General features: G+C 56.3%; 58 protein-coding genes (2 of these 58 only partly in view). 29 read left to right on the top strand and 29 right to left on the bottom strand.

Annotation, left to right across the window (positions count from 1 at the left end):
* A protein-coding gene (locus QLQ17_RS03155; RefSeq protein ID WP_283208082.1) for a LysE family transporter crosses the window boundary here: on the top strand, positions 1–110 show its final stretch. The gene continues 547 nt to the left of window position 1, outside the view; the window shows 110 of its 657 coding nt (coding positions 548–657); the start codon falls outside the window, past its left edge; its stop codon occupies positions 108–110.
* A gap of 1 nt (position 111) precedes the next feature.
* Here QLQ17_RS03155 and QLQ17_RS03150 read toward each other — a convergent pair whose 3' ends face one another.
* Complete coding sequence (locus QLQ17_RS03150) at positions 112–1164, bottom strand: 3-deoxy-7-phosphoheptulonate synthase (protein WP_283208081.1); 1053 nt, start codon at positions 1162–1164, stop codon at positions 112–114.
* 365 nt (positions 1165–1529) lie between these two features.
* On the opposite strand from QLQ17_RS03150, the gene QLQ17_RS03145 reads away from it, so the two are divergent.
* Positions 1530–2306 carry a secretin gene (locus tag QLQ17_RS03145; protein ID WP_283208080.1) on the top strand — a complete coding sequence of 259 codons (777 nt, stop codon included), beginning with the start codon at positions 1530–1532 and terminating at the stop codon, positions 2304–2306.
* A gap of 10 nt (positions 2307–2316) precedes the next feature.
* On the opposite strand, the gene QLQ17_RS03140 is transcribed toward QLQ17_RS03145, so the two are convergent.
* Complete coding sequence (locus QLQ17_RS03140; protein WP_283208079.1) at positions 2317–2823, bottom strand: DnaJ domain-containing protein; 507 nt, start codon at positions 2821–2823, stop codon at positions 2317–2319.
* Positions 2824–2973: 150 nt separating this feature from the next.
* Between QLQ17_RS03140 and QLQ17_RS03135 the strand changes: the two genes are divergently transcribed.
* Complete coding sequence (locus tag QLQ17_RS03135; protein WP_283208078.1) at positions 2974–4092, top strand: efflux RND transporter periplasmic adaptor subunit; 1119 nt, start codon at positions 2974–2976, stop codon at positions 4090–4092.
* A complete protein-coding gene (locus QLQ17_RS03130; RefSeq protein WP_283208077.1) occupies positions 4092–7181 on the top strand; it encodes an efflux RND transporter permease subunit in 3090 nt (1029 codons plus the stop codon). The genes QLQ17_RS03135 and QLQ17_RS03130 overlap by 1 nt, the downstream gene beginning before the upstream one ends.
* A 93-nt stretch (positions 7182–7274) precedes the next feature.
* Here the strand turns inward: QLQ17_RS03130 and QLQ17_RS03125 are convergent, their stop codons facing one another.
* A complete protein-coding gene (locus QLQ17_RS03125) occupies positions 7275–8219 on the bottom strand; it encodes a helix-turn-helix domain-containing protein (RefSeq protein ID WP_283208076.1) in 945 nt (314 codons plus the stop codon).
* Positions 8220–8322: 103 nt separating this feature from the next.
* Entirely contained in the window at positions 8323–9999 is a 1677-nt protein-coding gene (locus tag QLQ17_RS03120) for a putative bifunctional diguanylate cyclase/phosphodiesterase (protein WP_283208075.1), read from the bottom strand.
* 229 nt (positions 10000–10228) lie between these two features.
* On the opposite strand from QLQ17_RS03120, the gene QLQ17_RS03115 reads away from it, so the two are divergent.
* The 6 genes from QLQ17_RS03115 (at position 10229) to QLQ17_RS03090 (ending at position 17082) form a co-directional block, all read left to right on the top strand.
* Entirely contained in the window at positions 10229–11845 is a 1617-nt protein-coding gene (locus tag QLQ17_RS03115) for a methyl-accepting chemotaxis protein (protein ID WP_283208074.1), read from the top strand.
* Positions 11846–11910: 65 nt separating this feature from the next.
* Entirely contained in the window at positions 11911–12234 is a 324-nt protein-coding gene (locus QLQ17_RS03110; protein ID WP_283208073.1) for a DUF3301 domain-containing protein, read from the top strand.
* A gap of 164 nt (positions 12235–12398) precedes the next feature.
* Positions 12399–13325: an esterase/lipase family protein gene (locus QLQ17_RS03105; protein ID WP_283208072.1), complete on the top strand. Its 927-nt coding sequence runs from the start codon at positions 12399–12401 to the stop codon at positions 13323–13325.
* Between the two features lie 110 nt (positions 13326–13435).
* Positions 13436–14560 (top strand): lipase secretion chaperone, encoded by a 1125-nt coding sequence (locus QLQ17_RS03100; RefSeq protein WP_283208071.1) that lies wholly within the window; start codon positions 13436–13438, stop codon positions 14558–14560.
* A gap of 66 nt (positions 14561–14626) precedes the next feature.
* Positions 14627–16363: a hybrid sensor histidine kinase/response regulator gene (locus QLQ17_RS03095; RefSeq protein WP_283208070.1), complete on the top strand. Its 1737-nt coding sequence runs from the start codon at positions 14627–14629 to the stop codon at positions 16361–16363.
* 107 nt (positions 16364–16470) lie between these two features.
* Positions 16471–17082: a hypothetical protein gene (locus tag QLQ17_RS03090; RefSeq protein WP_283208069.1), complete on the top strand. Its 612-nt coding sequence runs from the start codon at positions 16471–16473 to the stop codon at positions 17080–17082.
* A 9-nt stretch (positions 17083–17091) separates the two neighbouring features.
* Here the strand turns inward: QLQ17_RS03090 and QLQ17_RS03085 are convergent, their stop codons facing one another.
* Positions 17092–17769, bottom strand: a complete 678-nt coding sequence (locus tag QLQ17_RS03085) for a response regulator transcription factor (protein WP_283208068.1) — start codon at positions 17767–17769, stop codon at positions 17092–17094.
* Positions 17770–17970: 201 nt separating this feature from the next.
* On the opposite strand from QLQ17_RS03085, the gene QLQ17_RS03080 reads away from it, so the two are divergent.
* From QLQ17_RS03080 to QLQ17_RS03070, 3 genes are read left to right on the top strand one after another with little or no spacing between them, the layout of a single operon-like run.
* Positions 17971–18711, top strand: coding sequence for a substrate-binding periplasmic protein (locus tag QLQ17_RS03080; protein WP_283208067.1), 741 nt, complete (start codon positions 17971–17973; stop codon positions 18709–18711).
* A 20-nt stretch (positions 18712–18731) separates the two neighbouring features.
* Entirely contained in the window at positions 18732–20027 is a 1296-nt protein-coding gene (locus tag QLQ17_RS03075) for a pyridoxal phosphate-dependent aminotransferase (protein WP_283208066.1), read from the top strand.
* On the top strand, positions 20027–20842 hold the full coding sequence (locus QLQ17_RS03070) for an inositol monophosphatase family protein (RefSeq protein WP_283208065.1): 816 nt from the start codon (positions 20027–20029) through the stop codon (positions 20840–20842). Before QLQ17_RS03075 ends, QLQ17_RS03070 begins: the two co-directional genes overlap by 1 nt.
* Here QLQ17_RS03070 and QLQ17_RS03065 read toward each other — a convergent pair.
* From QLQ17_RS03065 to QLQ17_RS02975, 20 genes are all read right to left on the bottom strand, one after another.
* Positions 20835–21515: a glutathione S-transferase family protein gene (locus QLQ17_RS03065; protein WP_283208064.1), complete on the bottom strand. Its 681-nt coding sequence runs from the start codon at positions 21513–21515 to the stop codon at positions 20835–20837. The genes QLQ17_RS03070 and QLQ17_RS03065 overlap by 8 nt on opposite strands.
* 41 nt (positions 21516–21556) lie before the next feature.
* Positions 21557–22516, bottom strand: coding sequence for a transcription termination factor Rho (rho, locus tag QLQ17_RS03060; RefSeq protein WP_283208063.1), 960 nt, complete (start codon positions 22514–22516; stop codon positions 21557–21559).
* Positions 22517–22758: 242 nt separating this feature from the next.
* Positions 22759–23154, bottom strand: a complete 396-nt coding sequence (locus tag QLQ17_RS03055; RefSeq protein WP_283208062.1) for a hypothetical protein — start codon at positions 23152–23154, stop codon at positions 22759–22761.
* 149 nt (positions 23155–23303) lie between these two features.
* Positions 23304–23756, bottom strand: a complete 453-nt coding sequence (locus QLQ17_RS03050; RefSeq protein WP_283208061.1) for a hypothetical protein — start codon at positions 23754–23756, stop codon at positions 23304–23306.
* Positions 23757–23893: 137 nt separating this feature from the next.
* The gene (locus tag QLQ17_RS17150) at positions 23894–24499 is read right to left on the bottom strand and encodes a DUF6151 family protein (protein ID WP_502867348.1); all 606 of its coding nucleotides are present in this window, start codon (positions 24497–24499) and stop codon (positions 23894–23896) included.
* 561 nt (positions 24500–25060) lie between these two features.
* The gene (locus QLQ17_RS03045) at positions 25061–25753 is read right to left on the bottom strand and encodes a hypothetical protein (protein ID WP_283208060.1); all 693 of its coding nucleotides are present in this window, start codon (positions 25751–25753) and stop codon (positions 25061–25063) included.
* 126 nt (positions 25754–25879) lie between these two features.
* A complete protein-coding gene (locus QLQ17_RS03040) occupies positions 25880–26854 on the bottom strand; it encodes an alpha/beta hydrolase (RefSeq protein WP_283208059.1) in 975 nt (324 codons plus the stop codon).
* A gap of 116 nt (positions 26855–26970) precedes the next feature.
* Positions 26971–27555, bottom strand: coding sequence for a class I SAM-dependent DNA methyltransferase (locus QLQ17_RS03035; RefSeq protein WP_283208058.1), 585 nt, complete (start codon positions 27553–27555; stop codon positions 26971–26973).
* A 481-nt stretch (positions 27556–28036) separates the two neighbouring features.
* Complete coding sequence (locus QLQ17_RS03030) at positions 28037–28351, bottom strand: hypothetical protein (protein WP_283208057.1); 315 nt, start codon at positions 28349–28351, stop codon at positions 28037–28039.
* A 123-nt stretch (positions 28352–28474) separates the two neighbouring features.
* Positions 28475–28864, bottom strand: coding sequence for a GNAT family N-acetyltransferase (locus QLQ17_RS03025; protein ID WP_283208056.1), 390 nt, complete (start codon positions 28862–28864; stop codon positions 28475–28477).
* 98 nt (positions 28865–28962) lie between these two features.
* Positions 28963–29286, bottom strand: a complete 324-nt coding sequence (locus QLQ17_RS03020; protein ID WP_283208055.1) for a putative quinol monooxygenase — start codon at positions 29284–29286, stop codon at positions 28963–28965.
* Between the two features lie 181 nt (positions 29287–29467).
* Complete coding sequence (slmA, locus tag QLQ17_RS03015) at positions 29468–30055, bottom strand: nucleoid occlusion factor SlmA (RefSeq protein ID WP_283208054.1); 588 nt, start codon at positions 30053–30055, stop codon at positions 29468–29470.
* Positions 30056–30070: 15 nt separating this feature from the next.
* Entirely contained in the window at positions 30071–30880 is an 810-nt protein-coding gene (locus tag QLQ17_RS03010; protein ID WP_283208053.1) for a thiazole synthase, read from the bottom strand.
* 45 nt (positions 30881–30925) lie between these two features.
* On the bottom strand, positions 30926–31126 hold the full coding sequence (thiS, locus tag QLQ17_RS03005) for a sulfur carrier protein ThiS (protein ID WP_283208052.1): 201 nt from the start codon (positions 31124–31126) through the stop codon (positions 30926–30928).
* A 22-nt stretch (positions 31127–31148) separates the two neighbouring features.
* Complete coding sequence (locus tag QLQ17_RS03000) at positions 31149–31481, bottom strand: DUF423 domain-containing protein (RefSeq protein WP_283209041.1); 333 nt, start codon at positions 31479–31481, stop codon at positions 31149–31151.
* A gap of 76 nt (positions 31482–31557) precedes the next feature.
* The gene (locus tag QLQ17_RS02995) at positions 31558–32361 is read right to left on the bottom strand and encodes a symmetrical bis(5'-nucleosyl)-tetraphosphatase (protein ID WP_283208051.1); all 804 of its coding nucleotides are present in this window, start codon (positions 32359–32361) and stop codon (positions 31558–31560) included.
* The gene (rsmA, locus tag QLQ17_RS02990; RefSeq protein ID WP_283208050.1) at positions 32354–33169 is read right to left on the bottom strand and encodes a 16S rRNA (adenine(1518)-N(6)/adenine(1519)-N(6))-dimethyltransferase RsmA; all 816 of its coding nucleotides are present in this window, start codon (positions 33167–33169) and stop codon (positions 32354–32356) included. Before rsmA ends, QLQ17_RS02995 begins: the two co-directional genes overlap by 8 nt.
* Complete coding sequence (gene pdxA, locus QLQ17_RS02985; protein ID WP_283208049.1) at positions 33162–34166, bottom strand: 4-hydroxythreonine-4-phosphate dehydrogenase PdxA; 1005 nt, start codon at positions 34164–34166, stop codon at positions 33162–33164. The genes rsmA and pdxA overlap by 8 nt, the downstream gene beginning before the upstream one ends.
* Entirely contained in the window at positions 34163–35479 is a 1317-nt protein-coding gene (locus QLQ17_RS02980; RefSeq protein WP_283208048.1) for a peptidylprolyl isomerase, read from the bottom strand. The genes pdxA and QLQ17_RS02980 overlap by 4 nt, the downstream gene beginning before the upstream one ends.
* Positions 35480–35543: 64 nt before the next feature.
* Positions 35544–37874, bottom strand: coding sequence for an LPS-assembly protein LptD (locus tag QLQ17_RS02975; protein ID WP_502867347.1), 2331 nt, complete (start codon positions 37872–37874; stop codon positions 35544–35546).
* 244 nt (positions 37875–38118) lie between these two features.
* On the opposite strand from QLQ17_RS02975, the gene QLQ17_RS02970 reads away from it, so the two are divergent.
* Genes QLQ17_RS02970 through QLQ17_RS02960 form a run of 3 tightly spaced genes read left to right on the top strand, consistent with a single transcriptional unit; the run spans position 38119 to position 40594 of the window.
* Positions 38119–39159, top strand: a complete 1041-nt coding sequence (locus QLQ17_RS02970) for an aminoglycoside phosphotransferase family protein (RefSeq protein WP_283208047.1) — start codon at positions 38119–38121, stop codon at positions 39157–39159.
* Entirely contained in the window at positions 39156–39836 is a 681-nt protein-coding gene (gene murU / locus QLQ17_RS02965) for an N-acetylmuramate alpha-1-phosphate uridylyltransferase MurU (protein WP_283208046.1), read from the top strand. Before QLQ17_RS02970 ends, murU begins: the two co-directional genes overlap by 4 nt.
* A 2-nt stretch (positions 39837–39838) precedes the next feature.
* Positions 39839–40594 (top strand): DnaJ domain-containing protein, encoded by a 756-nt coding sequence (locus QLQ17_RS02960; RefSeq protein ID WP_283208045.1) that lies wholly within the window; start codon positions 39839–39841, stop codon positions 40592–40594.
* On the opposite strand, the gene QLQ17_RS02955 is transcribed toward QLQ17_RS02960, so the two are convergent.
* Positions 40582–41538, bottom strand: a complete 957-nt coding sequence (locus QLQ17_RS02955; protein ID WP_283208044.1) for a DUF3530 family protein — start codon at positions 41536–41538, stop codon at positions 40582–40584. The two genes, QLQ17_RS02960 and QLQ17_RS02955, sit on opposite strands and share 13 nt — an antisense overlap.
* A 107-nt stretch (positions 41539–41645) precedes the next feature.
* Here QLQ17_RS02955 and rpe point away from each other — a divergent pair, with 107 nt between their 5' ends.
* From rpe to trpC, 9 genes are all read left to right on the top strand, one after another.
* Positions 41646–42332 (top strand): ribulose-phosphate 3-epimerase, encoded by a 687-nt coding sequence (gene rpe, locus QLQ17_RS02950; RefSeq protein WP_283208043.1) that lies wholly within the window; start codon positions 41646–41648, stop codon positions 42330–42332.
* The gene (locus QLQ17_RS02945) at positions 42329–43018 is read left to right on the top strand and encodes a phosphoglycolate phosphatase (protein ID WP_283208042.1); all 690 of its coding nucleotides are present in this window, start codon (positions 42329–42331) and stop codon (positions 43016–43018) included. The genes rpe and QLQ17_RS02945 overlap by 4 nt, the downstream gene beginning before the upstream one ends.
* Positions 43019–43236: 218 nt before the next feature.
* Entirely contained in the window at positions 43237–44724 is a 1488-nt protein-coding gene (gene trpE, locus QLQ17_RS02940) for an anthranilate synthase component I (protein ID WP_283208041.1), read from the top strand.
* A gap of 254 nt (positions 44725–44978) precedes the next feature.
* On the top strand, positions 44979–45710 hold the full coding sequence (locus QLQ17_RS02935) for a substrate-binding periplasmic protein (RefSeq protein ID WP_283208040.1): 732 nt from the start codon (positions 44979–44981) through the stop codon (positions 45708–45710).
* 45 nt (positions 45711–45755) lie between these two features.
* Positions 45756–46514: a substrate-binding periplasmic protein gene (locus QLQ17_RS02930; protein ID WP_283208039.1), complete on the top strand. Its 759-nt coding sequence runs from the start codon at positions 45756–45758 to the stop codon at positions 46512–46514.
* A 54-nt stretch (positions 46515–46568) separates the two neighbouring features.
* Positions 46569–48095, top strand: coding sequence for a methyl-accepting chemotaxis protein (locus QLQ17_RS02925; RefSeq protein ID WP_283208038.1), 1527 nt, complete (start codon positions 46569–46571; stop codon positions 48093–48095).
* 184 nt (positions 48096–48279) lie between these two features.
* Entirely contained in the window at positions 48280–48861 is a 582-nt protein-coding gene (locus QLQ17_RS02920; RefSeq protein WP_283208037.1) for an aminodeoxychorismate/anthranilate synthase component II, read from the top strand.
* Between the two features lie 11 nt (positions 48862–48872).
* Positions 48873–49901: an anthranilate phosphoribosyltransferase gene (gene trpD, locus QLQ17_RS02915; protein ID WP_283208036.1), complete on the top strand. Its 1029-nt coding sequence runs from the start codon at positions 48873–48875 to the stop codon at positions 49899–49901.
* A gap of 12 nt (positions 49902–49913) precedes the next feature.
* Positions 49914–50732, top strand: a complete 819-nt coding sequence (gene trpC / locus QLQ17_RS02910) for an indole-3-glycerol phosphate synthase TrpC (protein ID WP_283208035.1) — start codon at positions 49914–49916, stop codon at positions 50730–50732.
* On the opposite strand, the gene QLQ17_RS02905 is transcribed toward trpC, so the two are convergent.
* Together QLQ17_RS02905 and QLQ17_RS02900 are read right to left on the bottom strand one after the other, a co-directional pair.
* Complete coding sequence (locus QLQ17_RS02905; RefSeq protein ID WP_283208034.1) at positions 50729–51343, bottom strand: DUF4202 domain-containing protein; 615 nt, start codon at positions 51341–51343, stop codon at positions 50729–50731. The genes trpC and QLQ17_RS02905 overlap by 4 nt on opposite strands.
* A gap of 2 nt (positions 51344–51345) precedes the next feature.
* Positions 51346–51963 (bottom strand): glutathione S-transferase family protein, encoded by a 618-nt coding sequence (locus QLQ17_RS02900; protein WP_283208033.1) that lies wholly within the window; start codon positions 51961–51963, stop codon positions 51346–51348.
* 297 nt (positions 51964–52260) lie between these two features.
* On the opposite strand from QLQ17_RS02900, the gene QLQ17_RS02895 reads away from it, so the two are divergent.
* The 4 genes from QLQ17_RS02895 (at position 52261) to QLQ17_RS02880 (ending at position 56380) form a co-directional block, all read left to right on the top strand.
* The gene (locus QLQ17_RS02895) at positions 52261–53229 is read left to right on the top strand and encodes an ABC transporter substrate-binding protein (protein ID WP_283208032.1); all 969 of its coding nucleotides are present in this window, start codon (positions 52261–52263) and stop codon (positions 53227–53229) included.
* A 103-nt stretch (positions 53230–53332) separates the two neighbouring features.
* Positions 53333–54367 carry an ABC transporter permease gene (locus QLQ17_RS02890; RefSeq protein WP_283208031.1) on the top strand — a complete coding sequence of 345 codons (1035 nt, stop codon included), beginning with the start codon at positions 53333–53335 and terminating at the stop codon, positions 54365–54367.
* A 15-nt stretch (positions 54368–54382) separates the two neighbouring features.
* Positions 54383–55438 (top strand): quaternary amine ABC transporter ATP-binding protein, encoded by a 1056-nt coding sequence (locus tag QLQ17_RS02885; RefSeq protein WP_283208030.1) that lies wholly within the window; start codon positions 54383–54385, stop codon positions 55436–55438.
* A 168-nt stretch (positions 55439–55606) separates the two neighbouring features.
* Complete coding sequence (locus tag QLQ17_RS02880; protein WP_283208029.1) at positions 55607–56380, top strand: substrate-binding periplasmic protein; 774 nt, start codon at positions 55607–55609, stop codon at positions 56378–56380.
* Here QLQ17_RS02880 and QLQ17_RS02875 read toward each other — a convergent pair.
* Positions 56355–56703, bottom strand: the 3' end of a protein-coding gene (locus tag QLQ17_RS02875; protein ID WP_283208028.1) for an META domain-containing protein. The gene runs 611 nt beyond the window's last position; only the last 349 of its 960 coding nucleotides appear in the window; its start codon lies off the right edge, out of view; its stop codon occupies positions 56355–56357. The two genes, QLQ17_RS02880 and QLQ17_RS02875, sit on opposite strands and share 26 nt — an antisense overlap.

The raw sequence follows: 56703 nt of genomic DNA, 5'->3' as shown, positions 1-56703 counted from the left end.
GCTTTGGCCACTGGCTGGACCGCCTGATGGGCGGCGCGCTGCTGTTACTGGCCGGCCAGCTGCTGCTGTCGACCGCAACCGGGGACGCACCCACCAAAGACGCGCCCTGATTCAAAGGCCGCGGATCAGCGTATCCGTCTGGCTCCAGCTCAGGCAGGGATCGGTGATGGAACAGCCAAATACCAGCTCGCCGTCGTCGCTCTGCCTACCTTCTTGCAGGAAGCTTTCCAGCATCAGGCCCACGATGCTTTGATTGCCCTTCTGCTTTTGCGCCATCACCTCCCTGGCGATGTCGATTTGCCGCAGTGCCTGCTTGCGGGCGTTGTCGTGGCTGCAATCCACCATCACGGATGTGGACACACCGGCAGCCTCCAGGGCTTCCATCGCGGCGCCAATGCTCTGGTCGTCGTAATTGGTCAGGCCACGGCCACCTCGCAACACCAGATGGGTGTCGGGATTGCCGTCGGTGGTAATCATCGACGGCATACCAGCACCACTCACCCCGAAATGCTGATGGGAATGCGCGGCGGATTTCATGGCGTTGACCGCCACCGCCACGCCACCGTCGGTGCCATTCTTGAAACCCACTGGCATGGGCAGGCCGCTGACCATTTCACGATGCACCTGGGATTCGGTGGTGCGGGCGCCAATGGCAGTCCAGCTGATCAGGTCGCCCAGGTAATCCATGGCGAAGGGGCTCAGGGCTTCGGTGGCCAATGGCAGGCCCAGTTCGGCCAGGTTCAGTAACAGGCGGCGGGAACGCATCAGGCCTTCGTTCAAATCACCCTGACCGGTGCGGTCCGGGTCGTAGAGCATGCCTTTCCAACCAACGGTGGTGCGGGGTTTTTCCAGGTAGGCTCGCATCACGATCAGGAAGCGGTCGCTGACATCCTCCGCCAGCTGTTTGAGCTTTACGCCGTATTCCATCGCCGCGGCTTCGTCGTGGATGGAACAGGGGCCTACCACGATCAGGGTGCGGGCATCTTCCTGGTTGAGCACCCGCCGTACGGCCTGGCGGTGCTCCAGAATCTGCGCCTGCACCTGGGCCGGAACCGGAAAATCCGCCCGCAGCTGGTTTGGCGTGGGCAACGCGGTGTGCTGCCGCGCGGGCTGTTCGGTCAGATTATCGGCATTGGCCGTGTCAGCGGTCATTGGCATGTTCATTGTTATGGTTCCTGTTTTCCCTTCGTCAGAATCAAAAAGCCCCGGCTGGGCTACCAGTCGGGGCTTCTTCTGAGTCCGGTGGCAGCCTGGGTTTTGAGCCGGGCTGCCTTCCTCTTTGTTCAGTGGGTTACTTGTTTACTAACCCTGAGGGCGGCCGCGGCTCTGGCTAAAATAGCCATAACCAAACCACCAAAAAAACACAGCAGCGACCGCAGCCATCGGCTTGGCGCCGAAAACTGACTGAACGTTAAATTGACAGATCGCGTGTGTCGTCTTCATGCTTTTCAATATACCCCCCGTATTTCCGGGATTGCAACCCGCGGTGCGGGTTTTTGCGTAACCGATCGTCTGAGCCGGAGCCAGATATGCGTCTGAAACCTGCCCTCTCTTCATTCCTGTTGATAGTGATGCTGATCTCAAACCTGGCCATGGCTGCTCCGGAAGCCCGGCAGTATCAGCTCAGCCAACGCCCCGCCGCCGATGTGGCCCAGCAGATTCGGGACCTGTACCCCAGCGATGAAGTCACTGTGACCAGCCAGGGCCAGCAGGTAATTGTGCGGGCGGAGCCGTCCGTGCTGGACGAGATCGGCCAGCTGGTCACCACCATGGATGTGGCGCCTGTGCAGATGAAAGTCACCGTGCGTTCGTCCAATTCCGGAATGGGCAAGCAAGGCGGTGGCGGCGTGACCATTACCAACAACAATGTGACGGTTCAGGCCGAACGAAAGGTCACCACCACCCAGAGCAGTCGCCAACGATCGCTGATTGTGCAGGAAGGCCAGTCTGCCCAGATTTCCTCAGGCCAGGTGCGAACCCTGCCGATCGCGATTCGCGGCGGCCGCAACCCGGCGGCGTTTCTGGAACAGGTGGAAACCCGCAGCGGCTTTATCGTCAGCCCCCAGGTAATTTCCGATCAGGCCATTGAGTTGAACATTGTGTCTTTCGAGGAGGACCCGGACAGCGGCGTGCCCGGTTATGAAACCGAAGCCCTGATGACCCTTCGCCGGGTAGAGCCGGGCCAGTGGGTGTCGCTGGGCAGCGTTCAGGAAAGCCGGTCCGGCTCCCAGGCAGGCATCGTGTATCAAACCGGCCAGTCCGGTAATCAGTCCACGTCCTGGGAAGTTCGGGTGGATCTGCTTTAAGGAAGGTGGATTACTGATTCGGGTCGCAATGCTTTAGCAGCACGCTTTTGGCCTCGTTGATCTTGGCGGCCAGGTAATCGTTGCCGCCACGGTCCGGATGCAGCTTCTGGATCAACCGCCGGTGGGCGTCGATGATCTCTTCACGGCTGGCGCTGGCCGATACTCCCAGGGTATCGCAGGCTTCGTTCAGGTCCATGCCGCCGCTGCTGGCAGAGCGCCCGGCGGATTCGTTGCCGTTGTTCTGGCCTTGCTGCTGGCCGGACTGGCCCATGCGGCGGATGAATGGCAAAACCTTCAGCAAAGCGGGAAGTTTGCGCAACAGCGGTAACAATGCCGCAATACCCGCCGTAATAACATGTACCCGCCCGGTCAGCACCAAAAACAGCAGCATGGCGGCACCGACGACCAGCGCGATTTTCCAGGCAGCGGCCTTTTTCTTTTCAGGGCTTAATGCGCCCCACTGCTTGAGAATAATAAAGACGGCGGCCGCCAGGGCGATGCCAAGTATCCACTGCATGGGCTGATCCTGTAGTCACTCTGTCGCGTAGTTGAGGTGCTTTCGCCGTAATTGTACGCAATTCCCCTGACAAGTCAGCGACAGCGTTTCCGGACTTTGTATAGGATGCTATCCTTTGCGGCTTAACTGTTTTTTACCAGGATTTCCATTATGCGCACCGCTTCCCGCTTCCTGATCGTCATCATCATTCTGGGTGCTGTCCTAGGCGGCATCTTTGGCTACAAGTTCTACCAGTTTGGCCAGATGCAGGAGCAGTTCTCCCAGCCCCAGCCGCCGGCAAAGATTTCAGCTGTAAAGGCTCAGACGGAAAGCTGGACGCCGCAGATCAAGGCCGTGGGTAGCGTGGAGGCCATCAACGGCATTGCGGTGGCCAACGAAGTACCGGGTGTGGTGGAAACCATTAACTTCGAATCCGGCGACGCGGTCAAGAAAGGCGACGTGCTGATTCGCCTGGACGCAGCAATCGATCAGGCGGCCGTGCGCACTCGCCGGGCCGAAGCGCAACTGGCAAAGCAGGAATTCCAGCGCGTATCGGACCTGTTGCCCAAGCGGGCGGTGTCCCAGTCCCAGTACGACGAAGCGAAGGCCAACTTTGATGCGGCTCAGGCACGGGTGAACGAAGCGGAAGCCCAGCTGAGCAAGAAGGTAATTCGCGCCCCGTTCGACGGCAACCTGGGCCTGCGTTTGGTGGATCAGGGCGAATACATTGCCACCGGCACGCCGATTGTCGAAATCAATATGCTGGACCCCATTTACGTGGACTACACCCTGTCTGAAAAAGACCTGCCGATGGTAGCCAAAGGCCATTCCGTGGTTGCCACGGTGGCCGCGGTTCCGCAGCAAACCTTTGAAGGTGAAGTCAGCGCCATCAACACCTCGGTGAACCCGGAAAGCCGCACGGTGCGCGTTCGCGCCACCCTCGATAACAGCGAGAAACTGCTGCGCCCGGGCATGTTCGCCACCATCAACACCCGCCAGCCGCAGGATCAGACCGTGGTCACCGTTCCACGCACGGCCATTTCCTATAACACCTATGGCGATTTCGTGTTTGTGGTCACGGAAAACGAAGACGGCCAGCTAATCGTCAAGCGCCGCACGGTTCAGACCGGCAATACCCGTGACGGCCGCGTTGCCGTACTGAACGGCCTGGAAACCGGCGAGCAGGTGGTCTCCAAAGGCCTGTTGAGGCTGCGGGCCGGCCAGACAGTAGAGATTCTGGATGAGCAATCATCCGAACAAGCCAGCGAATCAGCGGAGGCGTCTGAATAATGCGGTTCACTGACATATTTGTTCAGCGACCGGTATTAGCGACGGTCGTCAGCCTGCTGATTCTGCTTCTGGGTGCCCGTGCGGCTCTGGAAATGGAAATCCGGCAGTATCCAGAGCTGGAAAGCACCACGGTAACGGTGACCACCGCCTACCCCGGCGCCAGCTCTGACCTGGTCAAAGGCTTTATCACCACGCCGCTGCAACAGGCCATCGCCGAAGCCAGTGGCATCGATTACCTGTCTTCGACCAGTGCCCAGGGTGTCTCCACCATCGAAGCCAAGATGGTGTTGAATTACGACGCCAACGCGGCGCTGGCCGAGATACAGGCCAAGGTCGCCAGTCAGCGCAATGTGCTACCCGAAGCAGCCCAGGACCCGGTGATCACCTCCACCACCGGCGATTCCACGGCACTGATGTACATCGCCTTTTACAGCGAAGAGCTTCAGGTACCGCAGATCACCGACTACCTGAACCGCGTGGTGCAGCCCAAACTGCAGGCGCTGTCAGGCGTAGGTAAAGCGGAACTGCTGGGCCGCCAGTTTGCCCTGCGTGTGTGGCTGGACCCGGAGCGGTTGTCTGCCGTGGATATGACGCCGCAGGAAGTGGTCAACGTGCTGCTGGAAAACAACTATCAGGCGGCCGTTGGTAACACCAAGGGCGAATACACCAAGATCAGCATGACCAGCAACACCGACATCGGCAACCCGGACGATTTCCGGGATCTGGTGGTGAAGGAATCCGACGGCTCGTTGATTCGCCTGCGGGACATCTCACGCGTGGAGCTGGGCTCTGAAACCTACGATCAACTGGCACTGTACAAGGGCCAACCGGCAACCTACGTGGCCATTGAACTGTCACCGGGCGCCAACCCGCTGACCGTGGCCGGCCTGGTCAAAGACGAGCTGCCGGGCATTGAATCCCAGCTGCCGGAAGGCCTGGACGTTCGTCTGGCCTACGACGCCTCCGAGTTCATCGACGACTCCATCGACGAGGTGATCAAGACCCTGCTGGAAGCCCTGGTGATCGTGCTGGTGGTGGTGTTCCTGTGCCTGGGTTCCCTGCGCGCGGCCGTTGTACCGTCGGTGGCGGTGCCGCTGTCACTGGTCGGTGGCGCGTTTGTAATGCTGATGCTCGGGTTCTCGCTGAACCTGCTAACGCTGCTTTCTATGGTTTTAGCCATCGGTCTTGTGGTGGACGACGCTATCATCATGGTGGAGAACGTGCACCGGCACATCGAGGCTGGCGAAGGCCGGTTCGAAGCGGCGCTGAATGGCGCCCGGGAAATGGCAACGCCCATTATCGCCATGACCACCACGCTGGTGGCAGTGTACGCGCCCATCGGGTTTATGGGCGGCCTGGTTGGCTCGTTGTTCACCGAATTCGCCTTCACCCTGGCCGGCACCGTGGTGATTTCCGGCATCGTGGCACTGACCCTTTCGCCCATGCTGTCCGGCAAAATCCTCAAGCCGCACGGCGATTCCGGCCGATTCGAAAAGGGCGTTGAGAAGTTCTTCGATGGCCTGGCCAACGGCTACAAGCGCGCGCTCAGCTCGCTGATGGAAACCAAGTCCGTGGTGATTTTCTTTGCCCTGGTGGTGCTGGGTTCGATTTACTTCATGGTGTCCATGAGCCAGAGCGAGCTGGCCCCCACGGAAGATCAGGGCATTCTGTTTTATCAGGGCCTGGGCCCGCAGACCTCCACCCTGGAGTACCTGCAGCAGCACGGTGACGAAGTTCAGAAGCGGATGGAAACCGTGCCGGGCTACGAAGAAGACTTCATGATCCTGGGCATCACCGGCCCCAATGCGGTGTTTGGCGGCTTCAAGATGGCGCCATGGAGCCAACGGGATATCAGCCAATTTGAGGTGCAGCCACAGCTGGATGCCGAACTGAAAAACGTCACCGGCCTGCAAACCGCCGTGTTCCCGCGGCCATCCCTGCCGGGCTCCGGCGGCGGCCTGCCCTTCCAGTTCGTGATCACCACCGGTGAAGGCTACGATCGTCTGAACGACGTGGCCAATGAACTGCTGGGCAAAGCCATGCAGAGCGGCAACTTCATGTTCCTCAAGAAGTCCATCGAATTCGACCGGCCGGTCATCCGCATCGACGTGGACCGCGACCGCGTCGCCGACCTGGGTCTGTCCATGCAGGACGTGGGTCGGGCCATGTCGAGCATGCTGGGCGGTGGCTACATAAACCGCTTTAACATGCAGGGCCGCTCCTACCAGGTGATTCCGCAGGTGGACCAGGAATTCCGCCTGGACGAGCAGGCGTTGAAGGATTACTACATCCGCGCGGACAACGGCGAACTGGTGCCATTGTCCAGCGTAATCAGCTTCCAGAAGGACGTCGAGCCGTCCCAGCGCACCCAGTTCAACCAGCTGAACTCGCTGACGTTGGAAGGCGTCGTGCAACCGGGCGTGACCGTGGGCGACGCAATGGCGTTTATTGAGCAGGCCGCGGATGAGACCTTCCCGCAAGGCTTCACCTTCGATTACACCGGCGAGACCCGCCAGTTCGCCAACCAGGGCAGCGCGCTGATCGTGACTTTCTTCCTGTCACTGCTGGTGATCTATCTGGTACTGGCGGCCCAGTTCGAAAGCTGGCGCGACCCGTTCATCATCCTGGTGTCGGTGCCCATGTCCGTGGCCGGTGCCATGGCGTTCATCGTGCTTGGTTTTGCGACGATGAACATCTACACCCAGGTGGGCCTGATAACGCTGATTGGTGTGGTCGCCAAGAACGGCATCCTGATCGTGGAGTTCGCGAACCAGCTTCAGACCGAGCGTAACCTGAACAAACGGGACGCGGTGATCGAGGCGGCGGCGATACGTCTGCGGCCGATCATCATGACCTCGGTGGCACTGATCTTTGCAATGGTGCCGCTGTTGATTGCGATCGGCCCTGGTGCCGAGAGCCGCTTTGCCATCGGCCTGACCATCAGTGCCGGGCTCGGCATCGGCACCCTGTTCACGGTGTTCGTACTGCCGGCATTCTATATCCTGCTCGGCCGTGATCATCACGCTGCAGGCGCCGACGATGACTCTGACAAAACGAGGAGTAGCGACGAGCCGCAACCGACTCACTGAGGGCAAGCCCTGGAAGCCCGGCCACACAGAGTGAGCCGGGCTTTTTCATGTCTGTAATTCAGGAAAGGGCCGGAAATTCGTTTAAAGGCTCATCTAAGCTGGAATCTCTTGCAGTCGGCGGCGCCATTGCACCGTCTCACTGGGGAGCTCCCCGAAATGCTCCCGATAGAGCGCCGCAAATCGGCCAAGGTGAGAAAAGCCTTCATCGGATGCATACCGGGAAATATGAGGTATCTCGCACTGGCAATCCACAATACGATGCCGGACCCTTATCAACCGGTCGCGCTGGTAAAACCGATAGGGGGTTATCCCGGTTTCCCGCTCCATCAGGTAGTAAAGGTTTCGCTCACTCACGCCGGAATGGTTGGCCAGCTCCCGCAAATTGAACTCCCAGTCGGGTTCCTGTCGGATCTTTTCGATCACCTTGAACAACCGGCGATCAAGCTCAGGACATTCGCAAGGCGGCGTTTCTTCATTGCTTGCGATCCCCGCCAGCTGAAGAAATAGGTCACCAGTCACCGCCCTGGCATGGGCATCATCCCTGAAAAATGGCGAGTGATGCAGATAGCACTCTATGACCTCCTGGCAGGCAGAAAGCTGCCACTCGCTGCCACCTTCGCTAAAGCCATCTAAAGTCCCGGCTTTCTGCCGGAGAATCATAACCCGACTGTTCTCAGGTAACCTCAAATTAAACCTGTCCTCAGGGCGGGCAATCACCAACCGTTTCAGAGGCTGCCACTTCCCGCTCTGCAGAACGACTTCCGGGTCTCCGGCCAACGGCAGCAAGAAAACCGGGTCCGCCGTGCGACAACCAGTGACATCTACCCCCTGGCTGACATGGATACAGACCACCCGACCATAATCGGTCTCAAGAGACGACAAATTACCGACCGGGCCACCACCGCGATGCAGTCGACACTCTATGTCATCACAACCAGAGATCTCACGGATGGCGGCAAGCCATTCACTCAGGGAGGCCCGATTGACCCGCAGATAATCGGCAAGCTCCAGGTTCAAATGTGTTGCTGTGTTTGTCATAAATTCCAGGTAAACGGATTCGGGGGGCCAGTTTGAGTGCAGTCGCGGCGCTTAACCTAGCCAGATGTTGCACAATTACTCACAGCCCACCGTTTTTAGATAATCATTGATATCGACATGCAAGATCAGCGTGTAACGTGTGCCAGGGCACGGGCTTTGACATCAGATAGCCCTGACCCCGGTGGCAGTTCAACTCACACAATTGTCTGTATTGGTCTTCGTTTTCGATGCCTTCGGCCACAACGTCCAGGTCGAGCGCCTCTGCCATCGCCAGAATCGCCGACACGATACGCGTATCGTTGCCCTCCCCTCCAAGCCGCTTGATGAACTGACGGTCAATTTTTAGGACCTGCACTGGCAGCTTATGGAGGTAAGCCAGCGAAGAATACCCGGTTCCAAAATCATCAAGCGCCACCGTCACCCCTTGCTGACCGAATTCATGCAACCAGGCCAGGCAGGCTGAAGAAAGATGCATAAGGTGGGTTTCCGTAATTTCAATCTCCGGCAACCAGCCAATCTGACGGAGGCGCGCAAACAGTGGAGCAAGCGTTCCTTCCAGACGCGAATCATTAATCTGTCGGGCGGAAATATTGATTGCCAGTTTCAGTCCGGAAGGAACATCGTCGGCAGCCACTGGCAAGTCTGCCAGAATGCAACGAACAAGCCCCTCTGTCAGTTCCTGAATGTAACCGCGCTGCTCGGCAATCGGCACGAAGTCGTCTGGCGACACGGCGCCGAAATGAGGGTGATTCCACCGAAAGAGCGCTTCAAGACCTACGATCTGGCCCGTTGCCAACTGGTATTGCGGCTGATACACCACACTGAACTCTTCCGGGGCACTTTTAAGGGAGGCAATGAGCGCCTCCGACAACCGTTGCTTGAAACGCCCCTGTTCCGTGTCTTCGGCGTTGTACATTCGGTAACAGCCCCTGCCGGAAAGCTTCGCCGTATACATGGCGTGGTCGGCATTCTGGAGCAACGTACTGCCAGTCTCGCCGTGCTTTGGGTACAGGGCAACACCAATCGACGCAGACAGGAAGTACTCCTTTCGATCGCACATGAGCGGCACCTGAAAGGCCTGCGTCATTCTTTGACAAATAACATCAACCTCTTCTGACGAATCTAACTCCACGATGGCCGCAAATTCGTCGCCAGACAGCCGCGCCACCATGTCGCCCGTTCTCAGCGCGCTCTGGATGCAAACGGCCGCCTGCTGCAGAACTCGATCACCACATTCGTGACCATGGAGGTCGTTAATCGATTTGAAAAAGTCCAGGTCAATGAACAATATTGCGCAGCACTTATGGGCTTCACGCCGGATAGATACTCGTGCTTTTAGAAATTCCTGGAACAGTGCACGATTGGGCAACTCTGTCAGCGGGTCGTAGTAAGCGAGAGAGGCAAGTCGTTCGTCTCCAGCGGCGAGGTCGCCTACGTCAATGAACATACTTGCAAACAAACGTCTGCGATCGATTTCTACTTTGGAAATTGACAGCCATTGGGGATAGGTTTCGCCGTTCTTGCGCCGGTTCCAGATCACCCCTTCCCAATGACCTTCGTTCAACAAACTTTCCCACATTGCCTGGTAAAATTTCTTGGAATGCACCCCGGAGCTCAGCACGGAAGGAGCGCGCCCAACCACCTCCTGCGGGTCGTACCCTGTGATGGAGCTGAACATACGGTTTACGTAAGCAATTCTGGCATCGGTGGTTGTAAGCATGATGGCGCGCGGATAGCGATGGACCAATTCTTGGAATTCATTTTGTTGTAAAGCCTGCATCCAACCCCCATTGCTCTGTCCCTAACCAACCCAGGTCAGCCCTTTTCCAGAATAGGCAGGAAATGTCGCCAACCTAGCCATATATTGCAAAATAGCCAAAATCTGTCGCGAAAAACGGATAAAAGCAGGGAAACGTCTTAATTGTGCAATATCTGGATACCCAGCACGCCAAATCCGGCCAATAGTCATTAGTGCAAAAACAATGAATTAGGCGTCAGTAGGACCACAAATGCGGCGGAACGAACCTGTAACTCAGCGCGAATATGAATACCCGGATCACTACCATCTGATCACGACCACCTCACTGGACAGCCGGATCACAGCGGTCAATCGGGAGTTTTCAGAAGTGGCCGGCTATGCCGAAGAGGAGCTTATTGGGCAGCCACACAATGTGATCCGTCACCCAGACATGCCCCCGGCAGCCTTCGAGAACATGTGGTCCACGATCCAAAGCGGCGAGTCCTGGAAAGGGCTGGTCAAGAATCGCTGCAAAAACGGTGACCACTACTGGGTTGATGCCTTTGTGACCCCCATTCGCAAGAATGGAAAAGTGGTTGAGTACCAATCGGTCCGCACTCGACCCTCCCGTGAGCAGATCGAACGGGCCGAAAAAGTCTACAGCGCATGGAAAACGGGCCAGGTACCGCGTCGCTTTCTTGCCCGCGGCGCCTCAATCACCACAAGAATTGGTGCCCTTTACGGTGTGCTGGCGCTCAGCTTGGCAGCACTGGCTCCGGCCCAACTATCCATGGGCTTTCTGTTGGCCGCCGAGGCTGTTCTGGCATGCGTTTTTGCGGGATTAATTCTGCTTACGCGTCCATTGCTCCGGCTGGCGCGAACCACTCAAAGTTCTGCCCATCCAGCCATGGTTTATATCTATACCGGTCGCCGCGATGAGGCAGGCTGGATTATGTTTGATCGTCAGAAACAGGATTCCATCCTCAGGGCTATCTCCGCGCGTATGCACAGCAATATAGGAGAGCTCCACAATCGCAAGGAACGCACGGTGGAATGGGTATCCCATTCTGTCAGTAGCATCGAAAACCAGCAAAGCGATATCAATAGCATTACGCGGGCGTTCGAGGAACTTGCACAGAGTGTTACCAGAGTCAGTGAACTGACCACCCGAACCCACGATGCGACAGTGGATGCCCGCAAATCCTCCGGCGATTGTCATCAGCACATGACCAGCATGAATGAGGCACTCGAAACACTGTCTGACGATCTGGCAACGGCCAATGAGCGGATCGCCAGTCTGTCATCACGCAGCGATGACATTGGAGTAGTGCTGGAAGTGATAAGCAGTATTGCCGAGCAAACAAACCTGCTGGCCCTCAACGCAGCTATCGAAGCCGCCAGGGCTGGCGAGGCAGGTCGTGGGTTCGCGGTGGTCGCCGATGAAGTGCGCGGCCTGGCCCGACGCACCCATGATTCGACCAAAGAGATTGGTGATATTATCGGATCGCTGCAATCGGAAACCCACGCCGTGGTCGATGTCATCAGTCGTGGTGCGGAATCCTGTCGCGCCACCGCGGCGCTGGCGTCCGAAGCCAGCAATTCTCTTGCATCCACGCTGGGCGACATTGATGTGATCGCGTCATGTTCACATGAAGTGGCCGGCGCTACGGAACAACAATCCGCACTCAGTATGCAGGTGGAGCGCCAGACCAATCGATTGCTCGAACTGGGGAATGCGTCCGTCCAGAGTGGGGAGAGTGCACGGACGGAATCCGAACACCTTGGCAATAACGTCGATCAGGCCCACCTGCTGACCAGCCATTTCCTGCATATGCTATGCGACAAGTTGCAGCCGAGAACCACTGCCACCTCAGGCAAGGGGGCCTGATTCCCACGCCGAACGTGATAGTGTAGGCTCCCTGATGCCTATTCATCTGAACAGCAGAACCTACTGTGACTCTCGGAACCCTTTTCTGGTTGTTCGTGGCCGGCTTCGCCACCTGGTACTGGTGGCGAGGCAAGGCCATCAAGGACTTCGTACTGCAAGCCGCCCGCGACTACTGCAAGCGCATGGACGTGATGCTACTGGACGACGCCGTGTACCTGCGCGGCCTGTGGTTCAAGCGGGATAACAACGGAAGCCTGCGGGTGTGGCGGCGCTTCATGTTCGACTTCACCGTGACCGGCGAAGAACGCTACGCCGGTCGCATCATCATGCTGGGCCAGCGTGTCATTCATAGCGAGCTGGAACCCCACCGGTTCGACACCTTTCATTGATCAAGACCTGTCACTGATCGATACCCGTAACTGAACAGCCTGCCTTTGCCCTCACCCAAATGGGCGATTCTTTCTTCTGCCTGAATATCAAACAATCGACCGTGCATTGGAGACAAAGGCCACCAAATCCGGATGGCCGACCACAAAAACAATAGGAGTCAACCATGCGCAAACTCATCACTTTTGCAGTGATTATGGGCTGTATGGTGCTTGCGGCACCGTCCATCACCCATGCAGGCTACACCCAGACAAAGCATCCCATTGTTCTGGTACACGGTGTCACCGGGTTTAACACCATCGGTGGCCTGATCAACTACTTCCACAACATCCCGTGGAACCTGGAACGCAGCGGTGCACGCGTGTATTCCGCCAGCGTTTCTTTCGTGAACAGCAGTGAGCAGCGTGGTCAGCAACTGGCCAACTACGTCAATGGTCTTGGTCACTCCAAGGTCAACCTGATGGCTCACAGCCAGGGTTCACCCACTTCCCGCGTTACCGCTTCCCTGATCCCTCACAAGATTGCGTCGATCACTTCGATCAACGGCGTGAACAAGGGCTCCAAGGTGGCAGACGTGGTTCGCGGTATCATCCCGCCCGGCAGTTACGTTGAAGGTGGCGCACAGGCCATCGCCAGCGCATTGGGCGATCTGGTGAACGCACTGTCTGGTTCCGACAACCCGCAGGACGGCGTTGCGGCACTGGAAACCCTGACCACCCGTGGCACCACCGAGCTGAACAACGCTCTGGGCTGGAAAGGCGTTAACCGCTGGTCCTGTTCAGGCGCGGCTGAAGATCAATGGATCAACGGCAATCGCGTTAAGATGTTCTCCTGGACGGGTAAGTCAGTATTCACCAACTGGACCGACATAACCGATCCCTTCCTGGGCATCACGGCACTGGCCTTCGGCAATGAGCAGAACGATGGCCTGGTGGGTGTCTGTGCAACCAAACTCGGCAACGTGATTGGTACCCACTACGACATGAACCACGCGGACGCCGTCAACCATCTGTTTGGTGCGCGCTCCTGGTGGACCAACCCGGTCTCGCTTTATCGCAGCCAGGCCAACCGTCTGAAGAACCGCGGCCTGTAATTCAGCCTGTTGTTTTTCCTTCGGCAAGCCACCGGGCACCAATCCGGGCCCGGTGGCTTTCTGCATCATCCGCCTAACCGATGCCATCAAAAAAGAACACGGTGCCTGCCATGCCTGAACAACCATCGACTTTCAAACGCGCTATTTTTCCACTCATTGCGCTGGTTCCACTTGTCGCTGCCACCATCTGGATGGTCACTGAAGAGCCCGGCATCACGCCGCAAACCCAGTTACAACCAAAGACAACCTCCCAGCCGGTTGACGCAACCAAATCGAATTCAGTCACCGCACCACCGGCCCTCGTTGAACAAGCAGACGGCGACATTGCCTATCAAACCCCAGAATCACTGGGTGACGATCCCTTTGCGTCGTCACTGTCTGGCACAGACATTGATGGCAGTCTGAAGGCTGACCAGAACGGCAACCTGGTGGTTGATCTGTCGACCAAAGATTTTTTCGATTATTTCCTCAACACGGTCGGCGAGGTGTCACCTGAAACCGCGCTTGGCAAAATTGAATCCCTGGCGAGGGACAACCTGCCACCTGCGGCCGCAGAGCAGGCACTGGCCATTCTGGATCAGTACCTGGACTACAAACAGCAAGCGCTGGACATGGGCAACCGGTCCCTGGACCCGACCCGCCAGCAGGACCCGGCCTATCAGCTTCAAATGTTGAAAACGGCACTGTCTGACCTGAAACAACTGCGCCGCAATACCTTTGAACCGGCCACCCATGACGCCTTCTTCGGGCTGGAAGAAGCCTACGGTGATTACACCCTGGCCAGCATCGAGATTCAGCAGCGGGATGATCTCTCTGCCCAAAGCAAACAGACGTTGCTGAAGTACCACAGGGAACAGCTGCCCGAGCAGATTCGTAAAACCGAAACCCGGATGATTCAGGAAACCGACATGGCCAAGCAACGACAGGCCGCCATTGCCGACGCCAGCTCGCCGGAAGAAGCCGGAGAAAACCTGAGGGATCTGGGCGTTACAGCCACACAGGCGAATGAGGTTGTTCGCTATCTGCAGGAGCGCGAGCAGTTCGATCAACAATTCCAACAGTATCAACAGGAACTGGCCAGCCTGCAGAATGCCGGTATCAGCCAGGACGACTTTGAAGCCCAGCAAACACAGCTTCTGGAACGGCATTTCGAAAGCGAGCAGACCCGTACCTGGGCGAAGCTGAAATCACTGGATAGGTCTGGAGACTCTTCGGTTGCCACGACCTCGCCCTGAGGCTGGCATAGCAAGACTGTGCACCATTGCCAGTTCTGATGCCCCGGCGGGGTTAGACTGGCAACCATGACCGCACCCATCAACATCGATCAGCTCAGGCAGCAGCAGACCACCGGATTCCGGTGGTTGCGCTTTCAGCCGGAACTGGAATCCCGCTACCAGGCTATTCGCGACGAAGGCATTCGCGAACGGGCCCGGCCCGTCTGTGCCAGCGCCCTGGTACTGTTTCTGGTGTATGCCCTGCTGGATTGGGTCATGCTGCCAGACAGCCTGGCCCGGCAGACCATCTTTGTCCGCTTGCTGATTACCTGCCCGACCATTTCTCTGGTGTGGTGGCTGTCCTGGCGCCCAATGCCGTCCGGCGTTTTCCTGCGGGTTTACGGCATGGCTTACCTGGTGGGAGGGCTGAGCGTGGTCGGCATCATTGGCATCGCCCGCCTGAATAATTTCCCGCTGCCCTACGAGGGCATTCTGCTGATGCTGATGTTTGGCTATTTCGCCATGGGCATTCCATTCCGGCTGGTGTCGGCTCTGTCGTTGATCATCGTGGCGGCGTATCTGGTGATGGAAGCGGCCACCGGCATGACGGCACCGGAACTGGCGGTGAACGGGTTCTTCATCATGACCGCCAACATCGTCGGCATGGTCGGCAGCTGGCTAAGCGAACACCGCCAGCGGGCACACTTTCTCGATCGACAGATGCTGGAAGCTCTGCGCGATCAGGCGGAGGTCGAGAGCAAGCGCAAGAGCAATCTGATTACCGTGGCCAGCCACGATCTGCGACAGCCGCTGAACATCATCAGCCTGATTCTGGAAAATCTGAAGGCCGACGGCCTGCCGGACGAGCAGTTGGGGCTGGTGACGCGACTCAAGTCCTCCGTCACCCATTTCAACGGCCTGTTGGCGTCTGTGTTGGACATTTCACGATTGCAGGAAGGCATGGTGAAACCGGAACCGGAGCCACTGCGCCCTGCTCGTGTGTTGGCCCAACTGCATGAAACCTGCGGTGAGCGCGCAGACAACCTGGGGGTCGAACTGGCGTTCAGCGACCACAGCGGCGATCAGTCCGTGCTGGCCGACCCGCAGTTGCTGCACCGGATTCTGCAAAACCTGGTCTTCAACGCGCTGGATCACAGCGGTGCCAGCCGGATAACCGTCAGGGCCGGCGCCGATAAAGGACGGTTGGTGTTTACCGTTGAAGACGATGGCCGAGGGATCGATCAAACGACCCGATCTAAAATCTTTGACCCCTTTGTGCGCTCGCGCAAAGCCGACGATCCTGGCCTCGGACTAGGCCTGGCCATCGTTAAAGAACTGTCGGAACTGATGGACGGCCGCTGCACACTGGCGGGCGACAGTGGCACCGGCGCCCGATTCCGCGTGACACTGCCCTCTTGCCCTGGTGAAGAAGCGCCGGAGAAAGCGCTCTCGTTTTCACCCGACAGCCCACATCCGGGCCTGTTGGTCGTGGAAGACCACGACGAGTCTCGTCATTGGCTGCAACGAACGCTCAGCGGCTGGGGCTACAATGTGCACGCCTTTGCCGATGCTGAGCAGGCTCTGACACACAGCGAGACACTCTCCAATGCCATACTGGTCACGGACCTGCATCTGCCGGAAAAGCGGGGCGACCAGCTGTTCGATCACCTGAGCCAAAAGCAGGCCATCAGCGGAGGCGTGATGGTGACAGCAGACACGTCCATGGCCGAGGGCTATAACCCCTCATTACGCCTGTGGACGCTGCACAAACCTTTGCAACCCATGCGACTGCGTGCTGCGCTGCAACAGTTAATGCGTCGCTGAACAGGCCTGAAAAGGCGCCCTCATCGCCAACCCAACCAACCTCTTGTTTGGCCCAAACAATCCACTTATGGTTGGACAACGATCCGAACTCACCAAGGAACTGATTCATGACCCGGACTGCAGGGACACCCGACGCCATCGTTTTTGCATTGAAAACCCCGGGCCGTTTTGCGATGGCCCTGACCCTTCTGCTGAGCCTGGCCGGGTGCGCCAGTGGGCCCAGCAGTCCCTCTGCACAGATCGAGACCCGGCAGGTCACCCAGTTGGACGGCAAACCGGTGCTCTACAAAACCGTACCCAGAGCGACCTACTTCGTCGGCAACTATGACCTGCCGCCGGAGCAGATCCGCTCTCAGACCAAGCCATTGGCTGAAAAAGTGGGCATTGCCGCCGTCAAGAAAGCGAAGCTGGACATCGTGGGCCCGCTGACGCTGTTTCTGCCGGATTGGCGGGAACAAACCGGCGACCAGGTCACCATCGGGGTCGGTTTTCCGGTGAGTGGCTCCGGCCAACTGGTTCCCCAATTCGAGCAATCTCGCAAAGACGCACTGGCCTGCCTCTCGGTGACTCTGGAAGCTGGCGCGGACAGCAATCGGGCCTGGCAGCAGCTGCACGTCATCGCCGACCAACAGGGCATGCAGGCCAGCGGCGATAATCGGGCGGTCATCACCCGCACCGAAGACAGCTATCAGACCGAATTGCAACTGGGCCTGCAGTAGGTTGCAGGCCTAACGCGAGATCAGCCCGAGCGCCCGCGCCTGGGCCACGCACTCGGTCCGGTTGTGAACGCCCAGGTGGGCGAAGATGGCTTTGAGATGGGTTTTGACGGTGTGCTCGGTCAGGTTCAACACCTGACAGATGCGTTTATTCGGCAATCCTTCCGCCAGCAGCCCAAGCACTTCCAACTGACGCCGCGTCAGCCCCTCCGGCTGAGAGGCGGGCACCTGTAGGGATGGGTAGAAAAGATCCCCCTGGCTCACCCGCCGGATCATTCGGATCAGAGATCGACGATCAGCGGATTTTGGCAGAAACCCGACAGCACCAGCCGATTTGGCGGCCCTGACCGACGTTTCATCCTCGCGGCTGGAAATCACCACCACCGGCACGGGCAATCCGAGTTGCTCCATTTCGGCAAACAGGGACAGCCCGGCTTCGCCTTGCAGGGTCAGGTCCAACAAGACCAGTGAGGTCTCCGGCGCCTGACGCAGGTCATCAATGGCCTCGGTAATGCTACCAACACTGGCCACGGTTTCCGCCAGCGCCTCTTCTTCAAGAATGGCGGTCAGGCCGAACAGAAAAAACGGGTGATCATCCACGATCAATATCCGGGGCAAAGGTCCTTTTTGCTCGGAGCCCTCGGGTGACAGGGCAGCCGTCGCCGCCTTGCCCTCTATCACGGAAGTCATCGCTGTCTCCGCACGAATTGTGTTTTTTGTAACTGCGGTAACAACCACTATACGGATCTGCGAGCCCCAGGAATCATGTCTGTTTAACATTTTGCAACACTGGTTCTGCGCCTGGTACAGCTAAGGCGTTGATTCGTAGAAAGGACGCAGCATGACTATACTGTGAGCAAGCACTTTTTCTGTCGCTGACACGGTGGTGTTATGACCTTTCGCAAGGCCCTTCTGACCCTGACTTTGCTGTTGCCGGTTGCCGCATCTGGCAACGAGAAAGTCATCGACGTGGTGACCTCCGAGTACCCGCCCTACGAGTATATGAAAGGCGATAAAGTGGTCGGGACCGATACCCGGGTGATCCGTGAAGTGTTGGACGAAATGGGGTACACGGCCAACATTCGCGTTCTGCCCTGGGCTCGGGCAGAATCGCTGGTGCGTGCTGGCGAAGCCGATATGCTTTTCTCACTGACCTATTCGGACGAGCGAAACCGCCATTATTATTTCACCGACCCGATCAGTGAAGCCGAAGACGTATTCTTCAAACAGACATCCCGCGACCTGCAATGGCAAACCCTGGAAGACCTGGAAGGCTTGAGTTTTGGCCTGACCGCTTCTTACAGTTATGCCCCGGAATTCATGGACTGGCTGCTCAACGGCAATGCCAGAGTTACCAGAATCACCCAGGAACAGCCAGAACTGACAGGCCTGAGACTGGTCAGCCTGGGGCGGATTGACCTGTTTATCTGCGAAAAATCGGTGTGCGAATACCTGCTTGAGGAAAACTCCAGCCGTTATCCAGAACTGTCACAGGTGGATCAGATGCCCGGCATCGTCGGGCCCGTTCGCAGCTTCCGCGCCGCATTCAGCCGTAAACTGCCCAATGGAAAGAAATTGCGGGACGAATTCAATGACGCTCTGGCATCGGTCAGCAGCAAAGACATCCACTGACTTGGATTAACACCAGCACCATGGATATCCACAAAGATCATCGGTACGCCATCAATCTCAATGTACGAGGAATTCAGCCCTCGGCGACCCTTCGCATCAATGAAACCAGCAACCAGCTTCGGGCAGAAGGCCGTGACATCATCAAGCTTGGCCTTGGCCAATCACCCTTTCCGGTACCGGAAAGGGTGGTGCAAGCCCTGAGAGATCACGCCCATCAAAAAGACTACCTGCCTGTGAAGGGTCTGAAGCCGCTGCGTGAGGCCATTTCCAATTACCTCAACCGCAGTGAGCGCATGCGTTCAACCTGGGAAGATGTACTGATCGGGCCCGGCTCGAAAGAGCTGCTGTTCATGCTGCAACTGGCCTATTACGGTGACCTGCTGATTCCCAGGCCAAGCTGGGTGTCCTACGCGCCTCAGGCGCGAATTATCGGTCGTTCTGTCCACTGGTTGCCTACCCACGCAGAGAACAACTGGCAGCTGACCGCCGAAGAGCTGGACATTGTGTGCCGCGACGACCCTTCGCGCCCACGCATCCTGATTCTGAACTACCCGTCCAACCCAACGGGCTGCACTTACACCGAGGACCAGTTGCTGGCCATTGCCCACGTCGCACGCAAGTACGGGATTATCCTGCTGTCTGACGAGATCTATGGCGAAGTTCAGTTTGACGGCCGGCACAAATCCATTGCCCGTTATTATCCGGAGGGCACCATTGTCAGCACCGGCCTGAGCAAGTGGGCGGGTGCCGGTGGCTGGCGCCTGGGTGCGTTCATTTTCCCGGCGGAGCTGCGCCCCTTGCAGGACGCGATGGCGATCATTGCCAGCGAAACCTACACCGCCACAAGCGCACCAATTCAGCACGCAGCCATTGCGGCCTTCGACGGCGGTCCGGATCTGGACGAATACCTGAAGCAATCCCGGCGGGTGCTTAAAGTGGTGGGTGAATACCTCCACCGCCGGCTGACCGACATGGGAGCGGTGGTGCAAAAACCCCAGGGCGCATTCTATCTGTTCCCTGACTTCTCCGCGTTCCGGGATGCCCTGGCCAATCGCGACATCAAAACCAGTCAGGCCATGTGTGAATCACTGCTGGAGAAGACCGGAGTGGCGATTCTGCCGGCCAGTGACTTCGGCTTTGTGCCGGATCACCTGGGGGCCCGCCTGGCTTTCGTGGATTTCGACGGCGCCGCCGCTTTGGAACTGGCGGGTAATCAATACGCCTCTGAAGACCTGAACGATGCCTTTGTAGAGCTGGCCTGCCCCCGGCTGGTTCTGGCCATGGACAGGATGGCCGGCTGGCTGGAGGCGCTGTAATGGCAGAGCTCACCATCATTGCCGATTTCGCCGAAAACCTGGCGCTGAAGGCCGGAGAACTGATTCGCCGTGAGCGCGAGCAGAATACCCTGAAAACCGATTACAAAGATCAGACAGAACTGGTGACCCACGCGGATGTCATGGCCGATGAAATGATCACCGGCGCCATCCGCGAAGCGTTTCCGGACCACCGAATTCTGTCCGAAGAAACCATGCCGGACCTGAGCCAGGCAGATGAGCTGGATACACCGCTGTGGATAGTGGACCCCATTGACGGAACGGTGAATTACGCTTACGGCCATCCGCAAGTGGCCGTGTCCATCGCTTACGCCGAAAAAGGCCGGGTTCAGGTGGGTGTGGTGCACGCGCCGTTTTCGGAGGAAACCTTTCGGGCAGTTCGAGAACAGGGCGCAACACTCAATGGCAATCCGATTCGCCACAGTGGTGCCACCGTGCCCCGGCAATCGCTGTTCGCCACCGGATTCCCTTACACCAAGGACGCGCTGGAACCCCTGGTAAACCGGCTGAATGCCATGATTCACCAGTGCCGGGACCTGCGCCGAATAGGATCAGCGGCGCTGGATATCTGCTGGGTGGCCTGCGGACGTTTGGACATCTACTACGAGAACGTGAGCCCCTGGGATTTTGCAGCCGCACGGCTGATCGCCATCGAAGCGGGTGCCACGGCCGGCCATTTCAGCGAGGTGCCAGACGGCATGCCAGCCGATCTATGGGGCAAGGACATTCTGATTTCGGCCCCAGAAGTGTGGCAGCCGGTACGCGAGATTCTGCGGGAAGCGTCGCGCCCTATTTAACGCCGTACATCGCCTTCAGGTGCGCCATGAAACCTGGGCGGTCGGCGGCTGCGTCGGCGCGAATTCGTTTCACCTGGGGACGCTCTTCCATACGCTTGGAGTAAGCATCCAGGCCGGGCACTTCCGACAGTGGGTCCCTGCCCAGGAACGCCTTGCCAACGTGACGCACGATCGGCAAGTTCAGAATCGCCGCGATATCCGCCAGGGTAAACTGGTCACCATAGGCAAACTGCTCAAAGCCTGACAGCTTTGGCAGCGCGGCTACGGCCTTATTGATTCCGCTCTCGACGTTTTTCAAAACCGCAGGATCCGGTTGGGTACCGCCCAGCAGGTTGGGAATCAGTTGTCGGGCGACAAGCTCAAAGTAGAGCTCTATGAACTGGGACAACTCCTGCACTTTCGCGATGTCATAGGGGGTGGCTGGCAGGAGCGCCGGCTCCGGGTAGGTCCGCTCGATATACTCCAGAATGGCCCGGGATTCGCTGATGAATCCTTCGTCTGTTTCGAGTGCCGGCACCTTACCCAGAGGGCTTTTGTCGAGATATTCGGGTTTATACTTCGGGCCGACCCCGGTGTAAGACAGAACTTCTTCAAACTCGATGTTCTTCTCGAGTAGCGCGAGCTTGGGGACGTTGTAATAATTGCTGGAAGCGAATCCGTGTAGCTTGATCATTGAGCTGCCTTTCATTCCCGTAAACGAGTTGGGTCGCGTTATTATAGACTGGCCAAGCATAGCAGCTCGGCATTGGTGGGGTACTGCTCCAGCATCTCCACCAGCTTCTTAGTGCCTGTTAGCGGTTTGAGACCGCTAAGCGCCCGGCGCAGTGTTCTTATCTTGTCCAGATCCTTTGGATCCAGCAACAGCTCTTCGCGGCGCGTACTGCTCTTGGCGATGTCCAGCGCGGGGAAGATGCGCTGGTTCGCCACCTCTCTCGATAACACCAGCTCCATGTTCCCCGTGCCCTTAAATTCCTCAAAGATCACCTGGTCCATCCGGCTGCCGGTATCCACCAAAACAGTCGCCAGAATAGTCAGCGAGCCGCCGTTCTCAAGGTTGCGTGCCGCGCCAAACAACCGCCGCGGAATCTCCATCGCCCGGGCATCCATCCCGCCCGACATGGTCCGACCGCTGCTCTTGCGCTCCGAATTATGCACCCGCGAAAGCCGGGTGAGAGAGTCGATCACAATCATCACGTTCTCACCCTCGCCCGCTTCCTGGCGGGCGCGATCAAGAAGCTCATCGGCAACGCGAACGTGATGCGCATAGCTTTCATCCGAAGACGACGCGTGTACCTCCGCCGGCACGCTGCGCCTGAAATCGGTGACCTCTTCGGGCCGCTCATCGATCAATAGCGCGTAGAGCTTGATCTCCGGATACGCCTTACCCACAGCCTGGCAAATGTGTTTCAGAATCGTGGATTTGCCCGACCCCGGCGGTGCAACGATCAAACCTCGCTGCCCCATGCCAATCGGCGTAATTAAATCCATCGCGCGCACCGTGAGCTGTTCCGAGCCGGACTCCAGGCGAATCCGCGGCGATGGATTGATTGCCACAGCGTTTAGAAAATGTTTTTGTGGATCAGCTTCAACCTCAGCCACAGCTTCGGCTTTCTCAGCCACTGGTTCAGCGACTTTATTGCGTTTTCCGGTTAAGCCTAATGTCTTTCTCGTCATGATTGTTTGATCACCTGAGGGTCGGCGTTTAGAGCCGCGAACGGTACGGAATCGCTTTCTTTCCACTGCCGCAAATGCAGCCGTTGGGTCTCAAATTCTATTAACTCTGACATGGCAAGGACGAAAAATGTGGCTCGAATATTCGACGGTAAGCATGGTTTTAACGCTGACGTAAGCTGCGACGGAGCGTCAGCGAAGGGGAGCAAAAGCGGTACGATTCTGGCGTCGGGTTGACTGCCTGGTTACGCCGCCGAACGCTTAACCCTGATCGCCGCAAAGAAAACCAGTGTGGCCAGGACAACCACCACATCCATAATGATTGCCGGCGCTGCGTGGCCTAAAAATTCCTGGCCATAGATCATGACCAGTGACACGAATATCGCTTTACTCAGTGCACCCATTGCAGCGGAAAACACTCTGTGCCGTTCGACTAGTGCGCCGTATATTAAGATTATACCCACAAGGCCAACGAGGGCTGACCAACTGCGCACAATTATGGACTCTAGGCCGCCATCAAATGAAGCGCCGAACATTGATTCAAGCGCAGCTTGAGGTGCGATGAGGCCATAAAACATGGTGGCTGTTAGGAAACCAGATACCAGCATGACCCACTTAAAGTTCCTTTCGACGAATTCCATAATTCCCCTATTTGCTTACAGTTGATGTCAGTAGGTGAGTCTGTTTTGAGGTATAACGCCAATATTACGCGGCCGTTTTGGAGGCGCACCACGCCAGATAACTGTTCCGGTGGACGGCCTTCGGGCCGGGAACGTACTTACGCGGTTGGTTATGCATTGGTTCCCATAGTGCGAAGTTTTCGGAACACCTTGGCTAATATGTTGTTACCGAGAATCAGGCCGACAGAGAACGCCAAAACCACACACCAGCCATAATCTATCTGCGTCTGAGCACTAAGCTGAGTGACCAAAACACTGATAGAGCGGACGAGCCAATAAACACCGATCAAAAACACTCCTGCGGCTACAATTCCACTCTCAGGAATTACCGGTCCTGATGTTTCGTTAGAAAAAGCGTTCTTGGAAATTTTCGAAGCACTAAACCATAAAATAATGCCAATACCCATAGGCACCAAGAGGCCTGCTGCCAAATATCCAATGTGTGGTGAATTTGGCCCACTCCACGCCTCCGCAACAAAAGCGAGAGGGACATAGTCTCCCACAGTGCTAAAGACCAGGTAAGCAGCAAATACTTTGATAACGATCTCGACAAGTGCTCTCATATTCCTCTATGCATAACGCCTGAATCACCTGCAGTGATTTGTTGGGCGTCAATTGCACTGCCTCCAAAAAACCTGCGCATACTTTGACGGAAAGCATTGAAGACATGAACCCAATGAACCAACTCTGGCATTCAAATTCATTTGAAACCAGCACTTGCTAACGCCTCGGCGCGGACCTCGCGGCTAAGCATTACTGCTTCTGCCACGGGCTCTCCGTCTCGAACAAATGGTGTAGTACCGCGTTTACCGCGCAGCGTAGCAAGTAAAGTGCGTAGCACGACCTCAAACAACAACTTCCGGGACATACCCGCGATCCTCCGAGGCACGTTCGGCTCGTTACGCGCATCGCGAACCATCATGCCACGAGTAGAATGACCTACAACTGCTCGAGTACCCGGAGTAGCACAGGCCAGGTTGAGTGAGATAAATGGCGTAGCTGCGTCCTGCGGGCTATTGCCAATGTGAGTGTTACAACAGGTTGTATACCAGCGCCTCGGGCCGTTCGGGCTAAAACGGAAACATCCCAATTTATCGGCGCCTGATTGAAGCGCCATGCGCTCCGGTGTCGTTATGAATAGATCGGTTCCGCCACATTCGTCCAGCGCTTCAGGATGCCCCAAGTGGTGTGCCGCTGCTTGGCAGTCGCGGCAATAACAGATAACCCTCGATCCATACCCTGGCCCGGTGTTGCGAAAGACCCCCTTCACCTGCCCACATACACAGGCAATCTCGAGATCAGCCATTTGAATCCCTCGTCTCCCCGATCAATGGTACACATTGATCCAGACGGCCAAGGACAGCAAATGTTTTCTCCGAAATTGCCAGACCCAACGCCCTAGCGCCTTAACGTCTGCATACACGGCGCCCGATTAGGGCTTCCGATGTAAGCCCATTGGGCCGTCACGACTTTAATGAACCGGTTATGTGCCAGCCCAACTAGGCACAAGGCTGCAGCGAAAACAGGAACAGCCCAAACCAGACATTGGCCAATAATATCAGAACCTTAATCCCATCACGGGCAAAGGCGGGAGTATTTCTAGACTTGTAGAGATAGCCAATTACCACCCATTGCACAAACAACCACGCGTACGAGAGATAAAGAACCCCCTTGTGACATGCAGCGCCGGGAGATGTGTAGTAGGTGTAAAACCAAGAAGAAGCCGTTCCCGTGACAATTAAGAGGAGAGCTCCGCACGATAGAAGATTCCGCCACTGAGGATAATCCGTGCTCAAAAGCTTCTGTTTTGCTCGATCAAATTGGTCAGTCATCCTAACTCCCAATCAAAAACCACATAACGCCTAAGTTACATTGACTTCTTCTCAACGTGTTCCAGAATCTTTGATAAAACTCGGTTTGTTTCTTTATGGAGCTCAATGCTTTCCGCAACCGACTGTTTTTGCTGCCTTATCGACTCTTCACTCAGTTTTAGAGACTCTTCTAAAGCCTTCTCCTGCTTCTCAATAGCCTCTTTGGAACGTTTATTGTTAATTATTGTAGACCATAAAAAATACAAGATTATTGCTATTAGAGCGTAACTCCAATATTCGTATATCGTCACGAATAGCTTATCACCGATGGAGGTACTATCCTCCCCGAGGGATGATGCATACTCCTGAGCATCTACCCAGGTCTTAGAATTGGAATCGAAATAGAGAGTGTTGTTTTGTGCCCACTTGTAATAAGTCCTGCTATATTTCTGCATTAACTCATCCATGGCATCTGGAATATCAACCTCAACATACCCCGTCTTGGTGAACCTTGAGCCTTTAGGGCCATAAGGGATTTCATCCACATCATAGGTGAGAAGGATCAAATCACCCTCATATGGAAGGTTTTCGAAATTTATATGGTATTTATTGTTAGATAATTTCCGAAACTCTTTAACTGATTCACTATCTCTTTGATGATTCTCCCAGGCAGCTAAAAAGCTATTCTTATCCCCCGCCTCTGAATAAGCGAGCATGGGGAAAAACATCAAAAAAATAAAAAACCTCATATTTGGCCCCTAATATGTAACGCCTTGCTAAGCGGCGTCAAATGGTTGACTAAAATTATTGAAGAACGAGCGCAAGCCAACTTTTTGCGTCCGTTTAAGCAACTTTTCAGGCTGCTGGTTAACAATTTATAACTTTCGTTTTTCCAACCAAGTTAAAATGGTTGGTAAAAAGTCTTTTGCAAAAGCATCCTGCTCTAGCCACATAAGTTTAATCCATTCTTTATAGCCGAAGTCTTGCTCTGAAAATGAATCAGCATTTAGCATTGAGTGACTGGCATTGGATATCAATTTTGGCGTCACCAATTTACTACCATGAACTTGCCACCATTTAAATTCGTTCTTGGCATTTACACTTAGATCTTTCTCACCCCACAAAAATAGACTAGGTACGTTGATTTTTCCGTAGTCATGAGTTGCATCAGACATGAAGTTCTTCAACACGAATTGATAGCGCTCTTTTATCATGGCAACTTCCCCAGAATATTGCAAATACTCATTATATGATGGAGCACTTTTAAAAAATGAAACTTCCTTAGCATATTTATTTAATTCTGAGGAAATTTGCTTTTGATTTTTTCCGGCTAGTTCGTGGCGAATCTTTGTATAATACCGGCCTTGTTCAACCCAATTTTTAGAAAAGCCTATGCCTATAACAAAACCTACTTTCGAATTTTTATTTGCCAGAGCAGGTAATGCCCACCCAGCTTGACTAAAGCCAAAAAGCCCTGTGTTTTCAGACGCAAAGTTGTATTTGTTTTGAATATAATTGATTGCTGTTAGAACCTCAGATTGGCGATCAGCCATAGACTGCTCCAACCAGTTTCCTGTGGAATTGCCAACATTGGGTTTATCCCAGCTGAAAATGGCATAACCATGTTTCCTTAAAGGCTCCCAGATATGGCTGTAGTACCCTTTCGCGTCGTAAGACGTAGCACCATCCCCATGCACAAATAGCAATACCGCTTTTGCTGGTTTGCCGTTAGTTGCTCCGAGGTAATGGCCAGATAAACTATTTTGATTGTGTCGGAAAACTATTTCTTCCGCATAGCTAATCGGTAAGGCAAAGAAAAAGCTAAATAAGAAAATAGAAATCCTATTCATGTAAAATCTACTAAGAAATAATGACAGAAAATAAAGCAGCCTAACGCCTGCAGCATCCGCGCCCATGGAATGGAGCCGAAGGCGCAATGTAATGGGCATCGCTATGCCTGCATTGGTTAGGCATTTCTGGCAACACCCATTAGTACATCCAGCGCGCTACCGTCACTTCGTAGAGCAAAGGGAACCGATGTGGAACACTCTGCAAACCCAGCGTCCATCAGTGCCGCTTTTATCTGTTTCTCTGTGAATCCATATCCTTCATCGCCCTCTTCTTTGAGCCAATCCCACTGCACCAAGCAACCACCTTTGGTAAGCAGTTGTTTCAAAAGCTTTAACGCTTTTGCGTAATCGGGCACAAAGGCCAGTGCTGAGGAAGCCACGACAAGATCAAATTTTGGTGACAATAGACTATTATCATCGATCAGGTTTTGGTCTAGCTCTGATGCGATTACCGCAACATTTTCCAGGCGCTTATTTTCGAGTACTGAAATCATCTTTTGCGAAGGGTCAAGAGCCACCACTGAGCTTGCTGCGCTGGACAACCTTTCGGTAAGTAAGCCTGTGCCGCAACCAAAATCAAAAATGCGACACCCCTCTATCTCTACAGTATTTTTCAAGGCAAAGTATGCATTATCGGCATAAGCAATGACGGCTTCATTGCTATCCCACCCAGCTGCGTATTCATCCCAACTTCCACTCATTCTAGAATGATTCTCTCGTCTATCGAATTTTTGCCTAACGCCAGCCAGCATGCGCAGGTGCGGAGTGTAGGCGAAGCGACAAGGGATTAGGAGAAGCCATCGCCATGTCTGGCCCTGCTATGCCAGCCGCACTAAACTTCGGGCACCTGACTACAGTGAATTGCATAGTGCGACCCATTAATCAGCCTCAAGCAAGGCTTTTCGATCCTTCTCGTACTCTTCATAGGACTTACTGGAATGCTCGATGCACTCCTCATATTGGGCAGGAGGAACACTAGCGCATTCTTGGCGATTGTTTCGCTGCATGTTGTCATAAACAGCTTTGCTGCCGCACCCCGCAACCAGAGCGCACGCTAGAGGCAATAACCAAATTTTCTTCACATCTCATCATCCATGTAAGGCAAAACGCCTTGTTAAAGGGCGCAAACCGCAATGCGGCGAAGCATCCCAGTGAGCGATAGCGAACGACTTAAACAGACTGTTATGCATTCACTCCAAACTCAAATACGGTACCGACAACGATAGATAACACCGCGAGGAAAAAGGACACCCTGATCACCGCTAGGTAGGCCTTGCCGGCAGTTCCCAGCTTCTCTTGTCCAGGCAGAACCGCACCTGGGAGTATGAATTTAGCTTTGACAGATGAGATGGGCGGCATTCCGATTGCGATTAATGTTGTCCTTTCAACGCTCGATTCAGCAATGCCATGCTTATTGATGGCCGCCTTTAGCAGATACGACGCTATGACAGCTAACAAGATGAAGAACAGAGCAGCAAACAGTGCTAATTCGAGCATTCGTCGTCACCTTGACGCATAACGTTGCCAACAGGGACGCCCTGACAAGGGCGTCCAGTGAAGGCCGAAGGCCGGAACGAATTCAATTGCCTTGTTACGTGGTTCCCGGTCCGATAAACAGGTCTACCAATACTGAGGATCATTGAATGCCTCAACGCAACAAGCCCGTCCCAGTGGGAGCTCAAGAGAACCTCCATCAAACGACTGTCCCAGCCAGCCCTCTGGATGGGCTAGTTTGAACGGCGCTTCCGCAATCTCTTGAGATACGTATTCGAAACCGACTTTTGAATAGTAGTTCGGATCACCATAGGTGAAAAAGATACAGCCGGCTATCTGTCCTTGCTCGGTAGCGATGAACCCGCGCATGCCATCGGTTTCGGTGCTGCTAATCAGCTCATGCACCAAATGCCCGATCAGCTTTCCCTCGGACTCACCCTCTGAATCAGAGAACGAGCGGGTAAACAAGACCTCGATTTCCTGTCGATCAGACTCGCTAAACTCCGAAAATTTCATGCCGTGGGAACCCTATGCAGACCGGTGGCGAAGAGCTTTTGCTTCCACGGAACGCTGAGCAAAGCAGCGCGTCTCACGTGTCCGCCTTCCGTGACTTGTTAGCAGTTCGAAGCCAAATTTGGCTGCAGATAATCGTCGCTGACTTCCAGTTTATAAATTGTTGTTGACCGGACTAGGCAACTCCGCATTTCATTGCGTGCTTTTTGGTACCTTTCATCGGCTAATTGATGATCTTTTTCCCATTGCTCTCGATTGGGCCACTGAGCATAGCCAACCAAGATATTTGGCCTGTCCGAGGTATGAAGCCTTGAACCAAGACTACCGCAATGCTCATAAATGGCTTTGGTGACTCCAAGCCAGGCTTCACGAAACGAAGCCTCGGTACCGTCCTTTATTTCAAACTCATACACTACGATAAACATCCACTTCTTTCCTGAGTGCTAACGGCTTATTAGCGAGAATTCTTATTAAACCGCAACGACGCGACCCCGTCCAAACCTGCTTCAGTTGAAATCCGGACATCTTAAACAGCTAACAGAGGTTACTCAGAACCGCTTAAGACGTGGAAACTACAAGTTCGGCGTGAATACCGCACCAGAGAACTCAGGCCCAGACGCCCTGGGCGATGACAGACCAGACGTCTTCAAAATCGTTCGATGGTTTGCGCTGAAAGGAAGAGCGAACAAAACGCTGGATGCGCCCTTCGATGCATACCATCACCCAGTCTGCCCCGCGAATGGCGGTGCTCTGGAATTTCAGGCCCTGGCGCAATTCGCCTTCCTTGATGATCTGGCGGATCTCGGTTTCCAGGCGCTCAAAAAAGTGAGACGCCCGCTGGCGCAGGGCGTCGTTCTCACCCATCAGGGCATCGCCAGTCAGCACGGTGCAAAGGCCCGGATTGCGCTCGGCAAAGATCAGTACCAGATGCGCCACCTGCCGCAGCCGAACCTGGGCGTCGTCCTGTTCCTGCAGGATGGTCTGGCAACGGGTAAACACGGCTTCTTCGGCAAACTCGATCAACGCTTCGAACATCTTCCGTTTGCTGGGAAAATGCCGGTATAGCGCCGCTTCTGTCACCCCAACCGATTTCGCCAGCCCTGCCGTCGTGATACGCGCACCCGGATCCTGCTCCAGCATTTCCAGCAGAGCATGAAGGATGGCTTCGCGACGACTTGGGGCTTGCTCGCTCATGGTCAGAGGTAACCTTTAGAAGAAGGTGCCATCGATGGGCGATGACGCACTGGCGTATAGCTTCTTCGGCATCCGACCCGCCAGGTAAGCATCGCGGCCCGACTCGATTGCCAGGCGCATGGCTTTTGCCATCCGGATAGGGTCCTGGGCCTGGGCAATGGCGGTATTCATCAATACGCCGTCACAGCCTAGCTCCATCGCCAGAGTGGCATCAGACGCAGTGCCAACCCCGGCATCGACCAGCACCGGCACGTTGGCGTTTTCCACAATCAGACGGATGTTGTAGCGGTTCTGGATACCAAGGCCGGAACCAATGGGCGCGCCCAGCGGCATGATGGCCAGGCAACCCATTTCTTCCAGACGTTTCGCCAACAATGGGTCGTCAGAGCAGTACACCATGACGTCGAAACCGTCTTTGATCAGCGCTTCCGCGGCCACCAGGGTTTCCGTCATGTTCGGGTAGAGGGTTTTCTCCTCACCAAGCACTTCCAGCTTCACCAGGTTGTGGCCGTCCAACAGTTCCCGCGCCAGTTTACAGGTACGGATGGCGTCTTTGGCGGTGTAGCACCCGGCCGTATTGGGCAACATGGTGTATTTGGCTGGTGACACCACGTCCAGCAGGCTGGGTTCGTCCGGATTCTGGCCGAGATTGGTCCGGCGTACGGCAAAGGTGACGATTTCAGCGCCACTGGCTTCTATCGCGTGGCCGGTTTCCGAAAGATCACGGTACTTACCGGTGCCCACCAGCAGTCGTGACTGATAGGTTGTCCCTGCAATTGTCAGGGGCTTGTCTTCCGGAAGCGCTCGCTCAGGATGTTCGCTCATGCTTTTACCTTGCCAGTCTTTGAAAAGTCGACGGTGGGGGGGTCTTCAACCGCCGCCAATCGCGTGAACGACCTCTACCCGGTCGCCCTCGCTGAATGTGAATTGCGGATGCTCACTGCGCGGCACGATGTCCTCGTTCACTTCCACCGCCAGGCGCTTGCCTTCCAGTGCCATCCGCTGAATCAGATCAGACACGGTGGCACCGTCGTTCAGCTCCATCGGTTCGCCGTTTACCTGAATCTGCATGTCGGTTCCTATCAAAATATACTCAAGATCGGTGAGCGCGCTTAACTCCAGCCGCAATCACCAGTGCCCAACCCACCATCAGGCAGACGCCGCCAAGAGGCGTTACCGGGCCGGGCCAGGTCATGGATGTTAGCACCAGCAGGTAGAGGCTGCCGCTGAACAGCAGAATACCTGCGGTAAAAAAACCGGCGCTGATGTTCAGCAACCTGACATTCAGGGCGGTCCCGGACAGTAGAGACACCAGAATCAACGCAAGTGAGTGATACATTTGATAGGTGACGGCAGTCTGGAAAACTTCAAGACCCCGCTCACTGACAACACCGCGAAGACCGTGAGCCCCAAAGGCCCCTGCCATTACCGCTGCCAACGCAAACACCGCGCCGGACACCAGCGGCCAGCGCTGAACTTGCGGGAAAGACAATCGGATTCGCTCAGGCGCAGTCACAGTGAATGGTCTCTTCGGTGTCCAGGTTCATCATGGTCAGTTTGCCGCCCCACACGCAGCCGGTATCCAGGCCGATGTATCGCTCACTGTCGGTTTTGCCTTCCAGCGCGGCCCAATGGCCAAACAACACGCGAATATCGTCATCACGATGGTAACGGAACCAGGGAGCAAACCCTTCCGGGGAGTCCTCTGCCGATTCCTTGGAATCAAATTCCAACGTTCCATCTTCCGCGATAAACCGCATGCGGGTTAAGTAGTTGGTGATCACCCGAAGTCGGTCCATGCCATCAAGGCTTTCGTTCCAACGTTCCGGCTTGTTGCCATACATGGCTTCGAAATAGCGGGTGGCGTCCGGACCGCGCAGCGCAGATTCTACTTCCCGCGCGTATCCCATTGCCTGCTCCACCCCCCAGATATGGGGCAGCCCGGCATGCACCATCACAAAATTGCGATCCGCGTCGTGCACCATCAGATTCTGCTGGCACAGCCAGTCGAGCAGGTGTTGATGATCCGGCGCGTCCAGGATGTCGCGCAGAGTATCTTTCTTTTTCAGGGCATGACCGCCTCTGGCCACCGCCAGCAGGTGCAGATCGTGATTACCCAGTACCACCACGGAAGAACTGCCCAGGCTTTCAATATAGCGCAGCGACTTCAGCGATTCCGGCCCTCGATTGATGAGGTCTCCGGCCACCCAGAGCCGGTCTCGGGAGGGCGAGAAATCCGCCTTGGCAAGGACACCCTGAAGCCGGTCATAGCAGCCCTGAATGTCTCCAATGGCGTAGTCAGTCATTACTTTCCTCGTTCGTTGCGTCTGCCAGCAAATCTGCAATGGCAACGTAATCTGCAAGGCTCAGGTTTTCCGGGCGCAATCCATCGTTGATGCCCACGCTGTTAAGCTGTTCCACCGTCACCAGGCTGGCCAGCGCTTTGCGCAGGGTTTTTCGACGGGCGCTGAAGGCTGTACGAACCACTGCCTGCAACAGTTTATAGTCTTTCGCCGGGTGCGGCAGCGTTTCGTGCGGCACCATCCGCACAATGGCAGAATCCACTTTCGGTGCCGGCTTGAAAGCACCGGGGCCCACTTCAAACAATGGCTGCACTTTGCAGAAATACTGGGCCATGATTCCCAGCCGCCCGTAGTTGTTGTCGCCGGGCACGGCGGCCAGCCTTTGCACCACCTCTTTCTGCAGCATGAAGTGCATGTCTTTCACCACGCCCGAATGGCCCAGAAGATGAAAGATCAGCGGCGTGGAAATGTTGTAGGGCAAATTGCCGATAATACGAAGTCGCTTGCCGTTCTCGACCAGTTGGCCAAAGTCGAACTTAAGGGCATCCGCTTCGTGAATGCGAAAATCCGGATAGTTGAAGAACTTGGTTCGCAGCACGGGGATCAGATCCCGGTCCAGTTCCACCACCTGCAGGTGATCATTCACGGCCAGCATTTCTTCCGTCAGCGCGCCCAGCCCGGGGCCAATTTCCACCAGCGCATCGTCGGGCCCGGGGTTGATGGCGCGAACGATCCGCTCAATAACGCCGGGATCGTGAAGGAAATTCTGGCCAAATCGTTTTCTGGCCTGGTGGCCGGGTTTATTACTCACTTGCGACTCGCTTTTTACGGGTGGCGGCCATACGCTCGCCTTCAATAACTGCCTGCCTCAAGCTGCCCACATCGGCGGTGCCGGTTCCGGCAAGATCCAGTGCCGTGCCATGATCCACTGACGTTCTGACAATGGGCAGGCCCAGCGTAATGTTGACCGCGCGACCGAAGCCCTGAAATTTCAGCACCGGCAACCCCTGATCATGGTACATGGCCAGTGCAGCGTCGGCGTTATCCAGCCAATGAGGGGTAAACAGGGTATCCGCCGGCAATGGCCCGGTCAGGGTCATGCCTTCGTTGCGCAACCGCTCCAGAGTGGGTTCGATCACGTCCAGCTCTTCACGCCCCAGGTGGCCGCCTTCGCCGGCATGGGGGTTTAGCCCGGCGACCAGGATGCGCGGTTGTTCGATGCCGAAGAACTGTTGCAGATCCTTGTGCAGAATACGGGTGACCTGTGTCAGGCGCTCGGGAGTGATGGCCGCTGATACGTCTTTGAGAGGCAGATGCGTGGTCACCAGCGCCACCCGAAGCTCTTCGGTGGCCAGCATCATGACCACTCGCTCAACGCCACACATGGCCTGGAGGAATTCCGTATGGCCGCTGAACTCAATACCCGCGTCGTTGATCACGCCCTTGTGAACAGGGGCCGTCACCATGCCGTCAAACAGGCCGTCCAGGCAGCCCTGGGTCGCAACCCGCAGGGTGTCGAGAACATAGGCGCTGTTCGCCGTGTCGAGCTTGCCAGCATCCGTCGAGGCCAGGCCGTCAACGTGATACACCGACAGGCTTCCGGCCTCGGTCAGCGCCTTGTTCCCAGGGGACCAGTCCGCCAACGTGATGCCCAAAGCCAACTGCTGGTTGCGGGCTTCCAGCAGAGGTTTGCTGGCGACCACCACGAGGCCCGCACGACGGTCTTCGGTGGCAAGCTGAAGACACAGCTCCGGACCGATGCCGGCCGGCTCGCCGGCGGTCAGTGCTAGGGTCACCGGCTCGTTCATGACGTGCTGGCGTCTTCGGTCTTGAATTCAACGAAGGCTTCGTCACGGATTTCACGCAACCAGTTTTGCAGCTCGATATCGAACTTGCGGCGGAAAATAGCCTGACGGGCTTCGCCACGCTCCACTTCGGCGCTGATGTCCTGCTGACGACGATCCTGAACCTGCAGGATGTGCCAACCAAACTGTGAGCGGAAAGGGCCGACCAATTCGCCAACGCTGGCGTTCATCATCGCGTCCTCAAACTCTGGCACCATCTGACCGGGGCTGACCCAGCCCAGGTTGCCGCCGTCGGAACCGGATACCGGGTCGTCGGACTCGCCTTTTGCCAGGGCCGCGAAAGACGCACCTTCCTTGAGCCGCTTGTAAAGCGCCCGGATCTTGGTTTCAGCTCCCGCGTCTGACACCGCTTCTGTGGGGCGAACCAGAATGTGGCGAACCTTGTTCTGCTCGATCACCTGACTGGCTTCACCACCGCGCTTGTCCAGAACAGTAACCAGATGGAAACCGCTGCTATTTTCCAGCACCGGAGATACTTCTCCCACGGCAAGTTCCGGCACCACATCTGCGACCAGTGAGGGTAACTGGCCTTCAGAGCGCCAGCCCATGTTGCCACCGTCCAGAGCGTTGCTGGCATCGGATTCGGCCACTGCGACAGACCGGAAGTCCCGTCCGTCAACAATCTGTTGGCGCAGGTCTTCGATGCGTGCACGGGCCAGCTCGGCCTCTTCATTGTCGTTGGGGTTGTCCACCTGGATCAGAATATGGGCCAGTTCGTATTCGGCATTGGTGCGGCCCTGGCCTTCTGTGGCTTGCAGGTAGTTGTCCACCTCACGTTCGGTTACCCGAACCCGCTGGCCAACCTGGCGCTGCTGTACACGGCCGGTCAGCATTTCGTTGCGGATCTGCTCACGCGCCTCGGCGTAGCTCACGCCCTCTGCCGCCAGCTGGTTTTCAAACTGAGCCAGGGTCATGTTGTTGCGGCTGGCGATGTTGGCAATGGTTTCGTTCAGTTCGTTATCACTGATCCGCATACCGGCACGGTCTGCCATCTGCAGCTGGATGGATTCGGTAATCAGCTGGTCCAGAACCCGTTCTTCCAACACCGACCGGGGCGGTAGATTGGTACCCTGGGACTGCAACCGACCAATGATGGTATTGATCCGGGCATCCAGTTCAGATTGCAGAATCACCGATTCGTTGACCACGGCCACAACCTGATCCAGCAGTTTCCGTTCCGCCTGGGCGGCGCCCGACATTATCACTGCCATCAAAACCACAATGGCTTTTGCACACTGGCGAAAGTTCGCCCTCATAGTCACCTCTGTCTGGAAATCCGGCGGGCTTCAGGTGCCTCGCCTTGAGAATCTGAAACGGATTTCAGCGCCCACCAAAACGGCGCCGTTCCCGCTCGTCGAAGCCAACAATGGCCTCTGAAATCTGCCGTGAAGAACCACCACTGCCACCCAGGCCTTTCAGCTCGATCTGGAACAACACCCGGGGCTCCAGTTCTTCCTCGTCGGTCAGATAATTCTGGTGTACCAGCTGCACGCTCCAGCAGCAGTTATTGTATTCCAATCCTGCCAGCGACCCTACCGTGCGGTCGAGCTGCGAGTCATAGGCCCAGCGGCCGATCAGACTAACACGGTCTGTGACAGGCACAACGCCGCTTATATCCGACTGTTCGAATTCGTTTCGTCGATAGGTGTGGCCGATGCTGGCCAGGTACTGGTAATCCTCGGAGTGAAACAGCAATTGGCTGCGGCCTTCTTCAGTTTTTCTGGTGTCCGGTTCCCATAGGCCGGAGCTTCGAATCTCCAGCCCCGCCACCGGCCGCAGCACCACTTCACCGGCCAGCGGTGAATTACGTTCGTCCGATGCGCCCTGCCCCTCTAGAGACACTTCCCGTTCGTCGAAGTGATGCACCTGACCCAGGCTGAACCTTGCCCGCTCCTGGCCGGTCAGCAGGTCGTTGAAACGGCTAGTCAGAGCGATGGTCAATCGATTGGCATCGCCGACACGGTCGCCACCGGAAAACCGGTTTCGGCGGAACAGGTCGTCGAAACTGAAAGAACGCAGTGCAGTGTCGAAATCGGGTATCAGTTGCTGATCGGCGTCGGCGTCAGCCCAGGCGTAATACAGGCGCGGCTCGAGCGTCTGGTTATAGGGCACCTCAAACAGCTCGGACCGGCGGTCAAAATACAGCCCGGTGTCGAGTTCTGCCACAGGCACGGTGCGCTCGATTCTTGAATCGCCCAGGCCAAAGTCATCCAGGTTATAGCGGGTGTAATCCAGCGCTACCGAGGGCCGCAGGTACCCCCAGAGCGAACGCAGCGGCAGTGCCAATTCCGGTATTGCCCGCGCCCGATGGCCATTGGCCTGATCCAGCCCGGTGAGGTCAGGGTTATCGCGGTAGAAGAAGGTGTACTGGCTTTCCAGCCCCAGAGTCACCGGGCCCACGCCTGTCTCGCCCGAATAGAGCACGGTGGGCAATTGGCCGTAAGGTCGGTCTTCCTCAGCGATAAAATCGCTGATGGTCTGGTAACCGCTGGCATAGACCTCGAAATACTGGGCATCGTCCTGGTAGCGAACGCCGCCGCGGCGACGCAGATGGGTTGCCTGATTGATGTCCAGGCTGCGATTCAGGTCGCTCAAGTAGTCGTTGTCACTGACCGCCGAAAAATCCCCATACCCATACCAGCGTTCAGTGAAGGTGGCGCGGGTGGTGAAGTCCAGCCCCCAGCGTTCACCGTCTTCGCCGGGTTCATTGTCGGCATAGTCACGATCGTTGCCGGCATAACCAATCTGTAGATCAGACTGACCCAGCTCACTCAGATACCGGCCCTCTACTTCGGTGAACAGACCGCGCCCATAGATGAACTGGGGTGTCAGTGTGGCATCGTATTCAGGTGCCAGGTTGAAATAGTAAGGCACCGCCAGAAAGCCACCGCTGCCCGCACTGGAGGAACCAAAAGACGGGTAGAGGAAACCGGTTTTACGACGCTCGTCAATCGGGAAACTGGCATAGGGCCAGTAGAACACTGGCACATCTTTCACCTGCAAGCGCACGTGCTTCGCTGTACCCACGCCCTCGGCCTGATCCAGCTCGATGTCCGACGCCACAATTGACCAGTCGTTCTGGTTGGGCGCACAGGTGGTCAACCTGCCCTGGCCAATGAACACCTGGTTATCCGAGTTTTTGGCCAGGGTACCGGCGGTACCTCGCATCTCGGCGCTGTGCAGCAAAAAGGAAGCGGTCCGTATATCCAGGTCGCCGGTACCGGCGTTGTAGTCAGCCTGCTCACCGGTCAACAAAAACCCGTCGCCCCGGCTGGTAAACGGGCCTTCGATGGCCACCTGCCCGGATGCCTGGTTGTAGCGGGCTTCGGATCCCGTCAACGCAAAGGGGCCTTGCTGAATCCGTACGTCGCCGCGCAGGTAAAGTTCGGCGTTCATCTGGTAACGGGCTTCCAGAGCACTGGCGTTCAATGGCAACTGGCCATCGGGGCCGGCCTGGCTTGCTGCCCCAGCATCAAGATCCGAGGGGAGATAACCGCCGCGACAGAAATCCGGCAGGGATTGCGCTACGTCATCCGGCAGCTCGGATTTTGGTCGCCAATCCATTTCAGCAGCTGTGGGCGCATCGGTGGAGGAAGGTTCTTCCGATGCCTGAGACTGCACAACCGGCGCAACCACCAGTACGACACCCATAACCCAGACTCGGGGGGGCATTGCTGCCGACAACCATTCAGTGCGACTGCGAGGTGTCAGACTGTGCAGCTTCCTTGACCGGACTGGCACGATACGGAGGTCCTGTGCTGAATGGAGTTTTCGATAGGCCGCTAGTTTACACGGCGGCTATGGCCTTGTTAACGGAAACCGTTGTACCCTCTGACTTCAAATCTGCTAACTTTTGGTTCCATTCCAGGAACTTTCCAAGAACTTTGCCAAACCCATGGACAATCGCCTTCGCATACTCACCGACTGGGTGAGACAGTTCCCCGGTTTTGCACACGCCGACCCCGTGCCTGTGTCCGGCGACGCCAGTTTTCGGCGTTACTTCCGGGTGATGGGTTCTGCAGAGCCATCGGCAGAACATCAGCCCTTTATTGTCATGGATGCGCCGCCGGAGCATGAAAACTGCAAACCGTTTGTCGCCATTGCCCACCATTGGCGCAACCAGGGCATTGCCGTGCCGGAGATTGTCCATGAGGACCTTGAACAGGGGTTTCTGTTGCTGGAAGACTTCGGCGACAACCTGATGCTGGGTGCGCTGGATGCGTCGAACGCCGAGTCACTTTACACTGGCGCCCTGGAAGAACTGGTGGCCATTCAGCGAACCAGCCCGCCGACTGATTACCCTTTACCACCCTACGATCAGGCACTGCTGGATCGCGAAATGGCACTGTTTCCAGACTGGCTGCTCACCCAAAAGCTGGGGTTGAACCTGGACAACAGCGAACGGGCGCTGCTGGAAACCACTTTTGCCTTTCTCCGGGAGAGCGCGCTTGCTCAGCCGACGGTGACTGTTCACCGGGATTACCATTCCCGCAATCTGCTGGTACGCGACGGCACGAATCGCCCCGGCGTGATTGATTTCCAGGACGCGGTCACTGGCCCGATCACCTACGACCTGGTATCCCTGCTCAAGGATTGCTACATCAAGTGGCCCCCCGAGACGATCGCCCAGTGGAAAGAGACCTTCCGCCTGCAAAGTCAGAAGGCCGGCCTGCACAACTCGGATCCGGACACCTTCCATCAGTGGTTCGAACTGATGGGCATGCAACGTCATCTGAAAGCAGCTGGCATTTTCGCCCGCCTCGACATTCGCGACGGCAAGCCGGGGTATCTGAAAGACATCCCCCGCACCGTCTGCTATCTGGTGCGTGCCAGCGCCCGGCAACCCGCGCTCCGGCATTTCCATGAATGGCTGACAGACCGGGTACTGCCGGCGATCGAGACCACCATAGGCACAGTGGAGACTCGTCAGCCGTGAAGGCCATGATTCTTGCGGCAGGCAAAGGCGAACGCATGCGGCCGCTGACTCTGACAACCCCAAAACCGTTACTGTCCGCCGGTGGTCGTCCACTGATCGAACACCACCTTGAGCGGCTGAAGCAGGCGGGCTATCACGACATCGTGATTAATCACGCATGGCTGGGAAAACAGATCGAAGAGGCCCTGGGGAATGGCCGCCGTTTCGGTGTGTCCATCGACTATTCACCGGAAGGCGAGCCTCTGGAGACCGCCGGTGGCATCCAGAAGGCCCTGCCCTTGCTGACCGAAGACGCCGACGACTGGTTTCTGGTGATCAATGGCGATATCTGGTGCGACCTGGATCTGGCAACGCTCGCACCTCCGCAGGATGCAGACGCCCTGCTGGTGCTCACGGATAACCCCGGACACAATCCCAGCGGCGATTTCTGCCTTGAGCCAGACGGGCAGGTTGCCCTAACGGGCGAGAACCCACTGACGTTCAGCGGCATCAGCCTGCTGCACCGACGCCTGTTCGACTCGCTGCCTCCTGGCTCCATGAAACTGGCACCGATTCTGAAAACGGCGATTGCGGATCAGCGGGTGCGCGGGCTTCATTTCAGCGGCCGGTGGATGGACATTGGCACGCCGGAAAGACTGAGACAACTTGATACCTTGCTGACCGGGGAACAAGCCTGACCATGTCCGATAGCGCGCCAGATACCGCCCTGCCCGGGCGCATGGAAGCCGAATTCGCCAGCCTGCTGGGGGAACTGTCCGCGTGCGGCCATCAGGCCAGTGAACTCATGGTTCGTACCCGCCTGCCGGGTTGGTGCCGCCGCAGCCTGTTTTACTTCCTGGGCTACATTGCCAAATCCGAAGGCCGGGTGACAGAGAAAGACATCGGGTTTGCGGAAACCCTGATGAAGGCGTTGCACCTGTCCAAGCGGCAACGTCGTGTCGCCATCAAGCATTTTCAGAATGGCAAAAACGCCGAGACCATCCCCGTCGCCAAAGCCCTTCGCCTTAAGCTGTCGCACCGGATCTGGCCGTCGCCATCACTGCGGGTGGCCATTTGCCTCTGCCATGCGGCCCAGCTGTTCGGCCGACCCGCAAAAAAGCGCCGCTACCGTTGCGAAGATGCCATCGACCAAATGGGGCTGCCCATTAGCATCAGCGATGACATCCTCGATAGCTATGCCAGCAAAATATGGATTACCCAACCGGAGTCCCATCCAAAACCAACCACCTACGAGCAGGCACTGCAGATACTCGGGGTGACTCGAAGGGATTCACTCACCGACATGAAGCGGGCGTATCGAAAACGGGTGTCCGAGTGCCATCCTGATAAACTCGCCCAGAGAAATCTGAGCCCGACAGAATTAACCAGGGCCAAGGATACGCTGCTGAAAATTCAGCAGGCCTGGGAGTTGATCGAACGGCGTCATTCGCTCTGACGGGAACCCAGCCAGGCGGAAATCCGATTGGATATGGCATGGGCTTCACGTGCTTGCGGGCGCCGGGACATGGCAACAGGCTGACGCTGATATCCATCAATGCCCGCCCGCTTTAAAGCCGCCGCCCGCTCATTAGCAGAACGATCCAGGGTTTTGTCACCGGGAAACGTGCTGTAGAGCTCCAGCACCGATGGATTTGTCGCCGAACGAAGCAGCTCAACCAAACCTTCTGATTCATCAGAGTAGAACTGGGGCGCGATCCAGACCAGATCTGACGGGCGACCATCGGCCCTGGCCTGACGAGTGACGGGGCCAGCCGCCCTGCCAATGCCCGCCAGCACGATACGGTCATATTCCCGCTCTTCCAATGCATCGACAGCGGCCGTAATCGACGACTCCACCCTGTCACGATAGTCGGCCAGTGATTGATCCGGCGATTCTTCATCCATGACATCAATCATGACTGACGATTCCTCTTCCGTATCAGACGCATCCGCCGATTCGCCTTTCGATGCTTTCGTCATCCGCCCGTTCAGCCACTGCTGCACCGGGAAAGGCGGCGGTTCCAGCCCCAGGGTCATCACTGCCCAACCAGCCTTACTCAGCGGTGCCCTGATTGCCTCGGCCAGACCGGAGGCAGCGGAAACGCCCTCGTCAGCCAGCACGACCAGCGCCCCTTTGGCAGGCGGGTCCTGCTCTGGCTGAAACAGGGCAAGGACCCGACCCTGATCACCCCGGCTGAGCCATACCGCGCTGTCTGGTCGGTTACCGGCAATGGTTTCTGCGTCCATTCCCGTCCTGACCATCAGGCGTTTCTCGCTCTGCTCTTCCTGAGACCACACGGGCTGGCTCATAAACAGCGCCATCAGGCTAATGCAGGTCAGCACCTGTTTTGCTACCCGCGCGGCGGTTGGAGGAGGCGCAATGGGGTTCAATGAATTCACCGGAATCTCTCTTGCTGATGTGCGAAAAATGACCCTCAAGCTGTTAGACTAGCAGCTTTCCAGCGAGCACCCGCATCGATAGCAACCGAGAGCACAGAGAGCCGTTCATGAATCCGTACCTGATTGCCCCCTCTATCCTGTCCGCCGACTTCGCCCGCCTTGGCGAGGAAGTCGACAACGTTCTGGCCGCCGGTGCAGATACGGTTCATTTCGATGTCATGGACAATCACTACGTGCCCAACCTCACCATTGGCCCCATGGTTTGCGAAGCCCTGCGCAAGCATGGTGTCACGGCACCCATCGACGTACACCTGATGGTGTCGCCGGTGGACGACCTGATCCGCATGTTCATTGATGCCGGCGCCACTTACATTACGTTCCATCCTGAGGCCACCAATCACATCGACCGCTCGCTGCAGCTGATTCGCGACGGTGGGTGCAAGGCCGGGCTGGTGTTCAATCCGGCCACACCTCTGCACCACATGGACCACGTGATGGACAAGCTGGATATGATTCTGCTGATGTCGGTGAACCCGGGCTTTGGCGGCCAGAAGTTCATTCCCGGCACTCTGGACAAACTGCGCGAAGCCCGCAAACGCATCGACGCCAGCAATTACAACATCCGGCTGGAAATTGACGGTGGTGTGAAAACCGACAACATTCGTGAGATTGCCGAAGCCGGCGCCGACACCTTTGTAGCAGGGTCTGCCATCTTCAAGACGGACGATTACAAGGCCACCATCGACGGCATGCGGGCGGAACTGGAACTGGCGCGTCAGAGCATCGTTCAGTGAGTCTGGCAGGCCTGTTTAACCCTCGCTGGCCGGGGGTCGCGCTGTTCGATCTGGACGGCACCCTGGTAGACAGCGCGCCGGACCTGGCGGCCGCCATCGACACCATGCTCGAGCAGCTTGGCCGCCGCAAAGTCGGAGTCGACAAGGTGCGGAACTGGGTCGGCAACGGCGCCTCGGTGTTGGTTCGGCGGGCACTGGCTGGCAGAGCCGACTGGGACCCCGTTAACCCGAAGGACGACGCCCTGTTCCATGATGCCCTGTCCCTCTTTTTTTACGCGTACGAAAAGGCGAATGGTCAACACGCCAAGCTTTATGAGGGTGTCGAACCCTGCCTGAAACGCTTGACTGAATACGGTTGTCGGCTGGGCGTGGTGACCAACAAACCGGAGCAATTCGTCGCGCCCTTGATGGAACAGATGGGCATTGCTCACTATTTCCGGATCAGCGTTGGTGGCGACACCCTGCCCGTCAAGAAACCGGATCCGGCACCGCTGATTCACGCCATGGAGACGCTTGGGGGCACTCGAGGCACCACCGTGATGGTGGGAGACTCTGCGGCGGATATCACCGCCGCCCGTGCCGCCAGCATCCCCTGCGTGGCCGTTAGGTACGGCTATAATTTCGGGGCACCAGCCGATGCGTTGCGAGCCGATGCCACGGTTGATTCGCTGACACAGCTTTTGTAATCTCACAGGACGTTGATTTTGATTCTTTTCATTCGGGAGATTCCTGCCATGCAGGGACTGAATCTGACTGCAGACCGCGGGGTACTTTCCAGAGTACTTACAAGCCGCGCGACCCGCTGGTGGCGATGGCGCACCACTTGAGCTCGCCCTATCACGGCATCTGACGCCTTGGCGCGTTTCGATGCCAATTTGCAGAACAGATTTCAGGAAAATGCTTCATGACACCCGAGCAATTCGCCGAGCTTGCACAGGCCGGCTTTAACCGCATCCCCGTATACCGCGAAGTACTGGCGGACCTTGATACACCTCTGAGCACTTACCTCAAGCTTGCCAGCGGGCCCTACTCCTACCTGTTTGAGTCTGTCCAGGGCGGCGAGAAGTGGGGCCGGTATTCCATCATCGGCTTGCCCAGCGTTGAAGTTCTGAAAGTGTTTGGCGAGAAAATCACCATCAGCCGAGGTGGCAAAGTGGTTGAGGAAACCACCGCCGATGACCCACTCTCGTTCATTGAGGACTACCAGGCGCGGTTCCACGCACCGGATCTGGACGAGCTGCCCCGTTTTAATGGCGGCCTGGTGGGCTACTTTGGCTATGACACGGTTCGCTACATCGAGCCACGGCTAAAACCCACCTGCCCGCCGGACAAGATCGGCACGCCGGACATTCTTCTGATGATGTCAGACGAGATCGTGGTATTCGACAACCTGCGAGGCAAGCTGCACCTGATCGTTCACGCAGACCCTAGCCGGGAGGGCGCGTTCGAAAAGGCACAACAGCGCATCGATGAACTGGAATCCAAGCTGCATCGTCAGACCTCCGACGCACCTCAAACGCCGTCGCACCTGTCCGGCAAAACCGTGGACGAAACCGACTTCGTGTCCGGTTTCAGCCAGGACAAATTCGAGGCCGCGGTCGGCAAGATCAAAGAGTACGTGCTGGATGGTGACGTCATGCAGACAGTGATCTCCCAGCGAATGTCGATTCCGTTCGAGGCACCGCCGCTGAATCTGTATCGCTCCCTGCGGGTGCTGAATCCCTCGCCCTACATGTATTTCCTGAACCTGGAGGACTTCCACATCGTGGGGTCATCGCCGGAAATTCTGGCGCGGGTGGAAGACGACGAGGTGACGGTTCGACCGATCGCCGGCACCCGCAAGCGCGGCGCCACGGATTCCGAAGACAAGGCGCTGGAGAAGGAACTGCTGGCCGACCCGAAGGAAATCGCCGAGCACCTGATGCTGATCGACCTGGGCCGGAATGACGCCGGGCGTGTGTCAGAAACAGGCACCGTGAAGCTAACCGACAAGATGATTGTGGAGCGTTATTCCCATGTGATGCACATCGTCTCCAACGTGACCGGCCGACTGAAAGACAACACCAGTTGCCTGGACGTACTGCGGGCCACACTGCCGGCCGGCACGCTGAGCGGCGCCCCGAAAATCCGCGCGATGGAAATCATCGACGAACTGGAGCCGGTGAAGCGGGGGGTGTATGGCGGCGCTGTGGGCTATCTGTCGTTCAACGGCAACATGGACACGGCCATTGCCATTCGAACCGCCGTGATCAAGGACAAGACCCTGCACATTCAGGCAGGGGCCGGCGTGGTGGCCGATTCGGTGCCTCGCCTCGAGTGGAAAGAAACCATGAATAAGGGCCGCGCGATTTTCCGTGCGGTTGCAATGACCTACAACGATTTCGATCATTGAGGCATTGCCCGGAAACAATACAGTCCGTGACCTTCCTGACTGACCCTTCCTGAGTCGTGAATTTCGACCGTTGGTTTGCAATTGCAATCATTGTGATCTAAATCTTATTGAGTAAGTGATCCTCCAGGGAACAGTAAACGGAGCAGGGCTGGTGCGTTCTTCACACAGCCAACCTACACATCGATCGCTTGCTTACCGGCATGGACGCTCTTCTTATTCTCGCAGCTGCAAAGCCAAACTCGAGAGGTGCGTATATGCCCCGGCTCTTCACAGTCATTCTGCTGGCCATGCTTTCAATGGCCTCTCACGCGGACACCATTACTGCTGCCGGCGATCCGTGGCCACCCTTTCTTGATCCCGACCACCCACAGCAGGGTGTTGCCATAGCGATTGCGCGGGAAGCGCTGGAAAGTCAGGGGCATGAACTTGAGTTTTCTTTTGTGCCCTGGGCGCGGGCGCTCGATGGCGTAAAAGCCGGCGACTACGATGCGTTGATCGGCACCTGGTGGACTCAGGAGCGGACCAACTTCCTGATGTATAGCGAGCCCTACCTGACCAACCAGATCAAATTCATCAAGCGCAAGGGAGACCCGTTCGAGTTTGATGGACTGAAGAGCCTTGAGGGCAAAACCGTAGGTACCGTAAGGGGCTATGGCTACGGAGATGACTTCGCCAATGCCGAATTTTTCACTCGGTCACCCGCACCGCGCCTGATCACCAATGTTCGCAAAGTCATCCATGAACGCCTGGACCTCAGCCTGGAGGATGAACTGGTGGCCCGCTCGCTGATAAACAAAGAAGACCCGGCCTTAATGGACAAGATCGAGTTCACCGATAGCGCCCTATCGAGTGAGGATCTGCATGTAACCAGCGGCCTTGCCAACCCACGTCACACTATGGTGATTGAAGCTTTCAATAAGGGACTCAAGACCATCCAGGCAAATGGCACTTTTGATCGCATCCTTGAAGAAAATGGCCTCAAGTGATGGCAGATCATCAGCCAATATTCTGACAACACCGAGGACACGCCCGTGAAACCTTACGCATTGTCTTTCACGTTAGTAACTTGCCTGCTGACAACTGTCGTGCAGGCCGACACCATAACCATCCGAGCGGATTCGTGGTATCCGATGAACGGTGACCCGGGCAGTGAGAAACCCGGTTATATGATTGAACTCGCCCGTGCCGTCTTTGAACCGGCAGGGCATGAGGTTGATTACGGAGTGATGCCATGGGAACGGGCGGTTAGATCGGTCAGGTCCGGTGAGTTTGACTGCGTGGTAGGGGCCTACAAGGAGGATGCCCCGGACTTCATTTTCCCTGAAGAGAGCTGGGGGCACGATGAGACTCATCTTTGGGTCACTCCCTCCAACGATTGGCGCTATAACGGTGTTCAAAGCCTTGACGGCGTCACTGTAGGCATGATCGGCGGATACGCCTACGCAGGTGATTTCGATGCCTACTTTGAGGCCAACCCTGAACAGGCACAGTTCGTCTATGCCAACAACGCCCTGGAGCAGAACATTAAAAAAGTGGTCGGCGGTCGGATAGATGCCACCGCTGAAAGCCCCTCGGTGATGCGCGCTAAACTCAAAGATATGGGAATGCAGGGCAAACTGACTTCAGCAGGAGCCCTGGCCGAGGCTGTCCCCATGTACATCGCCTGCTCTCCCGCGAACGACCGCAGTAAAGCCTATGCGGACCTGGTCGACAGTGGCACTCGAGAGCTCAGGAAAAGCGGCAAAATGAAGGCTCTTCTTGACCGATATGGCCTGGAAGACTGGAAGTAATCAACCGAGGGACTTAAAGCGCAGTCCTGCACAGTGAACATCCAAAGGCGAGCCATGAAAAATACCATCAGTCTCCGCTTTACCGCCGTTACCACTGCAGTTGTCGTTATTCTGCTGGTAGCGTTTGGCTGGTACAACCATAACGAAACACAACAGGCACTGAATAACCAGCTGGTAAAACAGACCGGGGCCGTTGTCGAACGGTTGCAAAGCAGCGTTCCCAGCACCCTCTGGAACTACGAAGTCAGTCAGATGAAGCGAATTGTTGCATCTGAGGTCGTGGCGGATGGCATCGCTGCGATATTCGTCTACGACGACAAGGACGAACTGCTAACAGGGCAGGCACAGGCTGCCGATGGCAAGTTGAACGACATCACCGCTCCCCCGGAGACAACCGCACCCACCCGTGACAAACCGCTGACCTACGACAATAACGGTGAGGAAAAAAAGGTAGGCCGCGTTCTGGTAGTCGCCGACAACTCCGCCATTGAAGCGCTGCAGGCCAAGAGTCTCTGGCGCCAGGTGTTACAGACCATCATTCTTGTCATTATTCTGGTCGCAGCGATCAACATGCTCTTGCGCAGCCTGGTGACAAAACCTATTCGCCAGGTCACAGAGGCCCTCAATGATATCGCAAAGGGCGAGGGTGACCTGACCAAGCGTTTGTCTGCCCGCCGCAAAGACGAAATAGGTGAGCTTGCAAATAATTTCAACCAGTTCGTCGAGAAGATTCAGATCCTTGTGCGCAAGGTCATTTCCTCCGTTGAGGACATCACCAATGCCATTGAGGGCATGCAGAAACTGGCAGCCCGAACCAGCAGTGGTGTCAACAATCAACGTGCTGAGACTGACCAGGTGGCGACAGCCATGAACGAAATGAGCAGCGCAGCGCAAGAAGTCACCGAGAGTGCCAACAATGCTGCGGATGCGGCCCAGAGGGCCGATGACCGCGGCAAGGAAGCACAGGCTATCGTCAACCGGGCCATCGATGCCATTCGGAACCTGGCGTCTGAAATTGACAGTGGTGCCGGGGTCATTAATGAGCTGGAAAAGGATGTAGGAGAAATCACATCCGTGCTCGACGTGATTCGGGGTATTGCCGAGCAAACCAACCTGCTCGCGCTGAATGCCGCTATCGAGGCAGCTCGTGCCGGTGAGGCCGGGCGGGGCTTCGCTGTGGTGGCTGATGAGGTCCGAACGCTGGCCAGTCGCACCCAAAGCAGCACGGAAGAGATTCACAACATGATTGAGCGGTTGCAACAGGGTACCCACCGGGCAGTTACCACCATGGAAACAAGCAAGTCCAATGGTGAAACAACCGTCACCCAGGCTAACGAAGCCGAAGTTGCCCTGACTGAAGTCGCTACAGCCCTGAATACGATCAACGAAATGAATACCCAGATCGCAAGTGCTGCCGAAGAGCAGACCGCCGTTACCGCGGACATTAATCAAAGCCTCGGACGAATTGTGGAAATTGCCGAAGAGGCGGCGCACGATACTGCTGAAACGGAAACTGCAAGCGAACGATTACAGCAAATGGCCAACGAGTTACAAGACCAGGTCAGCCACTTCAAGACGTGATCCAGTCACCAACCCGTCGCGGCGCTGCCATATGACGCCGGCATTGTATGCTGCAGCGCCCACTGCGATAATTGCCCACCTGACAAGCCGTCACAGCCAGTCAAATTACCTGAAGATTTAATGGCAGGCGGCACCGCCTGAACGGCAATGAAATTCAACGAGAAAACGGGCGGTAAGAGTCGCTATGCTGCTGATGATCGATAACTATGATTCCTTCACCTACAACGTGGTGCAGTATCTGGCTGAACTGGGTGCCCATGTTCAGGTGTATCGGAACGATGAAATCACCATCGAAAAGATCGAAGAGTTGTCCCCGGAACGCCTGGTCATTTCACCTGGCCCCTGCACGCCCAACGAAGCGGGCATTTCGATGGCAGCCATCGAGCATTTTGCCGGAAAACTCCCGATTCTGGGCGTTTGCCTGGGGCACCAGGCCATCGGCCAGGTGTTCGGCGGCAATGTGATACGCGCCGGGCGTGTGATGCACGGCAAGGTATCCCCGGTGTTCCATCACGACGAGGGCGTATTCCGTGGTTTGAACAACCCGCTGCAGGCCACCCGTTATCACAGCCTGGTGATTGAACAGGATTCACTGCCGGATTGCCTGGAAGTCACCGCCTGGACACGCAACGAAGATGGCTCGGTGGAAGAGATCATGGGCGTGCGCCACAAAACCCTGGCCATTGAGGGCGTCCAGTTCCACCCGGAATCGATTATGACGGAACAGGGCCACGAGCTGCTGCGCAACTTTCTGAAGACACAATAAGAGGCCAACTCATGGACATGAAAGAAGCACTCAACCGCATTGCCTCCAACCTGGACCTGTCCACAGAGGAAATGAAGGACGTGATGCGGATTGTGATGAAAGGCGAAGCGACCGACGCACAGATCGGCGCCTTTCTGATGGGGTTGCGCCTGAAGAGTGAAACCATTGACGAAATCACGGGCGCCACCGAGGTGATGCGCGAACTGGCAACCAAAGTGACCGTGAACGCGGACCCGCTGGTGGACATTGTCGGTACCGGCGGCGACGGTGCCAACCTGTTTAACGTATCCACGGCAGCCTCATTTGTGGTGGCGGCGGCAGGCGGCTTTGTGGCCAAGCACGGCAATCGTGCCGTGTCGTCAAAAAGTGGTAGCGCAGACTTGCTGGAAAAGCTCGGCATCAACCTGCAGATGGCGCCGGAGGAAGTGGCCCGCTGCGTGGAGCAGATCGGTGTGGGCTTTATGTTCGCCCCGGCCCACCACGGCGCCATGAAGCACGCCATCGGACCCCGCAAGGAACTGGGCTGCCGAACCATCTTCAACATTCTCGGCCCGATGACCAACCCGGCCGGCGTGAAGCGCCAGTTGGTCGGCGTCTTTAATCCGGCGCTGTGCCGCCCGATGGCCGAGGTGCTGCATCGCCTCGGCGCCGAGCACATCATGGTGGTGTGTTCCAAGGATGGTCTGGACGAAATCAGCCTTGCGGCTGCGACTCATGTGGCCGAACTCAAGGACGGCCAGGTCACGGAATACGAAATCACGCCAGAAGACTGGGGCATCAAGAGCCAGTCGCTGGTTGGCCTGACGGTGAACACTGCGGACGATTCGCTCAACCTCATTAAAGCCGCTTTTGGTCGCGGCCATGATGAAATGGCCGAGAAGGCACGGGATCTGATTGCGCTGAACGCCGGTGCGGCCATCTACGTTTGCGGCCTTGCGAAGACGCCTCCGGAGGGCGTTGAAATGGCGCTGGACGCCATGGGCTCCGGTCTGGCGGCGGGCAAGCTGTCAGAGCTGGCCGACTTCTCTCAGTGTTTTTAATGCGACGCGATCATGACTGACCGACACCTGGACAAAACGCCAACCATTCTCCGCAAAATCGTTGACCGGAAATGGGAAGAAATTGATGAGCGGAAGCGTCGTTCTTCGATTGATGACCTGAAAGCGATGGCGGGTGATCAACCTCCGTCGCGCGGCTTCGCCGATGCCATGCGTTCGCGGATCAACGCTAAAACGCCGGCAGTCATCGCCGAGATCAAAAAAGCCTCGCCGAGCAAAGGCGTCCTTCGCGATCCATTTGAGCCAGCAAAAATTGCCGAAAGCTACGAGGAAGGTGGCGCCGCCTGCTTGTCAGTGCTTACTGACCAGGACTTTTTCCAGGGCCATGAGGACTATCTGAAAGCCGCCCGCAATGCCTGCAGCCTGCCGGTGATTCGCAAGGATTTCATGGTATCGCCCTACCAGGTGTTTGAGAGCCGGGCTATTGGTGCTGATTGCATTCTACTGATCGCCGCCTGTCTGACCAGAGATCAGATGCAGGAACTCGAAGGCATTGCCCATGAGATCGGGCTGGATGTTCTGGTGGAGGTGCACGATGGCGGCGAGCTGGATGATGCGCTGACACTGACCACCCCACTGGTGGGCATCAACAACCGCAACCTGCACACCTTTGATGTCACCCTCGACACCACGTTCGACCTACACCACCGGATTTCGGACGATCGGTTAACCGTGACCGAAAGCGGCATCATGACAATTGAAGACGTGAACGCCATGACCGAACGGGGCATCTATGGTTTTCTGGTGGGCGAGTCGTTTATGCGGGCGGACGAGCCTGGCAAACGATTGCGCGAGTTTTTCTTCTCGACCTAGCCGTCCGGTTGTTCCAGCGCTTCCTGAAGCAGACCCAGCAAGTGCGCAGGCATACCCTCCGCCAGCTTCAATGCAGCTTCATGTCCCCGATGCGACATCTTGCTCCAGGTCCGGCGGATGATCCGCAGCCATTTGTCTTTGTCGTAATCCGCCTTTTCATCATAGAAATCGGCAAAGTACCGCTCGAGAAACACCATACAGGCCACATCCTCCAGCAGCTGGGTGTCATCGTCCTGCCGTAGTTCCCGCTTGGTCAGAATTGTCTCAACCCGATCGCATTCAGACACAGGAAAACCGCACGCCGCCATAATTTCAGAAGCACGACGACCGTGCATTCGGCCACAGGCCTGACGCCACTGATAGTAGGCTTTCCGGCCCTCTGGATAATCACTGCGAGGAATGGTCCATCGCTCGATATGCTGGGCGCGACAGGCAACCTGCATCCTCGGTGACGGCTGCGGCTCAAGCTCAAACAGCCAGCGAGTCATGTGCAGGCTATAGGCGTATTCCTTCGGCAGCGCCTCGCCCTCAACCGTTTCCCGATTTGGATCTGCTTTGTTGGCCTCATCAATGGCGTTCAGCGCGCAAACAAGGGGTGGCTCGGAAGTCATGGTTACACCTGTGCAGAGGGCCGTTGCTTGATGCGATCGAACCAGGCCTTGAGATTCTGTTGTTCGGGCTGAACGCGGATGTCCACCACCCGTGCGAATGCCAGCGTGGTAAAGGCATTGATGTCTGCGGCGGTCAATCGGTCACAGCAGATGTACTCTTTGCCTTCAAGATGCTCGTCCAGAAACGCCATGAAATTCCTGACGGTTTTGCCGCACTCTTCACCCCATTCCTTGATCGGGTTCATGCGGTCCTTGAAATAGCCGGAGGTGTGCTGAAAACACATCCCGGTGGGCAGGAAAAACGAGAATTCGATCCAGCGCACCCACTGCTCAATCTGTGCTTTTTCCAGCGGCGTGTCGCCCAACAAGGTCGGCGTCTCGGGGTAGCTTTCTTCAAAATACCTGCAGATTGCCATGGTTTCAGAAATGCAGGTGCCGTCATCCAGCTCCAGGACCGGAACCTTCTTCATGGGGTTTTTTGCCGCGTATTCGGGCGTCAGGTTTTCCCCTTTCTGGATGTCGATCTGAACAAACTGTGCTTTGTCCAGTAATCCCTTTTCGGCCATGAACATGCGAACACGACGGGGATTTGGGGCGGTACTCGTTTCAAGAATTATCATTATTGTAAGCTCCGCAAATCACGCATTTAACTGATCTGTACTGAAGACTGACGGCGTATCACTAGCGCGTCAAGTCAACTGGAATAAGGATCTCGTCTGTAGTAACGATTTACATGAATGGCTTGTAACTCACGTCAGGATCATTAATCTAAAAGATTCACCATAACCGGAATTGAACGATTTGAAATCTTCTGCAATCAGAAAATCCATCATTTCATATCGTCCGCTCAAAGGACTGACACCCTCTCGCGGCCAGTCGCCGCAAATCCCAAAGTCCCAATCGATAGGAGTACCCTTATGCGAAAGTTAACGCCAGTGGCGCTACTGTGCGCATTATCCGTACCCTCGCTCGCTTCCGCCGAATGTGGTGAAGTGTCCATTACCGAAATGAGCTGGACCTCAGCCTCCGTGGTCACCAGTGTGGCCAAGTTCCTTATGGAGCAGGGCTATGGCTGTGACGTTACCGTGGTTCCGTCGGACACCGTACCGGCCGTAACCTCGGTTGCCGAAAATGGTGAGCCGGACATCGTAACCGAGCTCTGGCTCAACTCAGCGGGTGAGGCTTACCTCAAGCTGGAAGAGCAAGGCAAGATCGAGCGAGTTGCTGACGTATTCGAACCGGGCGGTGTTGAAGGTTGGTGGATTCCGACCTACCTCGCCGAGGAGCATCCGGAGCTGAAAACCATCGAAGGCATTATGGCCAATCCTGAGCTGGTCGATAGCCAGTTCAACAACTGCCCGAGTGGCTGGGGCTGTCGGGTTGTCAGTGACAACCTGATCCGCGCGCTGGACCTCGAAGAATCGGGTATTGAAGTGTTCAACCACGGTTCTGGTGAGACTCTGACGACCTCCATGGCGTCTGCTGTCGAGAGCAACGAGCCCTGGTTCGGCTACTATTGGGGCCCGACCGTACCGCTCGGTAAGTACGACATGACCAAGGTCGATCTGGGCGAGTACAAGCCAGAGGTTCACACCAAGAACCAGAGCCCGGACGCCGAGAATCCTCAGGTGTCTGATTTCCCGGCTGCAACCATCCTGACTGCCGTCACCACGAACTTCAGTGATCGCGAGCCAGATGTTGCAGAAATGCTGGGTAATATGTCGTTCAAAACGTCCACCATGAGCGGCCTGCTCGCATGGAAGGATGAGAACGACGCCTCCGCAGAGGAAACTGCCGTTTACTTCCTGAGCAACAACACCGATGAGTGGGGTGCCTGGATAAACGACGCAGCGAGAAACAACCTCTCTGCCGTTCTTGGCGAGTAAGCAGTAATCAGAAACAGAGCCGGCTTGCCGGCTCTGTTTCTGTCTGAGGTTTATTTTTTCACAATACCCATCATTCCGAATGCGCAAGGGACATTGAACGCTCATGGCTACCTACGACTTTCTATTTTCATCGCTCGGGCTTGAAGAGTGGTGCTCCGAGGGTAAGAGCGACGCGCCCATGACCATGGGGGCGCTTCTCAATAAATCGAAAGGCACGGAAACAGAGGAAACCTCGATTTGGGAGCTACCCTTCCCGTCGATGGACGCGCTCAATGAATCCTGCGCCGCTTTCCCCAAATCAAGAGAGCTCACCAAAGGCCTCGAAGAGGGTTTTCTAGCCATCAAAGACAGCCTGAGCGTGGTTCTGGATCCCCTGACGCAGCCGCTTAGTTGGTTTCTGGACGGCGCGCTGTACGGCATGCTGAATACCCCGTGGTGGATCGTCATTCCGGTTCTGTTGGGGATTGTTCTGTTAGTCACCAAATCCTGGAAGCTGGTGGGATTTGTTGCGGGCAGTTTGTGCCTGCTGGCCTTTATTGATTATTACGAATACGCAATTCAGACACTGGCCATCATCTTTGTCTGCGCGTTCCTGTGTGTGCTTTTCGGGGTACCCATTGGCATTGCCATGTCACGAAGCGACACCATGCAGAGACTGACTATTCCGGTACTCGACATGCTGCAGACCCTGCCGCCGTTCGTGTACCTGATTCCGCTGATCTTCCTGTTCAGCGTCACCGAATCCAAACTCTACGGCATCGCAATCATTCTGTATGCCATTGTGCCGGTCATTCGACTGACCAACCTTGGTATCCGCCTGGTGGACAAAGACGTCATCGAGGCTGCCAATGCCTTTGGCATGACGAGCCGTCAGAAGCTGTTCCAGGTTCAGATACCTCTCGCATTGCCCAACATCATGGCTGGCGTTAACCAGACCATCATGATGAGCCTGGCGATGGTGGTTATCGCGTCGCTGGTATCCGCTCCGGGCCTCGGGGTCCTGGTACTGCAAGGCATCCGGAATCTGGAACTGGGCGTTGGCCTGGTCGCGGGTCTTGGCATTGTTATCCTCGCCGTGATTCTGGACCGTGTTACCAAGACGTCACTGGCTCGCATTGACACCTCGCAGAAACAATAAGGGAGCGAATCTACCGTGGACCAGGACATCAAGATTTCCATCCGCAATCTGTACAAGATTTTTGGCCCGACTCCGGACATAGCGCTGGAATACGTCAAGAAGGGAATGGGCAAGCCTGAATTGCTGGAAAAGCACAAACACGTGCTTGGCCTGGAAGACATCAACGTTGATATGCAGGAAGGCGAGATCACGGTGATTATGGGTCTGTCAGGTTCGGGGAAATCCACCCTGATCCGGCACCTCAATCGCCTGATCGAGCCCACCTCCGGTGAAATCACCATCGACGGAGAAAACGTGCTGGATTTCGATGAAGAACGCCTGCGCAAACTGCGCCGGGAAGGCATGTCGATGGTTTTTCAGAAGTTCGCCCTGCTGCCGCACCGCACGGTGCTGGAGAACGCGGGCATGGCGCTTTCGGTGCGTGGTTTCAAAACCGAAGAATTTGAATCCGAGGCGAGAAAATGGCTTGCCCGAGTGGGGCTCGAAGGCAACGGCGATCAATACCCCCACGAATTGTCTGGCGGCATGCAGCAGCGGGTGGGCATTGCCAGAGCGCTGGCATCCAACTCGCCGATTATGCTGATGGACGAGGCATTTTCCGCGCTCGATCCGCTGATCCGCTCGGACATGCAGGACCTGCTGCTGGAACTGCAGGAAGAACTGCACAAGACCATCGTGTTCATTACCCACGATCTGGATGAGGCTCTGAAGCTGGCAGACCATCTGGTCATTTTGAAGGATGGTCACGTCGTGCAGCAGGGCGAGCCCCAGGAAATCCTGATGAATCCGAACGACCCGTACATTATTGACTTCATTAGCGATATTAACCGCGCCCGCGTACTGCGGGTTCGCTCCATTATGGAGAAGACCACTGAGCCTCCGGAAGAAAGCGCCGGGGATGTCTCTGAACACGACAATCTGGAATCCGTTATTGCAAAGTCAGACGGCAATACGGACCTTGTTTATCGGGTGACCCGCAAAGGCAAGCAGATTGGCGTTCTGGACATGAAAGTCCTGTTCAGGGCTCTGGTGCCGACCGAAGCAGCAACGGAAGATCGCGCGTCTCTCTGATCGGCGGGCGAAGTCCGCGAGATGAAACTACAATAGAGGTTCAGTCCCCGTATCCGGGGGCCTACCTAACTGACAAATGCCATGCTCAAACTCGTCTCGCTTGTCTTTGCAGCGACTCTTCTTGTGGGTTGCTCTGATGCGGATACGACTTCATCACAAGTAACCTCGATGCCAGGCTCCCAAGCGGCGGAACCTGACAGTGCTTCTGTTGCCGCCGGAAATGTGGCCGACAAACGCGTGGTTCTGGTTGCAGACCCCTGGTGCCCCCACAACTGCAAAGCCGGCGCTGCGAAAGAAGGCTACATGATCGATATAGCCAGGGAGGTGTTTGAATCGGCAGGCTATACACTGGAGTATCGGAACTTCAGTTGGGCCAGAGCCCTAAGGATGACCCGGAAGGGTGCATTTAACGGGGTGGTTGGAGCATTCAGATCCGACGCACCCGATTTTATTTTCCCCGACATCTCCCAGGGTCGTGCAGCCATCGCTCTGTTCACCCACCCCGACAACGACTGGACGTACGATGGGCTGCCGTCCCTCCAAAATCAGAGACTGCTGGCAATCAATGGCTATTCCTACACCGCGGAGCTGGACAATTACATTGAGCAGAATCTTGAAAACCGTGAGCGGATCTGGATTCTGTCGGGTGGTTCTCCACTAAAGCGGGCCCTCAAGTTATTGGACAGAGACCGCACAGATGTATTTGCCGAAGATGAATACGTGATGAACTGGGCGATCAAAAACGAACCGGACATGCTCAGTCCTCGCCACGCGGGGCGGATCAGCGACACGCAATCATACGTCGCCTTCTCACCAGCACTGGATAATTCTGTCGAGTTGGCTCAACTGCTCTCCGAGGGCACCCAAAAACTGATCGACAGCGGTCGCATGGAAGCCATTCTCAATACTTACGGTCTTACGGAGTTGCCTGAAACGCCCTGATTTTCTCGCCAGTATCGGAAATCAGCAACAGTGCGCCTTGGGGGTTAATGTCAAACCGGCTTACGGACTCAAGCAGTTTCAGTAAACGGTCTTCCTGATTCATTAATGCCGGCGGACAGGCTCTGCGAGTGACGGCCAGACCCGATACACCGATGGCCTCACCATTGAGATTCCAGCGGCCGGTGTAACGATTACAGGAGCTCGTGCCAATGACCCTGCCCTCTGGCAGAAACTGAACCGTCGCTTGCGAACGATCAATGATTCCCCGGCCGCCAATATCCTCGACCACCCAGGCATCGCCCATCAGCAGTCTGGAAGGATTG

It is taken from the genome of Marinobacter sp. CHS3-4 (assembly GCF_030053415.1).
Classification (GTDB): domain Bacteria; phylum Pseudomonadota; class Gammaproteobacteria; order Pseudomonadales; family Oleiphilaceae; genus Marinobacter.
Note: the sequence above shows the minus strand (reverse complement) of the source record. Positions and strands in the feature narration are given on the sequence as shown.

What these genes read in the sequence shown, in the direction of transcription:
- QLQ17_RS03055 (WP_283208062.1), bottom strand. Translation starts at nt 23,154, where the DNA reads ATGGAATTCGTCGAAAGGAACTTTAAGTGGGTCATGCTGGTATCTGGT.
- QLQ17_RS02995 (WP_283208051.1), bottom strand. Translation starts at nt 32,361, where the DNA reads ATGACTGACTACGCCATTGGAGACATTCAGGGCTGCTATGACCGGCTT.
- slmA (WP_283208054.1), bottom strand. Translation starts at nt 30,055, where the DNA reads ATGAGCGAGCAAGCCCCAAGTCGTCGCGAAGCCATCCTTCATGCTCTG.
- trpC (WP_283208035.1), top strand. Translation starts at nt 49,914, where the DNA reads ATGACTGACCGACACCTGGACAAAACGCCAACCATTCTCCGCAAAATC.
- QLQ17_RS03010 (WP_283208053.1), bottom strand. Translation starts at nt 30,880, where the DNA reads ATGAGCGAACATCCTGAGCGAGCGCTTCCGGAAGACAAGCCCCTGACA.
- QLQ17_RS03040 (WP_283208059.1), bottom strand. Translation starts at nt 26,854, where the DNA reads ATGAATAGGATTTCTATTTTCTTATTTAGCTTTTTCTTTGCCTTACCG.
- QLQ17_RS02975 (WP_502867347.1), bottom strand. Translation starts at nt 37,874, where the DNA reads ATGGGTGTCGTACTGGTGGTTGCGCCGGTTGTGCAGTCTCAGGCATCG.
- QLQ17_RS02895 (WP_283208032.1), top strand. Translation starts at nt 52,261, where the DNA reads ATGCGAAAGTTAACGCCAGTGGCGCTACTGTGCGCATTATCCGTACCC.
- QLQ17_RS02960 (WP_283208045.1), top strand. Translation starts at nt 39,839, where the DNA reads ATGTCCGATAGCGCGCCAGATACCGCCCTGCCCGGGCGCATGGAAGCC.
- QLQ17_RS03070 (WP_283208065.1), top strand. Translation starts at nt 20,027, where the DNA reads ATGGCAGAGCTCACCATCATTGCCGATTTCGCCGAAAACCTGGCGCTG.
- QLQ17_RS03045 (WP_283208060.1), bottom strand. Translation starts at nt 25,753, where the DNA reads ATGAGGTTTTTTATTTTTTTGATGTTTTTCCCCATGCTCGCTTATTCA.
- QLQ17_RS03050 (WP_283208061.1), bottom strand. Translation starts at nt 23,756, where the DNA reads ATGAGAGCACTTGTCGAGATCGTTATCAAAGTATTTGCTGCTTACCTG.
- QLQ17_RS03140 (WP_283208079.1), bottom strand. Translation starts at nt 2,823, where the DNA reads ATGCAGTGGATACTTGGCATCGCCCTGGCGGCCGCCGTCTTTATTATT.
- QLQ17_RS03085 (WP_283208068.1), bottom strand. Translation starts at nt 17,769, where the DNA reads ATGACTTCCGTGATAGAGGGCAAGGCGGCGACGGCTGCCCTGTCACCC.
- QLQ17_RS02970 (WP_283208047.1), top strand. Translation starts at nt 38,119, where the DNA reads ATGGACAATCGCCTTCGCATACTCACCGACTGGGTGAGACAGTTCCCC.
- QLQ17_RS03120 (WP_283208075.1), bottom strand. Translation starts at nt 9,999, where the DNA reads ATGCAGGCTTTACAACAAAATGAATTCCAAGAATTGGTCCATCGCTAT.
- QLQ17_RS03135 (WP_283208078.1), top strand. Translation starts at nt 2,974, where the DNA reads ATGCGCACCGCTTCCCGCTTCCTGATCGTCATCATCATTCTGGGTGCT.
- QLQ17_RS03030 (WP_283208057.1), bottom strand. Translation starts at nt 28,351, where the DNA reads ATGCTCGAATTAGCACTGTTTGCTGCTCTGTTCTTCATCTTGTTAGCT.
- trpE (WP_283208041.1), top strand. Translation starts at nt 43,237, where the DNA reads ATGACACCCGAGCAATTCGCCGAGCTTGCACAGGCCGGCTTTAACCGC.
- QLQ17_RS17150 (WP_502867348.1), bottom strand. Translation starts at nt 24,499, where the DNA reads ATGGCTGATCTCGAGATTGCCTGTGTATGTGGGCAGGTGAAGGGGGTC.
- QLQ17_RS03115 (WP_283208074.1), top strand. Translation starts at nt 10,229, where the DNA reads ATGCGGCGGAACGAACCTGTAACTCAGCGCGAATATGAATACCCGGAT.
- QLQ17_RS03065 (WP_283208064.1), bottom strand. Translation starts at nt 21,515, where the DNA reads ATGATCAAGCTACACGGATTCGCTTCCAGCAATTATTACAACGTCCCC.
- rho (WP_283208063.1), bottom strand. Translation starts at nt 22,516, where the DNA reads ATGACGAGAAAGACATTAGGCTTAACCGGAAAACGCAATAAAGTCGCT.
- QLQ17_RS02980 (WP_283208048.1), bottom strand. Translation starts at nt 35,479, where the DNA reads ATGAGGGCGAACTTTCGCCAGTGTGCAAAAGCCATTGTGGTTTTGATG.
- QLQ17_RS03000 (WP_283209041.1), bottom strand. Translation starts at nt 31,481, where the DNA reads ATGGCAGGGGCCTTTGGGGCTCACGGTCTTCGCGGTGTTGTCAGTGAG.
- QLQ17_RS03125 (WP_283208076.1), bottom strand. Translation starts at nt 8,219, where the DNA reads ATGACAAACACAGCAACACATTTGAACCTGGAGCTTGCCGATTATCTG.
- trpD (WP_283208036.1), top strand. Translation starts at nt 48,873, where the DNA reads ATGGACATGAAAGAAGCACTCAACCGCATTGCCTCCAACCTGGACCTG.
- QLQ17_RS03130 (WP_283208077.1), top strand. Translation starts at nt 4,092, where the DNA reads ATGCGGTTCACTGACATATTTGTTCAGCGACCGGTATTAGCGACGGTC.
- QLQ17_RS02905 (WP_283208034.1), bottom strand. Translation starts at nt 51,343, where the DNA reads ATGACTTCCGAGCCACCCCTTGTTTGCGCGCTGAACGCCATTGATGAG.
- QLQ17_RS03090 (WP_283208069.1), top strand. Translation starts at nt 16,471, where the DNA reads ATGACCCGGACTGCAGGGACACCCGACGCCATCGTTTTTGCATTGAAA.
- thiS (WP_283208052.1), bottom strand. Translation starts at nt 31,126, where the DNA reads ATGCAGATTCAGGTAAACGGCGAACCGATGGAGCTGAACGACGGTGCC.
- QLQ17_RS02900 (WP_283208033.1), bottom strand. Translation starts at nt 51,963, where the DNA reads ATGATAATTCTTGAAACGAGTACCGCCCCAAATCCCCGTCGTGTTCGC.
- QLQ17_RS02880 (WP_283208029.1), top strand. Translation starts at nt 55,607, where the DNA reads ATGCCAGGCTCCCAAGCGGCGGAACCTGACAGTGCTTCTGTTGCCGCC.
- rpe (WP_283208043.1), top strand. Translation starts at nt 41,646, where the DNA reads ATGAATCCGTACCTGATTGCCCCCTCTATCCTGTCCGCCGACTTCGCC.
- QLQ17_RS03025 (WP_283208056.1), bottom strand. Translation starts at nt 28,864, where the DNA reads ATGAAATTTTCGGAGTTTAGCGAGTCTGATCGACAGGAAATCGAGGTC.
- QLQ17_RS03075 (WP_283208066.1), top strand. Translation starts at nt 18,732, where the DNA reads ATGGATATCCACAAAGATCATCGGTACGCCATCAATCTCAATGTACGA.
- QLQ17_RS03105 (WP_283208072.1), top strand. Translation starts at nt 12,399, where the DNA reads ATGCGCAAACTCATCACTTTTGCAGTGATTATGGGCTGTATGGTGCTT.
- pdxA (WP_283208049.1), bottom strand. Translation starts at nt 34,166, where the DNA reads ATGAACGAGCCGGTGACCCTAGCACTGACCGCCGGCGAGCCGGCCGGC.
- QLQ17_RS02925 (WP_283208038.1), top strand. Translation starts at nt 46,569, where the DNA reads ATGAAAAATACCATCAGTCTCCGCTTTACCGCCGTTACCACTGCAGTT.
- QLQ17_RS03100 (WP_283208071.1), top strand. Translation starts at nt 13,436, where the DNA reads ATGCCTGAACAACCATCGACTTTCAAACGCGCTATTTTTCCACTCATT.
- QLQ17_RS03145 (WP_283208080.1), top strand. Translation starts at nt 1,530, where the DNA reads ATGCGTCTGAAACCTGCCCTCTCTTCATTCCTGTTGATAGTGATGCTG.
- QLQ17_RS03020 (WP_283208055.1), bottom strand. Translation starts at nt 29,286, where the DNA reads ATGTTTATCGTAGTGTATGAGTTTGAAATAAAGGACGGTACCGAGGCT.
- QLQ17_RS03035 (WP_283208058.1), bottom strand. Translation starts at nt 27,555, where the DNA reads ATGAGTGGAAGTTGGGATGAATACGCAGCTGGGTGGGATAGCAATGAA.
- QLQ17_RS02890 (WP_283208031.1), top strand. Translation starts at nt 53,333, where the DNA reads ATGGCTACCTACGACTTTCTATTTTCATCGCTCGGGCTTGAAGAGTGG.
- QLQ17_RS02935 (WP_283208040.1), top strand. Translation starts at nt 44,979, where the DNA reads ATGCCCCGGCTCTTCACAGTCATTCTGCTGGCCATGCTTTCAATGGCC.
- QLQ17_RS03150 (WP_283208081.1), bottom strand. Translation starts at nt 1,164, where the DNA reads ATGAACATGCCAATGACCGCTGACACGGCCAATGCCGATAATCTGACC.
- QLQ17_RS02920 (WP_283208037.1), top strand. Translation starts at nt 48,280, where the DNA reads ATGCTGCTGATGATCGATAACTATGATTCCTTCACCTACAACGTGGTG.
- QLQ17_RS03080 (WP_283208067.1), top strand. Translation starts at nt 17,971, where the DNA reads ATGACCTTTCGCAAGGCCCTTCTGACCCTGACTTTGCTGTTGCCGGTT.
- QLQ17_RS03095 (WP_283208070.1), top strand. Translation starts at nt 14,627, where the DNA reads ATGACCGCACCCATCAACATCGATCAGCTCAGGCAGCAGCAGACCACC.